Origin of the sequence: Streptomyces sp. NPDC093225, assembly GCF_044753805.1 — a bacterium.
Lineage (GTDB): Bacteria > Actinomycetota > Actinomycetes > Streptomycetales > Streptomycetaceae > Streptomyces.
Genome location: NZ_JBIVNX010000027.1, coordinates 56506 through 111326, shown reverse-complemented (window position 1 = coordinate 111326; position 54821 = coordinate 56506). Strand labels below are relative to the sequence as shown.

Sequence of the window (54821 nt, the reverse complement as noted above, 5' to 3'; positions counted from 1 at the left end):
CCCCCCCCCGGGCCCCCCCCCGGGGGGGGCGCCCCCCGGGCGGGGGGGGGGGGCCCCCCCGGGCCGCCGGCGGGGGGCCCCGGGGGGGGGGCCCCGGGGGCGGGGGGGCCCGGCCCCCGCCCCGCCGGCCGGTTACTCGGCCGGCACCGGAGTGCGGCGGAACATGCGGGTGGCCGTGATCTCTCCGTGGATCGTCTCGCCCTCGGCCGCCTGCTGCGGCAGGCCCGGCCGCAGGTGTTCCTCGACGCTGATGTACTTCAGGCCCGCGCGCAGGTCGGCGTCGTTGCGGAGCCTGATGACCAGCGGGAACTCCGCCAGCGCCGTGGTGTCGAACAGACCCGTGGTGTAGAGGAGCTGCACGCCCAGCGCGTCGGACACCGCCCGCTGCAGCTCCAGCAGGTACGTGGCGTTGGCGCGACCGATCGGGTTGTCGAGGAAGAGCGTGCCCGCGTGCCGGTGCCGGTCGCGGCCCCGGTCGTTGCTGCGCAGGGCGGCCATCGTGCAGTAGAGCGCGATCGCTGCGGTCAGCAGCTGGCCGCCGGAGAACACGTCGCCCATCTGCCCGACCGGGACGCGCTCGGCGCGCAGCACGGCGTCCGGCTTGAGGATCTCGACGGCGATCCCGCGCGGCTGCAGCGCCGCGTGGACACCGCGCAGCAGCAGGGACATGCCGTCGCGCCGGCCCTCGCCGAACGCGGCGTTCTTCTTGACCGCCGAGCGGGTCGCGTCGTCGATGACCTCGCCGAGCCGCTCGGTGAGGGCGGCCTGGTCGGGCTCCTCGAACCGGATGCGCAGGAACTCCTGGCCCGACCACTCCCCCAGGCCCTCCGGGAGCTGGGAGAGCCGCTGGGCGGAGCGCAGGGTGGCCAGGGAGGACTCCACCAGGCCGCGCAGCCGGTCGACGATCGAGTCGCGGTTGCGCTCCAGCTGCTCCAGTTCGTCGGTGAGCACGCGCAGCCGCGGGGCGAAGGCCACCGCCCAGGCCGAGGCGTGGTCGGGCAGGGTGGCGACGGGCAGTTCGCGGATCTGCTGGCGGGCGGGGGTGCGCACCTGCTCGTAGCGGGTGGCGTTGGCGTGCCGGACGAGTACGTCGCTCGCCTCGCGCACGGCGGCCTCGGCGGCCGACAGGTCGGCGGCGCAGCCGCGCAGCGAGCGGCGGGCCTCGGCGGCCGACTGGCGGGCCTCGGCGAGGCTGCCCGGGTACGGGCCGCCCTCCGTCTCGTCCTCGTCGGCCTGCTGGTGGTCGCGGAGCAGGTCGCGCAGGAGGGCGGCGGTCTCGTCGAAGCCGCCGGCGCCGTCCTCGGCGGCGCGGTGGGCGGACAGCAGTTCGGCGTGCGCGGCGCGGGCGCTCTCGACGGCGGCGGAGTGCGCGGCCAGCTGGGCGCTGGCGGCCCGCAGCATGGCCTGGGCCTGCTCGACGTCGGCCGGGATCCGGTCCTCGGTCAGCTCGGTGTGGGACTCGCCGTCGGCCGGGGCGAGCCGTTCGGCCTCGCCGCGCAGCCGGCCGAGCTGCTCGCTGGCGGCCGAGGTGCGCGACTCCAGCATCTGGACGAGCTGCTCGGCACGGGCGGCGGCGGCCTGGCGGGACGGGCCGTCGGCGCCGTCGGTGCCCTCCAGGAGCTGGGCGGCGCGGGTGCGGACCTTGTTGGTGAGCCGGTCGAGCTCGGCGAGGGCGGCGCTCTCGTCGCTCTCGGCGCGGGCCTGCTCGGCGCGCAGGTCGGCGCCGACGCCGACCTTCTCGTACACCTGGGAGGCGGCCCGGTAGGCCTCGCGGAGGGCGGGCAGCGGGGCGCCCGGGGCCTCGCCCTCGGGCAGCGGGTCGGGGGCGCCGGCGATCTCGGCGCGTTCGGCGCGCAGGGCGCGGGAGGTGCGGTGGGCGTCGTCGGCGGCGCGCTGGGCGGCGCGGCGGTCCTCGTCGGCGGCCCGGGCCCGGTCCAGGCAGGCCTCTGCGCGGGCCTCGGACTCGGCGGCCTCGTCGGCGAGCTCGCGGACCTTGACCTGCCAGCCGGCCCGCTCGCGCAGCCGGTAGGCGAGGCCGGCCAGGGCGTCGGCGGCGCGGCGGGCGCGCTGGGCGACGTCCTGGCGCTCGTCGCGCACCCGGGCGGCGTCGGCGGCGACCTCGTCGGCCTCGGCGCGGGCGGTGCGGGTCTCGGCGAGACGGGCGGCGGCCTCCTCGGCGGCCGTACGGGCGGTGGTGGCGGCCGCGGCCAGGTCGGCGAGGCGGCCGGGCGGGCAGCCGGTGCGCCAGGACCCGAGGCGGGCCGCGAGGGCCCGGTCGCCGGCCAGCCGGGCGGCGAGCTCGCGGATCTCCGCGTCGCGCTCGGTGGCGCGGGCGCGCAGCGCCCGGCGCTCCTCGTCGGCGGCGAACTCGTCGTGCATGGCCGGGTTCGGCGGTACGAGGAACACGCCCGTGTCCGTCGTGTCGGCGGGCGGCACCGGCGCGAGCAGGGCCGCCGCCGTACCGACGGCGACGGCCGAGCGGGGCAGCAGGGCGGCGGCGCCGAGCACCTCGCGGGCGCGGGCGTGGCTGTCGGGGTCGGTGATGACGACGCCGTCGACGAGCTCGGGGCGGGCCGCGAGCACGGCGGCGTGGTCGGCGGGGTCGACGGACTGGGCGAGGTAGCGCCAGCCGGGCAGTGCGGGGATGCCGTGCTCGCCGAGGTACTCGACGGTGGCCAGGACGTCGGGGCCGGGCGGGAGCAGCCCCCCGTCACCGAGGGCGCCGAGGATGCGGGCGTCGTCGGCGGCGGCCGTGCGCAGGTCGAAGAGCTGGCGCTCGGCGGCCTGGACGCCGGTGTCGAGGAGGTGCTGGAGGTCGTCGGCGCTGCGGTCGAGGTCCTCGGCGCTCAGGCCGCGGGGTTCCCCGTCGGGGTCGGCGGGCGCGTCCTGGGCGGCGCGGGGCCCGGGGACGGCGGGGCGGGCGGCGGCCCCCGGCAGGCCCAGCAGGGCCGCCAGGCGCGGGTCCTCGCCGATGGAGGCGGCGGCCCGGCGTTCGGCCTCGTACGCGGCCTCGGCGCCGTCCGCGGCGTCGGCGGCACGGGCGGCGGCCAGCTCGGCGCGGGACTCGGCGGCGGTGGCCTCGCGGGCGGCGTCGGTGGCGCCTCGGGCGGCCTCTCGGGCCGCGTCCCAGGCGGCGACGGCGGTCTTCTCGGCGTCGCTGGCGGCCAGCGCGGCGCGGGCCGGGTCGGCGTCGGGGGCGGAGTCGTCGAGCCAGCCGGCGCGGACGGCCTCGGCGGTCTCCTGCTCCACCTCGGCCAGGCGCTGGCGCAGGTGCTCGGATTCGCTGCGGGCCTTCTGGGCGGCGGTCGCGGCGGCGGTGGCGTCGCGGTGGGCGGCCTCGCCGGCGGCCTGGAGGCCGGCGGAGCGCTCCTCCTCCTCGTTGGCGACCCGCTCGCCCGCCTCGGCGGCGGCGTGGAGGGCCCGTACGAGGTCGGCGGCGGCGGTGGCGCGGGCCGCCAGGGCCGGGGCGGCGTCGCGCTCGGCCTCCTGGATCGCGGCGGAGACGCGGGCGGAGCGGTCGGCGGCCGCGCGGTGGCGCAGGACGGCCTCGGCGGCCTGCCAGGCGGCGTACAGGGTGCGGGCGTCGGCCAGTTCGCGGCGCTGGGCGGCGGCGGCCTTCTCGGCCACGCCGAGGGCCAGCGAGGCGTGCCGGTAGGCGAGCTCGGCGGCGATCAGGGAGCTGCGGCCCTTGGCGGACTCGGCTTCGGTGACCTGGTGGGCGGCGGTGGTGACGGCCTGGGCGAGCTCGGCGGCCCGACCGCGCTCCTCGGCGGCGCGGGCGGACAGCCGGCGGGCGAGGGTGCGGGTGCGGCGCTCGGCACCGGCGTGCACGTCGCGGGTGCGGCCGCGCTTCTCGGCGGCCTCGGCGATGCGGGTGAGCAGGTCGAGGGAGCCGGCGGTGAAGTCCCGCTCGGCCATCAGCTCGGCGCGCCGGCCGAGCTTGTTGCCGAAGCCGTGCACCAGGTCGGCGAGGCCGTCGGTGTCGCGGGTGTCGGTGACGGCGCGCAGCAGCAGGTCGGTGAAGTCGGAGTCCTTCTTGACCGCGAAGAGGCCGGCGGCCTCGCCCTCGTCGGCGTTCATCTCGCGCTGGTAGCGGAAGAGTTCGGGGTCGAGGCCCAGTTCGCCGAGGTGCTCGTTCCAGCGGTCGTGGATCTCCTCCCAGTACACGTCGAGGTGCGGGTACGCCTTGCCGGCCTCGGTGATCGCGTCGCGGAAGCCCTTCATCGTGCGGCGGCGGCCCTGGGCGCCGGAGGCGCCCTCGACGGGCGGGCGCACGGCGGTGGACTCGGCGACGGGGAGGTTGTCCAGGCTCAGGCCGGGTCCGGGGCGGAAGGAGTACCAGGCCTCGGCGAACTTGCGGGGGTCGTTGGAGACCTGCCGGCCGCGCCACTCGCTGACCTTGCCGACGACCACGCACTCGCCGGTCTGGGTGTGCTGCCACTCCAGCGCGACGTGTCCGCAGTCGTCGGCGAGCAGGAACTTGCGGAGCACGCCGGAGCTGGCGCCGCCGAGGGTGTTGCGGTGGCCGGGCAGCATGACCGAGAAGATCAGCTTGAGGAGGACGGACTTGCCGCCGCCGTTCTCCAGGAAGAGGACGCCCGCGGGGGCCGGGCGGCGCGGCGGGCCGGTCGGCTCGTCCTCGAAGAACTCCGCCTGGGTGGGTGCCGGGGTCGGCACCGGTGCGCCGACTCCGCGCAGGTCGAGCACGGTGTCGGCGTAGCGCGCACCGGCGGGCCCGATGGAGTAGAGGCGGATCCGGGACAGCTCGTACATGGCGGCGGACTCTCGTGGTGTCTGGTGCGGTGGTGGCGGTCGGGGCCCCGGCGGGGCCGGTGCGTACGGTCGTACGGCGCGGGCCCCGGGCCGCTTACGGCCCGGTCGGGGCGCGTACGGGAGCGGCTCGGCGTCAGGCGTGGAACGGCAGTCCGGCGTCGGCGGCCAGCTCCAGGTCGTCGCCCTCGGGCGGCGGCAGCAGGGTGGCGGTGCCGTCGGTGACCGGGACCACGCCCAGTTCGATCAGCTCGGCCAGCGCGGCGCTGCCGGCCATGTCGCGGACCTGGAGCTGGTAGCGGGGGGTGGTGCGGTAGGTGCCGCCCGCGTCGTCGCCGGTGCGCTGCAGGAAGCCGGAGTCGGTCAGGAAGGCCACGGCCTTGCCGACGATGCCGGTGGTGGAGCCGGCCAGGCGGCGGGCGTCCTTGGTGGCGCCGGTCGCGCTGCGGCGGGCGTAGACGCGCCAGGCGGCCTCCAGGCCGGGGGCGCCGGTGGCGGGGTCGGTGTTCTCGCCCAGTTCCTCGGCGCGCTCCTCCAGGCGGCGGCAGGCCTGGCGGACGAAGCCGTCCACGCCGTTGACCGTGACCCGGCCGATGTAGCCGTCGTCGGCGAGGTCCTCGGGCCGGGGGAAGGCCAGGGCGGCCACGGCCAGGTGGGCCAGGCCGTGCAGGAAGCGGTCGCCGCCGTCGGCGGCGGTGCGGCGGGCGTAGTCGCCCATGCGGACGGCGAAGACGGAGTCCTCGCCGGCGGCCACGGCCATCCCCGCGCGCGGGGAGACCTCCAGCACGACCAGGCCGAGGCCGGTGGCGACGGCGTCGGCGAGGCGCGCGAAGGCGGGGTCCTCGCGGTAGCGGCGCAGCAGCTCGGCGTACTCGGCGTCGCGGGCGGGCAGCAGCTTGGGCTGGAGTCCGAAGGCCACGAGCCGGGCCGCGTCGGCGGCGTCGGCGGGGGTCACCGCAGGGGTCCCGGTGGCCGGCGCGGCCGGCGCCTGCGACGGCTCCGGCTCGCTCCACGCGGGGTACTCGGCGTGGTGGTCGCTCACGGGTGGGACTCCTTGGCGGTGCGGGCTGTGCCGGGGGTGCGGGTGGGGCGGGTGATGTAGGTGTGGTGATGGCTGTCGGCGGGGCGGGGGCCGCCTGGTGCGGCGGGGGCCGGGGCAACGGGGGCCGGGGCGACGGGTGCGGCGGTCACGCGGCCTCCGTCCGGTCGGCGGCCATCCCCGCCGCGTCCAGGAGGGCCGTGCCCACGATCAGGTCGGCACCGCCGAATTCGGGGTCGTCCAGCTCCGTCCCGTCGTCGACGGCGAACAGCAGCCGCTCCTCGCCCTGCCGGTACGCCGTGCCCACCGCCGGGCTGGCGGCGTGCACGGCGAGCAGGGCCACCAGGTAGGGCAGGTCGGGGTCGGTGCGGCGGGCCTCGGCCAGCAGGCCGGACAGCCGGCGCGGCGCGTCGTGCGGCAGGTCCAGCAGCTCCATGGCCGCGGCCAGCTGCTCCTCGCTGAAGCGGCTGTCGTCCGGGGTGGCGATCAGGTCAGGCTCGGGCATCTCGGCACCGAGGTGCTCGCGCTCCAGCGGCGGCGTGAGCAGTATCTCGACCAGGTCCGCGACCCGTACGGACACGGGCGTGCGCAGGCCGGTGCCGCGGGCGAAGAACGCGTCGGTGACCCGGGTGGCCTGCGCGAGCGGCAGCGGCAGGGTGGGGGCGACCAGCTGGCCGTACAGGTCGATGCCGGCGGTCGGGGCCGGGGCGGCGAAGGCCTGCCGGTCCTGCTCGGCGCGGAACAGCGGGCCGGCCTCCAGGAGGCGGGACTGCAGCTGCGTGTGGCGGCGGATGCAGTCCTTGACGATGTCGACCAGTTCGGCGGCGCGCCGCTTGTGCTCGGGGTCCTCGGCCTCGTCGCGGGCCTTGCGGATGTTGGTGAGGATCGCGTTCTCGTGCCGGTAGCGGTCCGCCACGTGCTCCAGCGCCTCGGCGATCATGTCCGGCACGGACTGCAGCCAGTCCACCGCGCGGACGTTGCGCCGGGTCGCGTCGAGGGTCTTGCGGAGCGTCTCGGCGTACTGGACCGTCCGGTAGCGGGCCTGTTCGGCGGCGAGCTGGGCGTCCGCGAGCCGGCCTCGGCTGATCAGCACCTCCAGCTTGACCTCGGCGGCGATCTGGGCGCTGGTGACGTCCGTGTCGAGGGCGCCGACCAGCACGTTGACGGCCTCGTCGGTGGTGCGCAGGTACACCGTGCCGCCGTAGCCGGGGACCTCTTCGAGGAGCTTGAAGTCGTAGTCGCGGCGGACGTAGACCCCGTCGGGTCCGAAGGTGCCGTAGACGGCGCGGAAACCGCGGTCCACGCTGCCGACGTTGATCAGGTTCTCCAGGACCCAGCGGGCCACGCGCTCGTGCTCGGCGGCGGGGCGCTGCGGGGCCTGGGCGGCGACCCGGGGCAGCAGCCTGGCCACTATCTGCTCGTGGTCGGCCCCGGTGTCGAAGTCCATGTTGAGCGTGACCAGGTCGATCGCCGCGAGGGCGACCTCCGCCATGGCGTAGACCGTGTACTCGCCGGCCAGGTTGGCCTTGCGCGCGTCGAGGTCGTGCAGGGGGGCGGTGCAGGCGAGCGCGCGCAGCCGCCGGGCCAGGCCCTCGTCGGCGGCCGGGCCCGGTGCCGGGGACGGAAGGGTCTTCACCGGGGCGGGGAGAGTCACGACGGAAAGAGTAGGCGCTCCCCCCGACAACGACCCAAACGGCGTGGTTCGACCCGATCTTCCCCGGGTGCGGGGATGCGGGGCGGGGGCCTGTCCTACGCTCACGGCATGGCTTCCATGATCGCACCGGACGCGGCGGCGCCGGACACGTCGGTGATCGACCTCAACGCGGACCTCGGCGAGGGCTTCGGGCGCTGGACCCTGACGGACGACGAGGCGCTGCTCTCGGTGGTCAGCAGCGCCAACGTGGCCTGCGGTTTCCACGCCGGGGACCCCTCGACGATGCGGCGGGTGTGCGAGCTGGCGGTGGCCCGCGGGGTGCGGATCGGGGCCCAGGTGTCCTACCGGGACCTGGCGGGGTTCGGGCGGCGGGCGATGGACGTGCCCGCGCGCGAGCTGGCGGACGAGGTGGCGTACCAGATCGGCGCGCTGGAGGTGTTCGCGCGGGCGGCCGGGGGCGCGGTGGCGTACGTCAAGCCGCACGGCGCCCTGTACAACCGGACCGTGCACGACGTCGAGCAGGCGGCGGCCGTGGTCGAGGGGGTGCGGCTGGCGGCCGGCACGGGGCTGCCGGTGCTCGGACTGCCCGGTTCACGGCTGCTGCGGGCCGCCGGGGAGGCGGGGATGCGCGCGGTTCCCGAGTGCTTCGCGGACCGCGCGTACACGGCGGAGGGCACGCTGGTGCCCCGCTCGGAGCCGGGCGCGGTGCTGCACGAGCCGGGCGCGGTGATCGCCCAGGCGCTGGCCCTGGCGGGCGCGGGGGCGGGGCGGTCGCTGTGCCTGCACGGGGACACGCCGGGGGCCGCGGAGCTCGCGGCCCGGGTCCGGGCGGCCCTGGAGGGGGCCGGGATCCGGATCGGGGCCTTCGCGTGAGCGTGCGCATGCGCGTGCTGCCGGTGGGTCGCGAGGCGCTGCTGGTCGAGGTGGGCTCGGCGGCGGAGGTGGCCGCGGTGCACGCGGAGCTGCTGCGCCGGCGGGCGGCGGGCGAGCTGGGGGGCGTGCGAGAGATCGTGCCGGCGGCGCGGACCGTGCTGCTGGACGGGGTGCGGGACGCGGCGGCCCTGGCGGCGCGGCTGCCGGGCTGGGACGTGCCGGACCTGGCGCCGGCCACGGGACCGGAGCTGGTGGTTCCGGTGCGGTACGACGGACCGGACCTGGCCGAGGTGGCGGCGCTGTGGGGCGCGCCGGTGCCCGAGGTCATGGCGTCGGTGGAGTTCCGGGTGGCGTTCTGCGGCTTCGCGCCGGGGTTCGGCTACCTGACGGGCCTGCCGGAACGCTTCCACGTGCCGCGCCGGGCCACGCCCCGGACGGCGGTGCCGGCCGGGTCGGTGGCGCTGGCGGGCGAGTTCGCGGGCGTGTACCCGCGCTCGTCGCCGGGCGGCTGGCAGCTGGTCGGGACGACGGACGCGGTGCTGTGGGACCCGGACCGCGACCCGGCGGCGCTGTTCGCGCCGGGGACGCGGGTGCGCTTCACGGAGGCGGACGGATGAGCGGGGGCGCGGCGCGGCCGGTGGAGACGGAGGCGGTGGCGGCCAGGGCGGGGAGGGGGGCGGGGGCGGAGGCCGTGGAGCTGGAGGTCGTGCGGCCGGGGGCGCTGACCACCGTGCAGGATCTGGGCCGCCCCGGGTACGCGCACGTCGGCGTGCCGCACTCCGGCGCGCTGGACCTCCCGGCGCTCGCGCTGGCGAACCGGCTGCTCGGCAACCCGGACGGGGCGGCCGGCCTGGAGACCACCGTGGACGGCGTCGCGCTGCGCGCCGCCGCCCCCGTCACCGTCGCGGTGACGGGCGCCCCGTGCCCGGTGCGCGTCGCGGGCCGACCGGCCGCCTGGGGCGCCCCGGTGCGGGTGCCCGCGGGCGCGGTGCTGGAGGTGGGCCGGGCGGTGGCGGGCCTGCGGACGTACGTGGCGGTGCGCGGCGGGCTGGCGGTGCCGGCCGTGCTCGGCAGCCGGTCCGCGGACCTCCTCTCGGGGCTGGGCCCCGCCCCGCTCGCGCCCGGCGTGCGGCTGCCGGTCGGCCCGGCGCCGACCGCTCCGGTGGCGGGGGTGGACGTCGTACGGGCGCCCGCGCCGCCCGCGGAGCTGGTGCTGCCGGTACGGCCGGGGCCGCGGGACGACTGGTTCCGGGCGGGGGAGTTGTTCGGCGCGCGCTACCGGGTGGCCCCGGCGAGCAACCGGATCGGACTGCGGACGGAGGGCGGGCCGGGGCTGACGCGCGTCCGCGAGGGCGAACTCCCCAGCGAGGGCATGGTCCTGGGGGCCGTCCAGGTCCCGCCGGACGGGCTCCCGGTCGTCTTCCTGGCCGACCACCCGGTGACCGGCGGCTACCCGGTCGTCGGCGTCGTCCCGCCCCCCGCCCTGGCCCTCGCGGCCCAGGCCCGCCCGGGCACGCCGCTGGTCTTCGTCCCGAACTGACCCGGCCGGCCGGGTGCGCCGTCGTGGCGGCCGCGACCGTCGCCGCCACGGGGGGGATGCGACCGGCGGCACTTACCCGTGCCTAGAAGAGGCCCACGTGTTCGGACCGCATCAGGGAGTCGAACACCGCCCGCAGCCACGGGCTGCGGACCCCAGGCAGCCGGGCCAGGGTGTGCCCGAGCACGCGCCCGTCGGCCCGGAAGAGGTGCAGGGGATGCGGGGCGGGCGGATCGAAGTCGTCGCGCAGGACGCCGTGGGGCAGGCCTCCGGAGGCGGGCAGGGGCAGGTCCCGCTCGGGGGACACGAGCCACAGCCACACTCCGAACGGCAGCGGCACGGGGTACGTCGCCAGGTCGGCCGGGGTCCAGGCCCGGCCCGTCTGCGGATGGACCGGGACCAGGGCGATGTCGGCGTCCTTTTCCGGGGCCGGCCGCCCCGGCCCGGCCAGGACGGCGCGTCGCGGCCGCGGACCGGCCGGCAGCAGGGCGTCGAGGGCCCGCTGGAACATCTCGCCGGGCAGACCGTCGGGGACGGTGACCGGCCGTCCCTCCGAGGCGGCCAACAGGTGGGCGAGCGCCCGGCCGGCGGCCGCCTCCCACTGCGGACTCCAGGACCAGTGGTGGTTCGACCAATGGCCGGCCCTCTGGCGCTCGCCCCACGTGGTGACGGGCTCGAACGGGGGCGTGCCCCCGCCTTCCGCCATCAGCTCCTCCCAGGGACGCGATGCGATCCCGTCACCGTCGACGGGGAGGCGGCGCACCGCGTCCGGGTCGAACCACGTCGCCTGCCAGAGCGAGCAGTCGTCGATCCGGGTCGCCACGGGGAGGCCGCACTCCGCGCAGGCCGTGTTGGGGCCACCGCCCCCGTCGAGCCCGCAGCAGTTGCCGGACCCGCGGTTCTCCGGGACCAGTACGGTGCCCCGTGCGTCGCCCGGCGCGATGACGATCGCGCCGGGCGGGCCGTCGGAGACGCGGTGGACCGGAGCGTGGAGGCCCCGGGCGGCCGCCTCCTCCGGAGGGACCTCGGCCCACGGCCGCCACGGCGGTCCCCACGGCTCCGGGTCCACCGCGAAGGTGCCCGGGTCCATGAGGACCGGGAGCTGGATCCCGTTCCCGTACGACTGGCGGGCGTGGACCGGCAGGGCGACCTGGGACAACGGTGCAGTCAGCTCGGCGTCGCACCCCGCGCACACGAAAACGACCACACGACCTCCGCCACCGGGGAAACGGGCATGATCGCAGCCCGGGAGCGGCGGGCCCAACCGGTTTTCCGGCAGCGGCCACGGGACGTCAGCGGTCGCCCGTGGCCGGGGGCACGGGGCGCGGCAGGGGTCGGCGCCAGTCGCCGAGGGTCGTGACGAGCACCCGGCGGGCCAGGGTGCGGATCTCGTCCCACACCGGGTCCGTGGTCAGGGCGCGGGCCCAGGGGGCGGCGCGGGCCGCGGCGTCGATCCCGCCCAGGCGCCGGCCGACGGCCCGGAGGTCGGGCAGGGCCTCGGGCTCGAAGCGGCCGCGCTCCGCGAGACCCTCGCACACGCGGCAGTACAGCTCCGCCTCCTCGACCACGGACCCCGTGTCGAGCTCGCGCTCGCCCAGCCACGCGATCTGGTCCCGGGTGTCGGCCGCCAGGAGGGACATCAGGGTCAACGTCAGGTACCGCTCGCGCGACATGTCGAGGTCGTCCATGCGGGCCAGGATCGCACCCGGCCCCCGACGCCGTGGGTGGCGGTCGGGGGCCGGGAGGGGGTGACGGGCGGCCGGCTACAGGGCCGGGTCGGGGGTGATGCGGCTGCGGACGGCGGACTGGACGTCCTCCTCCTCCGCCGGATCGGCGGCCAGGCGGCGCAGCCGGTCGACGACGCGGACGTCGCCCGTCTCGGCGTACCGGGCGGCCAGCTCGCGCGTGGACTCCTCGCAGTCCCACAGGCACTCGACCGCGAAGCCCGCGGCGAAGCGGGGGTCCGTGGCGGAGAGCGCCGCGGCGGCGCGGCCGCGCAGGTGGGAGGAGGCCGTCTCGCGGTAGACGTGCCGCAGGACGGGGGCCGCACACGCGATTTCGAGGCGGCCGGCCCCGTCGACCAGCGGCCACAGGGCGGCGGAGTCGGGCCCGTCGCCGCGTACGGCGTCCCGGAGGGCCCCCAGGACCAGCGGGGCGTCGGCGAGGTCGCCGCGGTCGGCGAGCATCCGGCCGGCGGCGGCGCCCAGGGCGTCCTGCCGGTGCACCCAGATGCGGGCCCGGTCGACGGCCAGCGGGGTCAGCATGCGCTCGTACGCCGCGATCACCGCCTCGTCGTCGGCCGCCGCCTCGACCAGGTCGAGCACCGCCGGGTTCTCCGGTTCGGCCACGACCAGGTGGTGCAGGGCGGTGGCCCGGGCGGCCTCGGAGCCGGAGACGGCAGCGGCCAGGATCTCCGGCCGGTCCTCGGGCGTGGCCACGGCGGCCAGGCAGCGGGCGGCCGGCACGTGCAGCGGGGTGCCCCGGCGCAGGCCCTCCTCGGCCCAGTCGAGCACGGCCCGTACGCTCCAGCCCGGGCGCGGCCCGGACGGGGAGAGCTGGCGCTGCCAGCGGTCGAAGCTGCCCTGCTCGCGGGCGGCCGCGAGGCGGGCCCGGTAGGTGGGGAGCTCCTCCCACAGCCGCCAGGGCCGGGGCTCGTACGCGTCGCGCACCGCCGTCGCCAGCCGCGCCTCGCCGTCAGGGGTGGCGGGGAAGCGGCGCATGACGGAGGGGCCGAGGCCGCGCAGGCCGGCGTCGTCGTCGCGGACGGCGAGCTCGTCGAGGGCCCAGGACCAGTTCGCGCCGGTCGCGGCGTAGCGCCGCAGCAGCATGAGCGCGTCGTCGCGGCCGTAGGACGCGAGGTGTCCCAGGACGGACAGGGCGAGGCCGGTGCGGTTCTCGTCCGGGTCCTCGTCCTGGTCGAGCAGGTCCTCGGCGCTGAACAGGTGGGCCTCGATCTCGGCGAGCGGGCCGTTGAGGTCCAGGTAGAGGCGTGCGTAGTAGAGGGAGCGGTTCTCGACCTGCCAGTCGCGGCGGGGATCGCGCAGCACGCAGTGGTTCAGCGCGGCGAGCGCCTCCGGGCGCGGTGCCGCGAGCGCGTGCAGGGTCCCGTCGCCGCGGCCTCTCTGGAGGAGGCCGAGCAGGGTTCCGCTTGGCGCTATGACTGGTTCGAACATGGGAATGGCCTCAAATCAAGCTGGGGACGCAACCGGGAAACGGGGTTCACGTGGCCGCGTAACAGCATGTCGAGGCGCCCGCAGTCGTCTTCCGCTTGATGTAGACCATCACTTTCAGCCTTTCGTCAGTGTCCGGAGCTTCCCCCCGTGATGTCGGGCGATGTCCCGATCCGACGCCATGATGACCCAGCCGCTTTGCGCGCCGCGACCACATTTACGGCCTCCCCCGCGGCGCGCCCGCCGATCAAGTGCCCTGCGAGTCCTGCGCGGCCCCGAAGAGCTCCAGCAGGTCGGCCTTGCCGAACATGCGGGCCGTGTCGACCGCGGAGGGGGTGCCCGCGTCCGGGTCGGCGCCGCCGGCGAGGAGGGCGCGGATGACGTCCGTCTCGCCCTTGAAGACGGCGCCGGCGAGCGGGGTCTGGCCCCGGTCGTTGGCCCGGTCGGCCTCGGCGCCGCGGGCCAGCAGGGCGGTGACGGCCTCGGCGTGGCCGTGGTAGGCGGCGAGCATCACGAGGGTGTCGCCGCGGTCGTTGGTGAGGTTCGCCGGCACGCCCGCGTCGATGTACGCGCCGAGCGTCGCGGCGTCCCCCTGCCGCGCCAGATCGAAGATCTTGGTGGCCAGTTCGACCACGTCGGCGTCAGGGGTCTCCGGGTTGTCCGCGCGCTCCGGGGTCCCGCTCATCTGACGTACCGCCTTTCCACCGCTCCCGGCAGGGCTGCCGGCTTGAGTCTCCCCAGGCCGGGCGGGCCGTGAGGGGTACGGCACTGGGTCCGTACGAGTGAATCGACAGGGTACTGCCCCGACGCGGACACGGCGGGTACCGCCCCGAAAAGCCCCCGAAGCCGCCCCGTCCCGCCACCCGAACGCGCCCAGTCAAGTGAAATCCACCGGAATTCACCCGTATGCACCTTTTATCGCATAGATACTTCCTGTGAGCCTGGAACAACTGATGGTGACTGTCCCCACCTACCAGGAGAACCCATGGTCCTGAACATCTCGGGCGTCGTACTGCTCGGCATCATCTGCTTCCTCTTCTTCCGCAAGGACGGGATGAAGCTGTCGCACGCGTTCGTCGCCGCGCTCTTCGGCTTCTTCCTCGCGGGCTCCGCCATCGCCCCGAGCATCACGGCCAGCACCGCGAGCATCGCCTCGCTGCTGGGGGGCATCAAGCTCTGATCCCCCCGGTCGAGTCCCGACCCCCTTCCCGGCCGCCGCTGGACGGCGTCCGGTACGCACGACACGCAAGAGACAACTCCAGGAGACGCCCGTGGCCCGGCGACCACTTCCCCGCATCCTCAGCAGCGGCAGCGCATCGCTGGCCAGGAGCCGGCAGTTCGCGCGCACGGCCGCCGACAGTGCCACGGACGTCTTCCATCCGCTCCTCACCATCGGACGCGGGCTGCGCGTCCTGGCCGCCACCGGGCGGCGCAGGTGGGCCGACACCCCCAAGGACAGGCGCGGTCCCACGCTCTTCCTGGTGGCGGCCTGCCTGCTGGCGGTCGTACTCGTCCCGTACGGGCCGCTGCTGGCCGTCGGCGCCGTCACGGTCGCGGCCGCCTGGCACGGCCGCGACCGCACGCCGACCAGGACGGGGCCGTCCGACGCCGAGACCGAACGCCTCGCGGGGCTCTACGAAGCCCTCGTCCCCTACTTCGCCGTCCCCGAGGACCCCGCCCCGCTCTTCGCGCACGGCGGCGCCTGGGACAAGGCGCTCAGCGGCTACGCCTTCGACGCGGCGGGCCGGCTGACCACGCTGCGGATCCGCTACCCGGCGTACTTCACCGACGGCGAGGCCGCGTCCCGGGCCCGCATCGAGCAGTTGCTGCACGCCAAGTCCGGGCGCGGCCGCGAGTACCTCTTCGCCTGGGACGAGGAGGCCAACCAGCTCGACATGAGCGTGCTGCCCGCCCTGCCGACGGAGATCCCGGCCCAGCCGTTCGTCACCGCACCCGGTGAGGTGGTCCTCGGCTTCACCGACACGAGCGTCGTGCAGCGCACCCTGCCGGTGACCGAAGACGGCCGGCCGCGCGACGCGCCGGCGGTGCTGTGGCGCACCGGCGGACGGGCCACCGAGCCCCACCTGCTGGCCGTGGGCCAGCCCGGCAGCGGCACCTCGACGCTGGTCCGCTCGCTCGCCCTGCAGGCGCTGCGGCACGGCGAGGTGCTGATCGTGGACGGCGGCGCGGCCGGCGAGTACGCCTGCCTGATGGGCCGCGCGGGCGTCCTGGCCGTGGAGTGCGGGCTGGCGGGCGCGCTGGCCACGCTGGAATGGGCCGCGCACGAGACGGAGCGGCGGCTGATCGCCGCGAACCGGGCCCGGCAGGCGGGCCGGCCCGCCCCCGACGACACCCGGCGGCCGCTGTGGATCCTGCTCGACCGGCCGAGCGTCCTCGGCCACCTCGCGCACGCCGAGGGCCGGCCCGACCCGCTGGCGCTGCTGCAGGTGCCGCTGCGGCACGGGCGGTCGGCCACGGTGACGGTGGTGGTCGCCGAGCAGTTCGAGAACCTTGAGCTGCTCACCGACGGCGTCTTCGCCCACACCCGGGCCCGGATCGTCCTCGGACCGGCCTCGGCCTCGCAGGTCGCGGGTGTCCTCGGGGCGCCGCCGAGCACCACCCCGCCGGCCGTGGTGCCGCCCGGGCGGGGGTACGCGCGGCTGGGCATGGGCCCGGTGCACCGGCTCCAGGTGCCGGCGACCCCGGACCCGTACGACGACGCCACCTCGGCGACGCACCGGCAGGCGGTGCTCGACCTGCTCCCGGCCCACCGCACCGCCGACCACGGGGGCGGGGACATGGTGCCCGGCGGCCGCTCCGTCGCCGCCGCGGAGGCCGCCGAGGTCAGCACGGCCAAGGACTAGAGCCCGGCTCCCGCCGGGATGACGACGATCGATCCGCTCCACGGCCGGATCCACGGCGGACGCGGCCGGGGCGGCGGGCGTGGCGTCGGGACTTGTGCGGGCCGTGGGGTGATGATGGCGACGTGCGACTTGATCACGTGTCCTATGCGGTGGCCCGCGACAGCTTCGTCTCGACCGTCCAGTGGATCGGATCGGCCCTCGGAGCCGGGTTCGTCGACGGGGGCGTGCACCCGAGGTTCGGCACCCGCAACTTCATCCTCCCGCTGAGCGGCGGCACCTACGTCGAGGTCGTCACCACACTCGACCACCCCGCCGCCGACCGCGCACCCTTCGGCCAGGCGGTCGCGCGCCGCGCCGCCGAGGGCGGCGGCTGGCTCGGTTGGGTGGTCTCCGTCGACGACATCGCCCCGGTCGAGGCCCGGCTCGGCCGCACCTCGGCCGAGGGCCACCGGGTCCGCCCCGACGGGTTCGACCTGAGGTGGAAGCAGATCGGCCTGCTGGAACTGATGGAGGACCCGCAGCTGCCCTACTTCCTCCAGTGGTTGGTCCCCAGCGAGGAGCGCCCGAGCGCCGACCCGCGCACCCCCACCACCATCCACGGGGTCTCCATCGCCGGCGACGCCGCCTCCATCGCCGAATTCCTCGGCGAACCGGCCGACCACCCCCTCGACCAGATCGACGTCACCTGGGTCGAGGACGAGGAACCGGGCCTGGTCTCGGTCGAGTTCGCCACCGCCCACGGCCCGGTCACGATCTGAGCCGTCCGACCGGATCGGCCACCGCCTGCGGCGAGGACGCCGGGGCGGCCGCCCGCCCGGCACCCGGGGGCCGTCCGAGCCCGATCCGCCGGGCACCCCTCGGCAAGGCCCCGCGGGACCGGCCTTCCCGGGGCCGGCCACGGCGCGTGGGCGGTTCCGGAGGCCGTCAGGCCACGAAGGTGCGCAGGGCCTCCGCCGTGCCCGGGGCGGCCGTGTCGAGCATCCGGCCGGCCGTGGCCAGGCGCGCGGCGGCCTCGTCGGCGACCGGACCGCCCACGGTGAACGGCAGCCGTACGTACCCCTCGAAGGCGCCGTCGACACCGAACCGCGGCCCGGACGGCACCCGGACCCCGACCCGCTCCCCCACCTCGGCCAGTCGCGAGCCGGACAGCCCGCCGGCCCGGGCCCACAGGGTCAGGCCGCCGCGCGGCACCTCGAACTCCCAGTCCGGCAGCTCCCGGCGGACCGCCGCCACGAGGGCGTCGCGGTTGTCGCGGGCCTGTGCCCGGCGCAGCTCCACCGCCTGCTCCCAGCCGCCGGTGCGCATGAGCCAGTTGACCGCCAGCTGCTCCAGGACGGGGGTGCCGAGGTCGGCGTACGCGCGGGCGGCGACCAGGCTGCGGATCACATCGGGGGCAGCCCGTACCCAGCCGATCCGCATGCCGGCCCAGAAGGCCTTGCTGGCGGAGCCGACGGTGATGACGCTGCTGCCGGCCGGGTCGAAGGAGCAGACCGGGCGGGGCATCTCCAGGTCGTCCTCGAGGTGCAGCTCGATCATCGTCTCGTCGACGACCAGGACCGTGCCCGCGGAGCGGGCCGCCTCGACGAGGGCGCGCCGCTGCTCCTCGTCGGCCAGGGCGCCGGTGGGGTTGTGGAAGTCGGCCACCACGTACGCCAGCCGCGGCGCTGCGTCGCGCAGCACCTGGCGCCACACCGGCAGGTCCCAGCCGCCGAGCCCGTCGGTCATGGCCACCGGCACCAGGCGCGCCCCGGCGGCCCGCATCAGCTGGAGGATGTTGGCGTACGAGGGCGACTCGACGGCGATCCGCTCGCCGCGCCCGGCGAAGAGGTGGCAGATGGCGTCCATGGCGCCCATCGCCCCGGTGGTGACCATGATCTGCTCGGGCATGGTGGGGATGCCGCGCGCGGTGTAGCGCTCGGCAAGCATGCGGCGCAGCGCGGGCAGTCCGGCGGGGTAGTCCCCGTGGGTGTGCGCGTACGGGGGCAGCTCCTCCAGCGCGCCCTGGACGGCCCGGGTCAGCCAGGGTTCGGGGGCGGGCAGGGCGGCGCAGCCCAGGTCGATGAGGGAGCCCAGGGACTCGGGCGGCAGCGGTTCGAGGCCGCGGGCGGGCAGCGGGTTGCCGGCGGGCACGGAGGTCCAGCTGCCGGCGCCGCGGCGGGACTCCAGGAATCCCTCGCCGCGCAGGGCCTCGTACGCGGCGGCGACGGTGGTCCGGCTGACCGACAGGGCGGCGGCCAGCTCGCGCTCGGCGGGCAGCCGGGCGGCGACGGGGACCCGGCCCTCGAGGACGAGCAGCCGGATGCCGTCCGCCAGGGCGCGGTAGGCGGGGGGCCTGCGGGCGCCGCCGGCGGCCGGGACGGGCTGCTGGGAGCTGATCAGCCGGGCGAGCTGGGTCGCGCCGACGGCGGAGGTCCACTGGGCCATGTCGTCCGGTCCACCTTCGTTGGATTGGCCGTCTGGTCCGGGTCCGGCGGCCGCTTTGGACCGCTTCCCGGGAGGCCAGGGTGTCATGTGGCCCGCCGGCGGCACCAGAGGGGTTCCGGCGGGGGCGGTCCCGCGGGCGTCCCCGGGTCGACGGGACCGGGCGGCCCTGCCGGAGCCAAGGTTCACCGTCCGGCCACCCGCCCGCGCCCCGCCCGGTCGGCCCCGGGTCCGGGCGGGCGTGCATACTGCCGCCGTGACGCACGTACGCCATCCGTATCTGGACCACCCCGCCCCGATCCCCTTCGCCCACCGGGGCGGGGCGGCGGACGGGCTGGAGAACACCGCCGCCGCCTTCCGGCGCGCCGCCGACGCGGGCTACCGGTACTTCGAGACCGACGTCCACGCGACCGCCGACGGGAAACTGGTCGCCTTCCACGACTCCACCCTCGACCGGGTCACGGACGCCACCGGGCGGATCGCGCAGCTGCCCTGGAGCGAGGTGAGCCGGGCGCGCGTGGGGGGCACCGAACCGCTGCCGCTGTTCGAGGACCTGGTCGAGGAGTTCCCCGACGCCCGCTGGAACATCGACATCAAGGACGAGTCGGCGCTGCTGCCGCTGGTGAACCACATCGCGCGGGCGCGCCTGTGGGACCGGGTGTGCGTGGGCTCGTTCTCCGAGCGGCGGGTGGCCCGGGCGCAGCGGCTGGCCGGGCCGCGACTGGCCACCTCGTACGGGATGTCGGGTGTCGTCGGCCTGCGGCTGCGTTCGTACGCGATCCCGGCGGCGCTGCGCGTGGGAGCGGTGGCGGCACAGGTCCCGGAGGTACAGGCGGGCATCCGCGTGGTCGACCGCCGGTTCGTGCGCACGGCCCACGAGCGGGGCCTGCAGGTCCACGTGTGGACCGTGAACGAACCGCAACGTATGGAGGCTCTCCTCGACCTGGGTGTGGATGGCATCATGACCGACCGGATCGACATCTTGCGCACGGTGCTGGACCAGCGCGGAGCCTGGGCCTGACCTGCCAGGACCGCCGGTAACACCTTCCCGTGCCGGACGGGAACGAGGGGGCACCGGTGAGTGCGGAGACCACGGAGCAGGGCGCGGGGCGGGCGGCTGAGGGGCCGGTGCCGGGCGCGGCCGAACGCAAGCGCGAGCAGCACGGCTGGTACTTCTACGACTTCGCCTGCTCGGTCTACTCGTCGACGGTGCTGACGGTGTTCATCGGCCCGTACCTGACGACGATGGCGGAGGCGGCGGCAGACGCGCGGGGCTACGTCCACCCGCTGGGGATCCCGGTCCGGTCCGGCTCGTTCTTCGCGTACGCCGTCTCGGTCTCGGTGATCGTCGCGGTGCTGGTGATGCCGCTGGTGGGCGCGGCCGCGGACCGTACGGGCCGCAAGAAGCCGCTGCTCGCGGCGGCCGCCTACACCGGCGCGGCCGCGACCACGGCGATGTTCTTCCTCGGCGGCGACCGCTACCTGCTGGGCGGGGTCCTGCTGATCGTGGCGAACGCCGCGATGTCGGTCTCGATGGTGCTCTACAACTCGTACCTGCCGCAGATCGCCGAGCCGGCGGAGCGGGACACCGTCTCCTCGCGCGGCTGGGCCTTCGGCTACACCGCGGGCGCCTTCGTGCTGATCCTGAACCTGGTCCTGTTCCAGTCGCACGAGTCCTTCGGGATCTCCAAGGACGCGGCGGTGCGCATCTGCCTGGCCTCCGCGGGCCTGTGGTGGGGCGCGTTCGCGATCATCCCGCTGCGCCGGCTGCGGGACCGGGCGGCGGTCCGTTCGGGCGCCGGCCACGCGGCGGCCGGCTCCGGCTGGAAGCAGCTGGTCGCCACGCTGAAGGACATGCGGCGGCACCCGCTCACGCTGTCGTTCCTGCTGGCCTACCTGGTCTACAACGACGGCATCCAGACGGTGATCTCGCAGGCCTCCGTGTACGGCAAGCAGGAGCTGGGGCTGGAGGACTCCACGCTGATCACGGCGGTCCTGCTGGTCCAGATCCTGGCGGTGGCGGGCGCGATGGGCATGGGCCGGCTGGCCGTGTCGTTCGGGGCGAAGAAGACCATCCTGGGGTCCCTGGTGGCGTGGACGGTGACCCTGGCGGCCGGGTTCTTCCTCCCGGCCGGGGCACCCGTGTGGTTCTTCATACTGGCGTCGATGATCGGACTGGTGCTGGGCGGCAGCCAGGCCCTGTCGCGCTCGCTCTTCTCGCACCTGGTGCCCGCGGGCAAGGAGGCGGAGTACTTCTCGGCGTACGAGATGAGCGACCGCGGGGTGAGCTGGGTGGGGCCGCTGGTGTTCGGCCTGACGTACCAGGTGACCGGCAGCTACCGGGACGCGATCATCTCGCTGGTGCTCTTCTTCGCCCTCGGGTTCGTGCTGCTGGCGCGGGTGCCGGTGCGCGAGGCCGTGGCGGCCGCCGGGAACCCGGTTCCGGACCGGATTTAGACGTCGAAGTCAAAGGCCGGTAGTGTACGCCTTTGGCCTGCCAGGCGGACCGTTACTGCGTGCTCATAGAGAGAAAACGTTGGGTGACATCTGCTGCCAGATGTGACAAAACGGGCATTGGTGGGTACAACAAGGGGCGGCACGACGGGCGACGCACGACCCGGAGCGGGAATCTATACCGCCGACCGGACGTTGACCGGATGACGACGACAGCGACACCTGTCCTGTGGGCGACAAGCCCGGGAGGCACGATTCATGAGTGAGCGAGCTCTCCGCGGCACGCGCCTCGTGGTTACCAGCTACGAGACGGACCGTGGCATCGATCTGGCCCCGCGCCAGGCGGTGGAGTACGCATGCCAGAACGGACATCGATTTGAGATGCCGTTCTCGGTTGAGGCGGAGATTCCGCCGGAGTGGGAGTGCAAGGCGTGTGGCGCCCAGGCACTCCTGGTGGACGGCGACGGGCCCGAGGAGAAGAAGGGCAAGCCCGCGCGAACGCACTGGGACATGCTCATGGAGCGGCGTACCCGCGAGGAGCTGGAAGAGGTGCTGGCCGAACGGCTGGCCGTGCTTCGCTCCGGAGCCATGAACATCGCTGTGCACCCGCGGGACAGCCGCAAGTCCGCCTAACCGCGTACGAAGCACATCACGAGCCGAGGGCCGTACCACTTCCGGTGGCACGGCCCTCGGCTCGTCGTGCTCGCACGGCCTGACCCGCACACCCCTCCGCGCACATGCGGAACGGCGCCGGGCCGCCCCCGTTCGGGGCGGCCCGGCGCCGTTTCCGTCGCGCTCGGGGCAGGGGGTCAGGGGGTCAGCGGCGGCCGCGGGGGCTCGAACGGGCCGGCCGCACCGGGTCCTGCGGGCGCGTCCTCGCGGACGACCTCACCCTGGACGACCTTGCCGTCGGGGTAGTGGATCCGGGCCTGCTGGTACGCGCTGCCGAAGCCGCCCGGGGCGGCCGTGGCCAGCCGGCGCTGGAAGGCCCGGCCGAGCAGCTTCGCGATCCGCTCGCGGACGCCCGGAACCAGGCACAGCAGCCCGGCGACGTCGGAGAGCAGGCCGGGCACCATCAGCAGCAGGCCGCCGAGCATCGTCATGGCGTTGCCGCTGCCGCCACTCCTGCCCGGGGCGGCCGGGGCGCCGCCGGGGCCCGCCTGGGCGGCCCGGACGCCGTCCCGGAGGTTGTTGAACGCCCGCCGGCCGGCCCGCTTGATGACCACCGCGCCCAGCACCACCCCGCCCGCGAGCAGCGCGAACACGGTGAAGCCGCCGGCGGCCCGGGCGACCAGGGTCAGCAGCCAGATCTCCAGCACCGCCCACGCGGCGACCGCGAGGGGCAGGAACGTACGGGCCCGGGACCGCTTGGGGGCCGTCGGGGAGGAAATGCCGCTCATCATGCACTCCAGTGTGCCCGGGGCGCCGCCGGAGCGGGATAAAGGCCGGTCGGGAGGGTCAGCGGTGCCCGGGGCCGGAGGAGCGGCCGAGCAGCTTGCCCGCCCGGGTGGTCAGACCCCAGGCGGTGACGCGCCACAGGGCCTCGACCACGATGTCGCGGCTCATCTTGCTGTCGCCGAACTCGCGCTCGACGAACGTGATCGGCACCTCCACCACGTGGAAGCCGGCCTCCACCGACCGCCGCGCGAGGTCGACCTGGAAGCAGTAGCCCTGCGAGGCGACCCGGTCGAGGCCCAGACCCTCCAGCGTCTCGCGGCGGAACGCCCGGTAGCCGCCGGTCACGTCCCGGATCGGGACGTCGAGCATCAGGCGGGAGTACGTGCTGCCGCCGCGCGAGAGGAGCTTGCGGTGCGCGGGCCAGTTGACCACCCGGCCGCCGGGCACCCAGCGCGAGCCCAGGACCAGGTCCGCGCCCTTGAGCGCGGTCAGCAGGCGGGGCAGTTCCTCGGGCTGGTGGGAGCCGTCGGCGTCCATCTCCACCAGCACGCCGTAGCCCTGCTCCAGGCCCCAGCGGAAGCCGGCCAGGTAGGCGGCCCCGAGGCCCTCCTTGCCCTTGCGGTGCAGCACCTGGACGTGGTCGTCCTCGGCCGCGAGCTCGTCCGCGATCTTGCCCGTGCCGTCGGGGCTGTTGTCGTCCGCGACGAGGACGTGCGCCTCGGGGACTGCCGCGCGGACCCGGGAGACGATCGGCCTGATGTTCTCCGCCTCGTTGTAGGTCGGGATGATCACCAGGGTCGTGCCGAGCGGCCCGTACTGCCTCTCCCGGGCTCCGCCCGGGGGGACCCCCACACCGCCGTCGCTCACTGATACCCCTTATCGCGTCCGTTCACAGCAGTCCCACCTTAGCGAGACGTGGTGGCGGCGGAGCGGATCGGGGCCCGGAGTCCTTCGGGCCGGTCCGGCTCCCCACCGGCTGCGGGCGGCCGTGACCGTTGTCTACTGGACGACCGGGCCCCACCCGGGTCGCACCGCCGGCCCGGCGAAACCTTCCCTCGCCCCCGAGGCCCGGGTGCGCTGAACGTGCGGGTTCTACCGGTCCGGACGTCCTGTGGTGGACCGGGCAGAACCTACCCACGCACCGGCAGTCGCTGTCAACACGCCTCTGACCTGCGGATCTCCGCGAAGCACCTGGTCAGCGCGGAGGCCCGGGCAGGCAGCGCCCGGGCGGGGCGCACGTCGTTCGGCGCAGCGGCCCGTACCGGGATCACTCCTGCGGGCGTACGTAGACCGTCCGGCCGCCCACCACGGTCGCCAGGCACTCCGGCAGCTCCCGGCCGGGGGTGAGGTCGGGCAGGCCGGGGGTGCCCGAGCGCGGGTCCGTGGACCAGCGGGCGACCCGGTCGTCGGGGGCCTGCACGACGAGTTCGTCGGTGCGCCAGACCGCGTAGTCGGCCGGGGCCCCGGGCACCAGGACGCCGGCGTCGTCGCGGCCGAGGGCGCGCCAGCCGCCGCGGGTGTGCGCGGTGAAGGCGGCCCGTACGGAGACCCGGTGCTCGGGGGTGCGGTGGAACGCGGCCGCCCGCACGGTGCCCCACGGGTCGAGCGGGGTCACCGGGGCGTCCGAGCCGAAGGCCAGCGGCACGCCGGCGCGCAGCAGGGCCGCGTACGGGTTGAGGGTGCGGGCCCGGTCGGCGCCCAGGCGCTCGGCGTACATGCCCTCCTCGCCGCCCCAGTACGCGTCGAAGGCCGGCTGCACCGAGGCGGTCAGGCCCAGCTCCGCGAAGGCGGCGATGGTCTCGGGGGTCATCATCTCCGCGTGCTCGACGCGGTGCCGGGCGGCCCGGATCCGGGCGGTGCCGAGCTTCTCGGCGGCGGCCCGCATCCCGTCGACCACGGCGGTGACGGCCGCGTCGCCGATGGCGTGGAAGCCGGCCTGGAGCCCGGCCTCGGTGCAGGCGGCCACGTGCGCGGCCACGTCGGCGGCGGACAGGTAGGCCGTGCCGGTGTGCGGGGCGTCGAGGTACGGGTCGTGCAGGCAGGCGGTGTGGGAGCCGATCGCCCCGTCGACGAAGAGGTCGCCGGCCGCGCCGACGGCGCCCAGCTCGCGGGCGCGCGCGACGTCCCGCTCGGCCCAGTAGCCGTGGACGCGGACCCCGGGCTCGGCGGCGGCCAGCTCCAGCAGGGCGGTGAAGTCCTCGGGCGAGGAGATGGTGGGGCCGCCGCACTCGTGGACCGAGCCGATGCCGAGGGAGGCGGCCCGGGCCAGGGCGGCCCGCTGCGCCTCGGTGCGCTGGGCCGGGGTGACGGCGGCGAACGCGGCGTCCCGGACGGCGTGGTGGGCGTCCCGGGTCAGCGGCTCGCCGTCCTCGTAGCCGTCCCGGTCGCGGACGCTGGGGACGAGGTCCAGCAGGGCGGTGGTGGCCACGGCGGAGTGCACGTCGATGCGGCTGAGGTAGAGCGGGCGGCCGCCGGTGGCGGCGTCCAGCTCGTCGCGGCGCGGGGCCCGGCGCTCGGGCCAGCGGGCGGCGTCCCAGCCGTGGCCGAGCAGGACCCGGTCGCCGGGCCGCCGGTCCGCGTACGCGCGTACGAGCTCCAGGGCCCGGCCGAGGGTGGGGGCGTCGGACAGGTCGAGCCCGGTCAGGGCGAGTCCGGTGGCGGTGGTGTGCACGTGGGCGTCGGTGAACGCGGGGGTGACCAGCGCGCCGTCGAGGTCGACGATCTCGTCGGCCGCGTCGGCGAAGGCGTCCGCGGCGCCCTCGGAGCCCACCCAGGCGATGTGGCCGCGCTCGACGACCATCGCGGTGGCGAACGGGTCGGCGGGGCTGTGCACCTCGCCCCTGCGCAGCAGGACGGTGCGGTGGGGTGCGTCGGCGGGGGTGTCCGCGGGGGTGGTGGCGCGCTGGGTCATGCGGAACAGTCTCGCGCCTTCGTGGGGCGGCGAGGACGTCGGGGGCCCGGTTCGCGCCGGTTCGCGTCAGATGCGGGGCGGGCGCGCTTCGTAGGGCGTCGACAGCACGACGGTGGTCCGGCTCGACACCCCGGCCAGGTGGCGGATCCGGCCCAGCAGGTCCTCGAGTTCGAGCGGGGTCGCCACGCGCACCTTGAGGATGTAGTTCTCGTCGCCGGCCACGCTGTGGCAGGCCTCGATCTCGGGCACTCCGGCCAGTCGCTCCGCGATGTCGTCGGGGGCGCTGGGGTCGAAGGGCTTGACCGAAATGAACGCCGTCAGGGGCAGCCCGACGGCCTCCGGGTCCACGACGGCCGCGTACCCGCGGATGACACCGCGCTGCTCCAGGCGGCGTACTCGTTGGTGGACCGCCGACGTCGACAGGCCGGTGGCCTTGCCGAGGTCCGTGTAGCTCATCCGCCCGTCTCTGACGAGCAGCTCCACGATCTGACGGTCCAGCTCCTCCATTGCGCTCATAGCGGCCCAACCTATGTCCCCGGGACCCCCCGGGCACAGTGGCGACGGCCCCGAAGTGGCACCTGCGCCGGGCATGTGACCAATACCACAGGGGTATGTAGGCGTACGCCGGGGTGTCGCGGTTACTCGTGCGCGGTGGCGGGAAGTGCTTGCTGTGGCCGAGGCCCGAACCGTCTGCCCGGCCCACCCAAGGGGGAGTACATCCATGCCGAACACCAAGCGCGCCGGTCGCACCGAGCCGGAGCCCCTCGATATCGACGACCTCGTCGAGGACGACGAACCGGACTTTGATTCCTTCGAGATCCACCACGCGACCTGCCCCGACTGCGGGCAGGCCATCGCGCTCGTCGCCGACGAGGAGTTCCTGCCGGAGCACGCGCTCTGCCTGACGCCGTGGAACCCGTTCGGGCTCACGGTGTGCCGCGGCACCGGCCGCCCCGCCGCGGAGGCGGAGCCCGCCGACGCCACCGGCGCCGAGGAGCTGGAGCCCGTCGTCCTGCTGTCCCTGCCGCAGGGCCTCGACTGGCGCAACCAGCCGTTCTCGCACGTGGGCGGTCCCGGCTCGCGGCCCGTCAGGATGCAGCTGCCGCCGCAGCACCGGCAGCACGTCAAGGCGGCCTGAGCGGCGGTCGGTTCGGGGCCGGGGCGCGGCCCCCGGCCCGCCGCGCGCTCACCAGTAGGTGCCGTCCACCATGGCGGCCAGACTCGCGTGGTGGAGGATGAGGCCGTCGGGGTCCGCGGGCAGCTCGACCTCGCCGAAGTACGCCTGCCGGTACGCGATCCGCAGCATGACGATCGCGTGCCGCAGGGCGGCGTACAGCGTGTGGAACTCCATGGCGCGCGGGGTGTGGCCGGTGAGTTCGGCGTACCGCGACTCGATGTCCTCGCGGCGCAGGAAGTCCGGCAGTCCCGTCTGGCCGAAGGACACGGTCAGGTCCTGGAAGAACCGGTGCAGGTACACGGTCCAGCCCAGGTCGACCTCCCGGGGGGCGTACGCCGCCATCTCCCAGTCGAGGACGGCGGCGGGCTCGAAGCCGTCGTAGACGATGTTGCCGATGCGGGCGTCGCCCCAGCACAGCACGGCCGGCCCCTCGTCGGCGGGCCAGAGCGCGTCGAGCCGGTCGAAGGCCCGCTCGATGAGCGGGGAGCGGGCGAGCCCCCTCACCACCCAGGCGTAGTAGGCGCGTTGGGCCTCGACGTGCCGGCGCAGGGGGCTGCCGGTGCCCTCGGGCAGCAGGAACTGGGCCGCCTCGGCGGGGAACCGGTCGTGCAGCCGGGCGAGGACGGAGAGGCTCGCCTCCTGGAGGCGGGCGCGTTCGGCATCGGTGGCGGAGTGCAGCCAGTTGCCCTCGTAGGTGTACGGCATCACGTCCGGCGGGACCCGGCCCTCGGCGCGGTCCATCACGAAGAACGGCGCCCCGAGCGGCTCCGGGTCCTCCTCCAGCCAGCGCACCGTGGGCACCGGGAGGTCGGTGTGCCGGGCCACCAGGCTCATGACCCGGTACTGGCGGGCCATGTCGTAGGTCGGGAAGACCGTGTAGGCGGCGGGGTCCGCGGCCAGCCGGAGTGCGCAGGAGCGCACCGGGGCGTCGGGGTGGTCGACGGCGAAGAGCAGGGTCTCGCTGGACATGCCGTTGGAGCCGGGTACGCCGATGTCGGTGACCCGGGCGCCGGGCAGGTGCCGGCCGAGCCAGGCCTCCAGTCGGCGGCCGAGCTCCTCGGGCTCGCGCGTGGAGGTGCGGGGGCGGGGGGCGGTTGCCATGCGGTGGTTCCCCTCAGCTGGTGACGGCGGGGTGGGAGTGGCGCCTCGGTGGGGGGTGGCGGGCCGGTCAGGGGGCCACGGAGTCGTAGCCCGTGAAGCCGCTCGGGTCGTGGCGGCCGAAGCTGCCGTGCTCGAAGATCCCGTAGCCGACCTGTCCTTCGAGGGTGAAGCGGGCCGAGTGGTCGGTGACGCCGAAGGCCGCCACGGGGTGGGCCGAGGGGTCGGACAGGTCGTAGGTGCGCCGGTCGGTCCAGCCGCGGCCCTGCCAGCTGCCGTGCTGCCAGTCGGCGGCGGGCGGGTAGCCGGCGCCGACCGCCAGCGGCGAGGAGGCCAGGATCTCCACCCCGAGTTCGAGGGGCTTGCGGGCGGGGTCCGTCAGGTGGACCACGGCACGCTCGGGGTGGCGGGTGCCGGGGCGGTAGGTGATGTCGGTGTGCGGCCAGCCGAGCTGCACGTCGCCCCGCCCGCCGCCCTCCGGGTGCACCAGCAGGGCCTCGCTGAGCGCGCGGTGGCCGTCGGCGTCCTCCTGGGCGATGACCATCACGAAGCGGTCCTCGAAGCGGGCCGGGATCCAGAGCCAGTGGAAGCCCTCGGGCCGGTGCTCCTCGGCGGCGCGGCCGCCGTCCTCACCGGGGACGGGCCGGACGCCCCAGCTGCGGTCGCGGGTGCCGGTCCACTCCCCCGCGGCCAGCCGGATCTCCGCGCCCCGGGCCCGTATCCAGCCGGTGGCCGAGCCGGCCTGCACGAAGCGGCGGCCTTCCAGCATGAGCCGGTCGCCGCGCCGCTGGACGTGGTGGGGCTCCCAGACGGCCGGGAAGTCCGCGGTCCAGGCGATCTCGTACGAGAGGCCGTCGGGGTCCGCGGGATCGGCCTCGCAGCTCAGGGTGAACCGCTTGAGGGGCTCGTCCACGGTGATGCGCAGCGGGCCGGTGGAGAGGTCCAGGCGGTCGTCGCCGAGGGCGTCGGAGGCGCGGACCGCGAGGAGGTCGTCCCCGAGGCGCAGGGTGGCGTAGGCGTCGATCACGCCGGTGTTGGGGTAGACGCCGAGGCCGAGGATGAGCACGGCCCGGCCGACGTGGTCGAAGACGTGGAAGATGCAGCGGTCGTAGGCGTTGCGGTCGCCGGTGGCGACGTGCTTCATCGACAGCGGCACCTGGTGGATCGGGTACTCGTCAAGGGCGACGGGTCGGTCCGCGGGCACGGCGGCACCTCCTGGGGGCGGGCGGGCGAGCAGATATGACGGTACGTCAGATCCGTTGCGCGCGACCATACTCGTGTCACCCGCTGACAGAAATCCCCCTGCCGGATCCGTGGGGCCGCCGCCCGCACCCGTCCCCGCGCGGGGACGGGTCGAACCTATGGGCGCCCGCCCCGGGGTGTTACCTGGGTGGCGGGCGCCGCGTTGGCCGGTCATGACGATGCTTCACTCCGAGCCCAGCACCGGGCGGCGCCGCCGGCCGACGCCCCCGGGATACGAAGAATCGGTTCCGCGCACGGCCGCCCCGCCGCGCCCCGCCGACCCCCCGATCTACCGGGCGCTGCTGGCCCGCTGGACGGCGGACGGACGCACCCTGCCGGGCAGCCGCGACCCGGAGTGGGCCCGACTCACCTCGTCCCCCGTCTGGCCGGGCGGCGGGCAGCCGCGCTAGGTCGTCTCTTTCGGATCTTGCCGGTCAAGCCCGCGTCGTCCGGTGCCGTACATCGCAAGGCGGAGAGGCTCCCGTGTACTGGGCGTACTCGGGTGCCTCGACAGCGCAGCGAGGTGCGGGGCCGGGCGGCGCGGGTCAGGCAAGATCCGGAAGAGACGGCCTAGGGCGCGGCCGGCGGCTGCGCGAGGCCGCCGGCGGCCCGGGAACGTCCGGGCGGTCCGCGGCGTTTCCGGTGGGTCCGTCCTCTCCGCGACCCCCAGGGAGCACCGTTGCCCGAGACCATGGACGCCACCTCCGCCGGATCCGCCGGCTCCGCCGCCTCCCCCGCTTCCGCCCCCTCCCCCGCCTCCAGCGCTCCTCCCGCGCTCCCGGCCCCGAGCGCGCAGGCCGAGCGGCTGATCGAGCTGGGCGTGCACGAGCGGGCGGGGCTGCCCGCCGCCGAGGTGCGCGTCTTCGCCGAGGCCGCCGACCGGCTCGCGGGCGGCGCGGGCGGCGCGCTGCTCGCCGTACACCCGGACCGGGTCCCGGCCTCCGTCCTCGCGCCGCTGCTGCGCCGGTCGGGCCGGCCCGGGTTCGTCGTCACCGACATGACCGACGTCGACGCCTTCGCCCCGCTCGACACGATCCCGCTGCCCGACTCCGCGCTCTACGTCGTGACCGGCCTCGACCGCGGCGACGACATGGCGGACTGGAGCCCGGACGAGGCGCTGCCCGCGCTCACGGCCCGGACCCGCACCCCGCTCCTGCTCACCGAGGGCATCCACTGGGTGCTGCAGCAGCCCGCCGTCCTGGACCGCAACCACTGCTTCATGACCATCGGGTCCCGGCTGCGCAAGGCGAACGGTGCGCTCGACACCCGCACCCCGGCGATCTGGATCAGCAACGGCACCGGGCGGGACGGCCGCGAGCGGCGCGACGCCCCCAAGGTGGGCTGGTGCTGGGCCGGCAACCGGCACACCTGGCTGGGCTTCGGCTCGGCGGAGGGCCGTCAGGTCCCCGGGAAGTGACGCCGCAGGACGTGGTGCACGGCCGGCAAGGGGTGGGTCCCGTGCCGGCGGGTCGCCGCGGCGCTCGACGGGGCAGGGCCCACGACCCCGGCCGCGCGCCCACCCCGAACGCGTACGGCCCCGCCGGGAGGGCGGGGCCGTACGGGGCCGGTCACGGCGGGGAGACCGGCGCGGGGTGCGTGCGTCAGCGGCTCTCGGGACCGGCCAGGTGCCGGGCGATGACCATGCGCTGGATCTGGTTGGTGCCCTCGACGATCTGGAGCACCTTGGCCTCGCGCATCAGGCGCTCGACCGGGAAGTCGGCCGTGTAGCCGTAGCCGCCGAGGACCTGCACCGCGTCGATGGTCACGCTCATCGCCGCGTCGGTGCAGAAGAGCTTGGCCATCGCGGCCTGCCGCGAGAACGGCTTGCCCGCGTCCCGCAGCCGCGCCGCGGCCAGGTACAGCGCCCGGCCGGCCTCGATGCGGGTGGCCATGTCGGCGAGCATGAAGCGCAGGCCCTGGAAGTCCGCGATCGGACGTCCGAACTGCTTGCGCCCGGTCGCGTAGGACAGGGCCTCGTCGAGCGCGGCCTGGGCCACTCCGATCGCGCAGGCCGCGATGCCCAGCCGGCCCGAGTCGAGGGCGGCGAGGGCGATGGTGAAGCCCTGGCCCTCCTCGCCCAGCCGTCGGCCGTCGGGTACGCGGACCCCGTCGAAGTGCAGCTGGGCGGTGGGCGAGCCCTTCATGCCCATCTTCTTCTCGGGGACGGCGGCACTGAGGCCCTCCGCGTCGCCCGGCACCAGGAAGGCGGTGATGCCGCGGGGGCCCTCGCCGCCGCTGCGGGCCAGCACGGTGTAGAAGTCGGCCACCCCGCCGTGGGTGATCCACGCCTTGGTGCCGGTGATCACCCAGTCGTCGCCGTCGCGGACGGCCTTGGTGGTCAGGGAGGCGGCGTCGGAGCCGGAGGACGGCTCGGACAGGCAGTAGGCGCCCAGCAGGCCGCCGCCGAGCATGGCGGGCAGGAACTCGGCCCGCTGCTCCTTGGTGCCGAAGCCGGCCAGGCCGTGGCAGGCCAGGGTGTGGACGCTGGCGCCGAGGCCGACCGTGAGGCGGGCCGCCGCGAGCTCCTCCAGCACCTGGAGGTAGACCTCGTACGGCTGGTCGCCGCCGCCGAACTCGGACCCGTACGGCAGGCCCAGCAGGCCCGCCTCGGAGAGCAGCGTGAAGACCTCGCGCGGGAAGCGGCCGGCCTCTTCCTCCTCGGCGGCCGAGGGCCGGATCTCACGCTGGGCGATGTCTCGTACCAGCGCGAGGAGGTCCCGGGACTCCTCGGTGGGCAGCTCTCGGTCCACCGGCTGCGGCGCGCGATCGGTCATGACGGCACTCTCCTCCCTGGTCGGGGCAGCGGCAACGCGCGTCGGGTTCGACGGCGTCGCCGGAACTTGTGCTCTCACAGCCGATGCTGCCTTCCCGGGTCACGGAAATGGCTGATCAGCGGCTGCGGCGGGTCGAGTATGCACGACAAATCCGGTCCCGTCACGGGTCCAAGATCATGGAACGGGAGACGAGCGGAACCGGTGCCACCGGCGAGGGGGGCGTGCCGGCCCCGACAGGAGCGGGGCACTCCGGGACGAACTCCACGATGCCGGTCAGCGCGGCCCGCAAGGTCCGGACCAGCGGGGCGGCGGAACGCCTCGCGAGGGGGTCAGAGCAGGCCGGTCTGGGTGACGAACATCGCCACCACGACCACGAGGATCCAACCGAGGACGTGCTCGAGCCACTTCGAGCCGTCCTGGGGTCCACCGGTGCGCACACGGGCACGGGCACGGACGTGGCTGGCGCTGGTCGAGGTCATGGGTGTCTCGCTTCGGATCGTCCGGCAGTGGTCGCCCCCCGACGTCGTTCCAATGTGCCAGCCGATCGGCGCCCGCGGGCGGAGACGTTGGTCACTCACCCGCGGGCCGGCCGTCCGGTCCGGGACGGAGGTCAGAGCACGCCCACCAGCCGCAGGGCCAGGCGCTGCTCCCGGGTGGGGTGGGCGGGGACGTAGAGGTAGCAGACGCCGCCCGGGCCCGAGACGACCTTCCCCGCGGCGTTGTGCCGCTTGGTGCGCAGCCAGACGGTCTCGAACTCGTGCCGCCGGTAGACCCGCCGGACCTCGGCGTCGGTGGCGGAGTTCGGGTCGTTGGCCACCACGTCGCCGTCGGGGGTGAAGCCGATCACCGTCATCAGGTGCCCGGCGGTGCCGTAGCCGGCCCCGGTCAGCTCCTCCTTGAGGAAGGACTGCGAGGTGATCAGCGGGATCCCGGCCCGGACGAGGGTCTCGGCGTCGGTGAGCGAGTCGAGCCGGGTGACCACGGCGGCGAGGTCGGGGTAGGTGGCCGCGTACGCGGCGTTGAAGGGCCAGTTCCCGCAGCCCTTGTATGCGGCGTCGTACGTCTGCCGGGCGGCGTGGCAGACCTGCGGGTCGGCGTACGCGGGGTCGACCCAGGCCAGCTCGCCGTCGCCGGGGCGGCGCCCCCAGTACTCGACGATCATCTGCGAGGAGGTGGGGCTGCACCACGCCTCGCCGCCGTTGTCGTACTGCGGGTACTGGCCCTTGTGGATCTCCTGCGAGTAGCGCGGTACGTCCAGCTCGCCGGCGTGCCGCGGGACCGAGGCGGGCACGGTGAAGCGGTCCGGTACGTCCGAGGCCATCGCCCCGACCAGCCAGACCACCGGGGTCAGCCGGGTGCGGGGGGTGCGGTACAGGGTGAGGCGCAGGCGCCAGGCCGCCAGCCGCAGCCCGCCGGCCGGGTCGTCGATCGCGAAGGTGTCGGTGCCGATGCTGCTGCGGCCGTCCTTCTGGCCGTCGACGGAGGTGCGGCGGATGTCGCCGTCCCCGGCGGCCCAGCGGCCCATCACGTACCAGGGGGTGGCCGTGCCGTCGGAGTACGTGCCGGCGAGCTCGACCTGGATCCAGGTGCCGGCGGGCGCGTGGGCGTTCCAGGAGGCGACCAGCTCGGTGGCCGGCACGGCGCTGACGTGCTCGGGCGAGACCCAGGTCGCGTACTCCCACTCGCTCGTCCGCCCGGAGTGCGGGTCGGTGTACGTGGTGACGCCCTCGGGCGTGGCGAGGGCCAGGCCGGGGCGGCGGCCGCCGAGGGAGACCGTGCCGCGGTGGGCGCCGGCCCGCCAGTGGCCGTAGCGGTGCCAGAACCGGTTGTCGACGTGCCGCGGTCCCCCGTGGCCCGGGTGGGCCGTCTCGGCCTCGGCGCCGCCCTCCTCCGGCGCCCCGTCCGGTGCGCCGACCGCGGTGGCCGTCCCGGAGGCGGTTCCGGCGGCGACGGCCGCGACAGCGGCGGCGAGCACGGTCCGGCGTGCGGTGGGTGCGGTCATGATCGGAGGACCCCCTGTCGGTGCGACTTCCATGTCATAGGTGAACGTACGCTGATGAGGTGCACCGCCCCGACCAACCCGAGGAATTCGGCGAGCCCGGCGACCTCCGTGAACTCGCCGGACGGCTCGCCGTGCTGCCGCCCTCGTGCGGCGCGGTGCGGCTGGTCGCGGTCGACGGGCACGCGGGCTCGGGCAAGAGCACCTTCGCCGGCCGGCTGGCCGGGGCCCTGGGCGGGGCGCCCGTGCTCCACCTCGACGACGTGGCGACGCACGAGGAGCTCTTCGGCTGGACGGCCCGGCTGCGCGCGCAGGTGCTGGAGCCGCTCGCGCTCGGCCGGCCGGCCCGCTGGTTCCCGTACGACTGGGTGGCCCGGCGCTTCGGCCCCGAGCGGGTGCTGGAGCCCGCGCCGGTGCTGCTCGTCGAGGGTGTCGGGGCCGGCCGACGGGCGCTGCGCCCGCACCTGGCGCACCTGCTGTGGATGGAGACGCCCCGGACCGAGTCCTGGGGCCGGGGGCGCCGCCGGGACGGCAGCGACCTGTCCGGTTTCTGGGACGGGTGGGAGCGCGCGGAGCTCGCGCACTTCGCGCACGACCCTTCGCGCCCCTTCGCGGACACCCTGGTGCATCAGAGGGGTACGGGATACGAGTGGACTTCCGGGGCCGCAGCGACGCCCGGAACCCCCCTTTCCGTCACCGACAGTGACGGCCTGCCCCGGGCCTGACCTGCGTCTCCGGACCACCGCCGGGGAGCCCCGCGACCGTGCTTGACCTGACGCCCACAGAGGTCTTACGTTCTCAATGTGCGGTCTTCCAAGGCCGACACGGACACGAAGCCCCCGATTGTTCCCCCGTGATCGGGGGCTTCGTTCTGCCCGCGGCCCCTCCCGGAGGCCCTCGGCACCCCTCCCGCCCTCACCCTCCGTCACATGCGTCGCGGCGGTCCTCCGCGAGGAGTGCTCGCGACAGCCTGTGTCAGGACAGTAACCGCAGGTACGATGCGACCCTGTTTCACGGCTCGTACGGCTCAGTCGCGCCAACTCCCGTCGCCGACGCGGAGGTTTGGTCAGTCCGGCAGCCGGGCAGAGGCCCGGTCGCGCACCACGGGGGCAGGCTTGTGGGGGATGGGATGGACTTCGGCACGCAGGGCAGCACGTACGCCCCGGCCGAACTCGCCTGGTTGCGAGGGGTCGACGCCTACACGATGGGCGCGTACCCGCAGGCCGAGGAGGAGTTCCGGGCGGCCGTACGCTTCGACCCCACCATGGCCGACGCGTGGCTGGGCCTGCACGCGCTGCGCGTGGACACCACCAACGCGCTGCTGCGCATGTACGCCCACCGCGACCGCTTCGGCGAGCAACGGGCCCGGCACCGGCGGACGTTGAACTCCTGGTACTGGCTGGGCTGGTGGGTGCAGCCGGTGCTCGAGAACCGCCGGGACCTGTTACTGGCGCACGCCTCGCACTGGCTCGACGGCCGCCACGTGCCCGAGCTGGACCAGGCCTTGGCGGAGCTGCCCCCGGTGGACACCGATCCCCAGGTGCGCTTCCTGCACGCCTGCCGGGCCTACCTGGTCAAGGACTGGGACCAGTTGGTGCGGCACACCGAGCCGCTCGTCGACGATGCGCTGCTGGGCATCGAGGCGGGGCTGTTCGGCGGCATGGCACGGGTGCGCCTCGAGATGTACGGGCAGGCCGAACCCATGCTGTCGGCCGCGCTGATGCGCTGCCGCAGCGAGCAGCCGCAGCGCAAGGAACTCCGCTACTGGCTGGCCCGGGCGCACGAGGGCACCGGCCGCAGCGCCGCCGCGCTCCCCCTGTACCGGGCGGTGCACCGGGTCGACCCCGCGTTCATGGACACCGCCGCCCGGCTCACCGCGATCGCCGAGGGCGACGGGCTGGACGGGCCCGAGGGCCTCGGCCCGTACGATCCGGCGCTCTCCGCCGACCTGGCCGCCGTGGCACTGTCCGGGGGCCTCGGGCAGGACGCCGCCGAGGGCCCGGCCGAGCCGGAGGCGGGGGCCGGGGAGCCGGCGGACGGGCGCGAGCCGCGGTTCGGGCCGGGCCCGGGCGGGGCGGCGGTGGTGTCCGGGGGCCCGCGCGAGGGGGCGCGGCGCAAGTCCGTTCCGGCTCAGCCGGGACCCGCGGGTCTGCCCACCGGGCCGGCCGATCCGGAGCTGCTGGCCGAAGCGCTGGCCGAGCTGGAGCGGATGGTGGGGCTGGAGCCGGTCAAGCGGCAGGTGAAGGCGCTCTCGGCGCAGCTGCACATGGCGCGGCTGCGGGCCGTGCAGGGGCTGCCGGTCCAGCCGCCCAAGCGGCACTTCGTCTTCTCCGGGCCCTCGGGGACGGGGAAGACCACCGTGGCGCGGATCCTCGGGCGGGTGTTCTACGCGCTGGGGCTGCTGGGCGGCGACCACCTGGTGGAGGCCCAGCGGGCCGATCTGGTGGGCGAGTTCCTCGGCCAGACGGCCGTCAAGGCGAACGAGCTGATCGACTCCGCGCTGGGCGGGGTGCTGTTCGTCGACGAGGCCTACAGCCTGTCGAACTCCGGGTACAGCAAGGGCGACGCGTACGGGGACGAGGCCCTTCAGGTGCTGCTGAAGCGGGCCGAGGACAACCGCGACCACCTCGTCGTCATCCTGGCCGGCTACCCGGCGGGGATGGACCGGCTGCTGGCCACCAACCCCGGGCTGTCGTCGCGGTTCACCACGCGGGTGGACTTCCCGAGCTACCGGCCGCTGGAGCTGACCGCGATCGGCGAGGTGCTGGCGGGGGCGAACGGGGACCGCTGGGACGAGGAGGCCCTGGACGAGCTGCGCAGCATCAGCGGGCACGTGGTCGACCAGGGCTGGATCGACGAGCTCGGCAACGGGCGGTTCCTGCGGACGCTGTACGAGAAGAGCTGCGCGTACCGGGACCTGCGGCTGGCGGGGTACGCGGGTACCCCGACCCGGGAGGACCTCGCCACGCTGCGCCTGCCGGACCTGATGCAGGCGTACGGGGAGGTGCTCTCCGGGCGGGGCCCGTCGGACCGGGGACGGCCGGAGCCGCCCCCGATCTAGGGCCTGTCTTTCCGTCTCACACGCCGGCGAGGCTGGAGGCGGCCGGGCTCGACGGTGTCGGGCCCGGCTTGACGCGGCGGTGGGCGGGGTCGCGGACCTCGCCGACCAGCATCTCCAGGACGTCCTCCAGGGCGACCAGGCCCAGGACGCGGCCGTCCGGGTCGGCGACCTGGGCCAGGTGGGTGGCCTCGCGGCGCATCACCGACAGGACGTCGTCCAGCGGCAGGGTGGAGCACAGGGTCGCCATGCGGTGCCACACGTGCTGCGGCACGGCCCGCTCCCGCTCCTCCAGGTCGAGTACGTCCTTCACGTGCAGGTAGCCCATGAAGGCCCCGCTCCCGGCCCGCACCGGGAAGCGCGAGAAGCCGGTGCGGACGGTCAGCCGCTCCACCTCGCGCGGGGTGACCGAGGGCCCCACCGTGACCAGCTGGGCGGGGTCGAGGAGGACCTCGGTCACCGGGCGGCTGCCCAGCTCGAGGGCGTCCTCCAGGCGCTCCTGCTCGACCGGCTCCAGGAGCCCGGCCTGCCGGGAGTCCTCGACCAGCCGCCCCAGCTGCGCGCTGGTGTAGACGGCCTCGACCTCGTCCTTGGGCTCGACGTGGAAGAGCTTGAGCACCAGCCGGGCGCACGCGCCGAGGGCCGTGGTGACCGGCCCGCAGACGCGGGCGAAGCCGACCAGGCCCGGGCTGAACCACAGGGCGGCCTTCTCCGGGGCGGCCATGGCGAGGTTCTTGGGGACCATCTCGCCGATGACCAGGTGGAGGAAGACCACGGCGGCCAGCGCGACCGCGTAGCCCAGCGGGTGGATCAGCCCCTCCGGCACGCGGACGGCGTGGAACACCGGCTCCAGCAGCCGGGCGACGGTGGGCTCCGCCACCGCGCCCAGGGTGAGGGAGCAGACCGTGATGCCGAACTGGGCGGCGGCCATCATCCGCGGCAGGTTCTCCAGGCCGTGGAGGACCTGGCGGGCCCGCGCGGAGTCGGCGGCCAGCGGTTCGATCTGGCTGCGGCGCACCGAGACCAGGGCGAACTCGGCGGCCACGAAGAATCCGTTGGCGAACACGAGCAGGAGGGCGAACAGCAGTTGGAGGGTGTTCACCGGCCCACCGCCAGTTCCGGGGCGCCCGCCGGGGCGCCGATCGGGCCGTGGCCGTGCCGCCCGTGCGGAGCGCCCTCGCCCTGCTCGGGGACCGGACCGGTGCGCACCAGGCGCACCCGCTCGGCCCGGTAGCGGCCGACCTGGCGGACGGAGAGCTTCCAACCGGGCAGCTCGGCCCGGTCGCCCGGGGCCGGGATGCGGCCGAGCAGGTCGGCGACGAGGCCGGCGACGGTCTCGTACGGACCCTCGGGGACCTCCAGGCCTATCCGGCGGAGGGTGTGGACCCGGCAGGAGCCGTCCGCGTCCCAGGCGGGGCGGCCGTCCTCGGCGGGCACGGTGGCCAGCTCGGGGGTCTCCTCCTCGGCGCGGTCGTGCTCGTCGCGGACCTCGCCGACGAGCTCCTCGACGATGTCCTCCAGCGTGACGACACCGGCGGTGCCGCCGTACTCGTCCACGACGACGGCCATCGGCTGCTCGCTGCGCAGCCGCTCGAGCAGCGGCTGGAGCGGCAGGGTGCCGGGCACCAGCAGCGGGGCCACGGCGATGCGGCTCACGCTGACGACCATGCGCTGGTCCTCGGGCACGGCGAGGGCGTCCTTGAGGTGGACCACGCCGACGACCTCGTCGATCCGCTCGCGGTAGACCGGGAAGCGGGACAGGCCGGTGGCGCGGGTCAGGTTCAGGACGTCCGCCGCCGTCGCCGTGGACTGCAGGGCGCTGACCTTCACGCGCGGCGTCATGACGTGCTGCGCGGCCAGGTCGCCGAGGGACAGGGTGCGGACGAACAGGTCCGCGGTGTCCTGCTCCAGTGCGCCCTGCTCGGCCGAGTGGCGGACCAGGGAGACGAGTTCGCCGGGGGTGCGGGCGGAGGCCAGCTCCTCGGTGGGCTCGACGCCGAGGGCCCGGACGAGCCGGTTGGCGACGGAGTTGAGGCCGGCGATCACCGGGCGGAAGGCCTTGGAGAAGGCGTTCTGCGGGCCGGCGACGAACCGGGCGACCTGGAGCGGGCGGGAGACGGCCCAGTTCTTCGGGACCAGCTCGCCGACCACCATCTGGACGGCGGAGGCGAGCAGCATGCCGGTGACGACGGCGATCCCGGAGACGGCGCCCCCGGGCAGGCCGAGCGCCGACAGGGGTCCCGTGAGCAGGGCCGCGAGGGCCGGCTCGGCGAGCATGCCGGTCACCAGGGAGGTGATCGTGATGCCCAGCTGGGTGCCGGAGAGCTGGAACGACAGCTCGCGCAGGGCGGTGACGACGGTGCGGGCCCGCCGGTCGCCCTCGGCCGCGGCGCGCTCCGCGTCGGGCCGGTCGACCGTGACGAGGCCGAACTCGGCGGCCACGAAGAAGCCGTTGGCCAGGATCAGGGCGAAGGCCGCCGCGAGCAGCAGTAGCGGGATGGTCATGCCGCCGCCTCAAGGGAGGTGGCGGCGCGGGTACTACCGGACGATCCGTCCATCGCTGGAGGGAGTCACTCCTCGAAATAGCAGGGGCCCACGGCCCTCGGGGACCGGGGCGCGGGGCGGGGCGCACGGATGCGCCCCGCCACCAGGGTAGTCATTGGGATCGTGACCGCAATGGCGGTCAGTTGGCGTGTGCGCCGGTGCCGCGGGTTTCGGCGAGGGCGCGCAGGGCCCGGGCGTCCGCGACGGCCTTCGCCTTGGCGACGCCGGGCTGGATGCCGAGTGCGGCCAGGCTCGTGCCGTCGTTGAGGTCGAGGAACACCCAGGGGTCCCCCGGACGGAGGTTGACCCGCAGGATCTGGGCCCACTCCAGCCGCCGCTTGCTGGTGAGGTTGACGACGGTGACCCCGTCCTCGTCGGCGACCACCTTGGGCCGGCTGAGCAGCACGAGCACCGAGCTGAGCAGGACGGCGGTGAAGACGAAGCTGAGCCGCTCGCCGGTGCTGAGCCGGTCCAGCAGCACGGCGATGGCCGTGATGGTGGCGAACATGACCGCCCCGGCGGCGAGCAGCACGATCCGGGTCCGGGTGGGCCGGAAGGTGACGGGCAGGGCCGGGGTGGCGGGAGCGTCGGCGGACATCAGAGGCGGCAGGCGTGGATCGAGGTGGTCAGGATCGCGCGGGCGCCGAGCTCGTACAGGTCGTCCATGATGCGCTGGGCGTCCTTGGCGGGGACCATCGCGCGGACGGCGACCCAGCCCTCGTTGTGGAGCGGGGAGACGGTGGGCGACTCCAGGCCCGGGGTGAGGGCGACGGCGCGCTCGAGGAACTCGGCGCGGATGTCGTAGTCCATCATCACGTACGAGCGGGCGACCAGGACGCCCTGCAGGCGGCGCAGGAACTGCTGGACCTGCGGGTGGTCCTCGTCGGCGCCGGCGCGCCGGACGACCACGGCCTCGGACTTGAGGATCGGGTCACCGATGACCTCGAGGCCTGCGTTGCGCAGGCTGGTGCCGGTCTCGACGACGTCGGCGATCACCTGGGCGACGCCGAGCTGGATGGCGGTCTCGACGGCTCCGTCGAGGTGGACGACGGAGGCGTCGATGCCCTGCTCGGCGAGGTGCTTGGCGACGATGCCCTCGTACGAGGTGGCGATCGTCATGCCGTCGAAGTCCTCCGGGCCCTTGGCGGTGCCCGGCTTGGTCGCGTACCGGAAGGTGGAGCGGCCGAAGTTCAGCGGCAGGATCTCCTGGGCGTTGGCGCCGGAGTCCAGCAGCAGGTCGCGGCCGGTGATGCCGATGTCCAGCTTGCCGGAGGCGACGTAGATCGCGATGTCCTTCGGCCGGAGGTAGAAGAACTCGACCTCGTTCTCCGGGTCGACGGTGACGAGCTCCTTGGACTCCTTGCGCTGGCGGTAGCCGGCCTCATGGAGCATCTCCATCGCAGGTCCGGAGAGAGAACCCTTGTTGGGGACGGCGATGCGCAGCATGGGGCGGTTCCTTTGTTCGCGTGGAGAAATGCGCTGTGCGGAGCGGACTGGGGTGGGCCGGTCGTCGGTGGCCGGTCAGAGGTGCTTGTAGACCTCGTCGAGCGAGATCCCGCGCGCGACCATCATCACCTGGACGTGGTACAGCAGCTGGGAGATCTCCTCGGCGGCGGCTTCCTTGCCCTCGTACTCGGCGGCCATCCAGACCTCGGCGGCCTCCTCGACGACCTTCTTGCCGATGGCATGCACGCCCTTGCCCACGAGCTCGGCGGTGCGGGAGGTGCTGGGGTCGCCGGTGGCGGCCTTGTGCTGGAGCTCGGCGAAGAGCTCTTCGAAGGTTTTGTTCGCCATGATGTCCTTAGAGTACGGGTTCACCCGGGCGCCGCAGCGCCAGGGTTCACTCCTTGGACAGGCGCCGGGGCCGGTGCCGCGGCGCCGGGTCCGCTCCTCAGGTCAGCGCCAGGGCTCGCTGACGGTGCGCAGGGTCATGGCGGTGGCGACCGCGGCGGTGACCGCTTCGTGCCCCTTGTCCTCGTTCGAGCCCTCCAGGCCCGCGCGGTCCAGCGCCTGCTCCTCGTTGTCGCAGGTCAGTACGCCGAAGCCGACGGGGACGCCGGTGTCGATCGACACCTGCACCAGGCCCTGGGTGACGCCCTGGCAGACGTAGTCGAAGTGCGGGGTGCCGCCGCGGATGACGACGCCGAGGGCGACGACGGCGTCGTACCCGCGCTCGGCGAGGACCTTCGCGACGACCGGGAGCTCGAAGCTACCGGGGACCCGCAGCACGGTGGGCTCGTCGATGCCGAGCTCGTGCAGGGCGCGCAGGGCGCCGTCGACGAGGCCGTCCATGATCTTCTCGTGCCACTGCGCCGCGATGACCGCGACCCGCAGGTCTCCGCAGTTCTTCACGCTCAGTTCGGGTGCGCCCTTGCCGCTCACGACTCTCCTCGATCGGTTCTCTGGTGCTGGTGCGGAGTTTCTCTGGTGGTGCTGGTGCTGGTGCTGGTGTTGCCTGTGGTGCGGGGGTGGAACTCGGGTGGTGCGGGTGTCACTGGTTGCCACAGGTGGACACGGCGGCCACCGAGTCCAGCCAGGGCAGGTCGTGCCCCATGCGGTCGCGCTTGGTGCGCAGGTACCGCAGGTTGTGCTCGCCGGCCTCGACGGGCATCGGCTCGCGGCCGGTGACCACGATGCCGTGCCGGACGAGTGCGGCCGACTTCTCCGGGTTGTTGGTCAACAGGCGGACGCCCCGCACGCCGAGGTCGGCGAGCATCTGGGCGCCGGCGCCGTAGTCCCGGGCGTCGGCGGGCAGGCCGAGCTCCAGGTTGGCGTCGAGGGTGTCGCGGCCGCGCTCCTGGAGCTCGTAGGCGCGCAGCTTGGACAGCAGCCCGATGCCGCGGCCCTCGTGGCCGCGCAGGTAGACCACCACGCCCCGGCCCTCCTCGGTGATCCGCTCCATGGAGGCGTGCAGCTGGGGGCCGCAGTCGCAGCGCTGGGAGGCGAAGATGTCGCCGGTCAGGCACTCGGAGTGGAGGCGGACCAGGACGTCCTCGCCGTCACCGAGGTCGCCGTGGACGAGGGCGACGTGCTCGACGCCGTCGACCGTGGAGCGGTAGCCGTACGCCGTGAACTCGCCGAAGGTGGTGGGCAGGCTGACCTCGGCCTCGCGGCGCACGGTGGGCTCGGCGGAGCGGCGGTAGGCGATCAGGTCCTCGATGGAGATGATCGTCAGGCCGTGCTTGCGGGCGAACGGGATCAGCTCGGGCAGCCGCAGCATGACGCCGTCCTCGCCGGCGATCTCGACGATGGCGCCGGCCGGGCGCAGGCCCGCGAGCCGGGCCAGGTCGACGGCGGCCTCGGTGTGGCCGTTGCGGACCAGGACGCCGCCGGGCTTGGCGCGCAGCGGGAAGATGTGGCCGGGGCGGACGAAGTCCTCGGCGGTGCTGGAACCGGCGGCCAGCAGCTGGAGCGTGGTGGCGCGGTCGGCGGCCGAGATGCCGGTGCTCACGCCGTGGGCGGCGGTGGCGTCCACGGAGACGGTGAAGGCGGTCTGCATCGACTCGGTGTTGTTCTGCACCATCTGGGGCAGTTCGAGCCGGTCGAGCTCGTCGCCCTCCATGGGCGCGCAGATCAGGCCGCGGCACTCGCTCATCATGAAGGCGACGATCTCGGGGGTGGCCTTCTCGGCGGCGATGACGAGGTCGCCCTCGTTCTCGCGGTCCTCGTCGTCGACGACCACGACCGGGCGGCCCGCGGCGATGTCGCGGATCGCCTGCTCGACGGGGTCGAGGCGGAAGTACGCGTCGTCGTTGTCCGGGACGGGCGTGAGGGTGGGCTTGAGGGAGGTCATGCCGCCGCTCCTTCCAGGGCCGTGGCGGGGGTGGTGGTGCGCGAGCGCTGGTACCAGTCGTAGGCGCCCCACAGGACGAGGGCTCCGTAGATCACGTAGACGAGAGCGGAGAAGGCGTAGCCGCTGGTGAAGGCGAGGGGCACGCCGACCGCGTCGACCAGCAGCCAGGCGAACCAGAACTCGACCATGCCCTTGGCCTGGGCGTACATCGCGACGACCGTGCCGACGAAGATGTAGGCGTCCGGCAGCGGGTTCCAGGACATCCACGGGTAGAGGGTGAACAGGCCCGTGACGGCCAGGGTGCCGACGGCGGCGGCCGCCAGGAGCAGGCCGCGCTCCTTCCAGCTGGCGAAGCGGACGGCGAGCGAGCCGTCCTGGGCCTGCTGCCGGCCGCGGGTCCACTGCAGCCAGCCCCAGGCGGCCACGAGCATCACGACGACCTGCTTGCCGGCGCTGCCGGAGAGGTGGCCGGCGGCGAAGGCGGTGAAGAGGATCGCGCCGGAGAGGAACTGGGTCGGCCAGGTCCATATGGAGCGGCGCCAGCCCAGGGCGAGGGCGATCAGGCCCATCGTGTTGCCGATCATGTCGGACCACACGATGTGCTGGTCGAAGACGGTGAACGCCTCGGAGTTGAGCCAGGACACGGCGCTCACCGCCCGTCCTCCTTCGGGGCCGCGTGCAGCGGGTCCACGCCGGCGGCGAGCAGCCGCTCGACGTACTTCGCCAGGACGTCGACCTCGAGGTTGACCGGGTCGCCGGGCTGCTTGATGCCCAGGGTGGTCAGCGCGAGGGTGGTGGGGATGAGGCTGATCGTGAAGTGGTCGGCGGCGGCCTCGACGACCGTGAGGCTGACGCCGTCGACGGTGATCGAGCCCTTCTCCACCACGTACCGGGACAGCTCCGCCGGCAGCGAGACCTTGACGATCTCCCAGTGCTCGGAGGGGGTGCGGGAGACGATCGAGCCGGTGCCGTCCACGTGACCCTGGACCAGGTGGCCGCCGAGGCGTCCGCCGAGGGCCATGGGGCGCTCCAGGTTGACCCGGGAGCCGGGGGTGAGGGCGCCGAGGCTGGAGCGCTTGAGGGTCTCCTGCATCACGTCGGCCGTGAACTCGCCGTTCTCGGTCTCCACGACGGTCAGGCACACGCCGTTGACCGCGATGGAGTCGCCGTGCTTGGCGCCCTCGGTGACGAGGGGGCCGCGCAGGCGGAAGCGGGAGGCGTCCGGGAGCTGCTCGATGGCGGCGACCTCGCCCAGTTCTTCGACGATTCCGGTGAACACTCAGTGCTCCTTCGGGGCGGTGGTGGGGACGGCGGTGATGCGGAGATCGGTGCCGACGCGGACGGCCTCGGTGATGTCGAGGCGTACGGCGCCGGCGATGTTCGTGATGCCGGCGTCGCCGAGGGCGGCCGGGCCCGCGCCGAGCAGGGCGGGGGCGAGGTAGCCGACGACGCGGTCGACGGCGCCGGCCTCGAGGAAGGCGCCCGCCAGGGTGGGGCCGCCTTCCAGGAAGAGGGCGCGCACGCCGCGGGCGTACAGCCGGGTGAGCAGGTCGGGGACGCCGATGCGGCCGTCGGCGAGCGGCAGCCGGAGCACGTCGACGCCGGGCAGGTGCCGGGTGTCGGCGTCCTCGCCGACCACCAGCAGGGTGGGGGCCGCGTCGTCGAGGACGCGGGCGGTCGGCAGCACGCCGGCGCGGGTGTCCAGGGCGATGCGCAGCGGCTGGGTGGCGCCCTCGACCCCGCGGACGGCCAGGTGCGGGTCGTCGGCGCGCAGGGTGCCGCCGCCGACCAGGACGGCGTCGCTCTCGGCGCGCAGCCGGTGGACGTCGGCGCGGGATTCGGGGCAGGTGATCCAGCGGCTGGTGCCGTCGGCGGCGGCGCTGCGGCCGTCGAGGGTGGCGGCGTACTTCCAGGTGACGTGCGGACGGCCCAGCCGTACGGCGGTCAGCCAGGCGGTGTTGCCGGCCTCGGCCTCCTCGGCGAGGAGCCCGCCGGAGGCCTCGACTCCGGCCGCGCGGAGGGTGGCGGCACCGCCGGTGGCCTGCGGGTTCGGGTCGGCGACGGCGTAGTGGACGCGGGCGACACCGGCCTCGATCAGGGCCTGCGCGCAGGGGCCGGTGCGGCCGGTGTGGTTGCAGGGTTCGAGGGTGACGTACGCGGTGCCGCCGCGGGCCGCTCCGCCGGCCGCGCGCAGGGCGTGGACCTCGGCGTGCGGACCGCCGGCGCGCTGGTGCCAGCCCTCGCCGACCACGGCGCCCGAGGCGTCGGTGATCACGCAGCCGACGATCGGGTTGGGGCTGGTGGAGCCGAGACCGCGGGCGGCGAGCGCGATGGCGCGGCGCATGGCCTGCGTGTCGGCGGTGGTGGTGGCCACCCGGGTCCTCCTGCCTCTTCGGGCACGGACTCCGGGGCCTGTCGATGACGACAGAGGAGCGGGTCGCAGCTCACGGGGGACGCCGATGCCGGGACCCGGCCGTGGAACGGCTCGGGCCGACGGTTCCGCCGGTGGTGCGTACGGATACCGCGTACGCCCGGGAAACCGCCGAAGGGCGGCGTACCGTGACTGGCCCGCCGCGCACTGCCTCCCATCCGGACTTTAACCGTCGGTCCAGGAATTTCACCTGGTCAACCGGCCGCTGGATGCGGTCGGGTCGCGGACTGTAACCGCCGGTTCGGAATTGCACCGACCCCGGAGTGCGCTGCTTCTGGTACTAGGGCCAGTGTGCCACGCCCGATCTCCACGCACGCAAGGACCTGACTGTGGCCTGGCTCACTCTCCGGCGTCTCTCGAGCCGCCCGCGCCACCCCCCTCCCGTAGATGGTCCAGACCTATTGACGGGGTGGTCTAGTCCTCTTAATGTCCTCTTCACATTCCCCGGGAGACAGCCCGTCAGATGTGCGCACATCACGGGTCACCACGCGCCACCCCTTTGCACGTTGTGTTCCGTCCATCCGTTGTGCACCGCCTACCTCCCTTCCCCAGGAGGCATCACGATGCTGTCCCCCACGCGTTCGAGAGCGGCGCTGATGGCCGCGGGAGCCGCCGTCGCGGGCCTGCTCATCAGCACCCTCTCCACCGGCGTCTCGCACGCCGCGGACAACGAGGCCTGTCGTCCCGACGGGCTCTACAAGACCCCGGGCGTCGACGTCCCGTACTGCTCCGTCTACGACGCCGACGGCCGCGAGAAGATGGGCGCCGACCACCAGCGCCGCGTCATCGGCTACTTCACCGGCTGGCGCACCGGCAAGGACGGCACCCCCGCCTACCTCGCGTCGAACATCCCGTGGTCCAAGGTCACGCACCTCAACTACGCCTTCGCCCACGTGGGCGGCGACAACAAGATCTCGGTCGGCGCCGACGGCCCGAACAACGCCGCGACCGGCATGACCTGGCCGGGCGTGGCCGGGGCCGAGATGGACCCCGCGCTCCCCTACAAGGGCCACTTCAACCTGCTGACGAAGTTCAAGAAGCAGTACCCGAACGTCAAGACGCTGATCTCGGTGGGCGGTTGGGCCGAGACCGGCGGCTACTTCGGCGACGACGGCAACCGCGTCAACTCCGGCGGCTTCTACTCGATGGCCACCAACGCCGACGGCTCGGTCAACCAGTCCGGCATCAACACCTTCGCGGACTCGGCCGTCGCCTTCGTCCGCACGTACGGGTTCAACGGCGTCGACATCGACTACGAGTACCCGACGACGATGAAGGACGCGGGCAACCCGCTCGACTGGTCGCTGGCCAACGCCCGCCGCGCCGGCCTGGTCAAGGGCTACGCCGCCCTGATGAAGACGCTGCGCGAGAAGCTCGACACGGCGGGCGCCGCCGACGGCAGGCACTACCTGCTCTCGGTCGCCGCTCCGTCCTCCGGCTACCTGCTGCGGGGCATGGAGACGTTCCAGATGCAGAAGTACCTGGACTACGTCAACATCATGTCCTACGACCTGCACGGCGCCTGGAACGAGTACGTCGGGCCCAACGCCTCGCTCTTCGACGACGGCAAGGACGGCGAACTGGCGGCCGCGGGCGTGTACTCCACCTCCCAGTACGGCGGCATCGGCTACCTGAACACCGACTGGGCCTACCACTACTTCCGCGGCTCCATGCCGGCCGGCCGCATCAACATCGGCCTGCCGTACTACACCCGCGGCTTCAAGAACGTCACCGGCGGCACCAACGGCCTGTGGGGCAAGGCCCCGGCGACGACCTGCCCGGCGGGCGCGGGCCTGACCAAGTGCGGCGACGGCGCGGTCGGCATCGACAACCTCTGGCACGACCTCGACACCAACGGCGTCGAGGCGCCGGCCGGTTCGAACCCGATGTGGCACGCCAAGAACCTGGAGAAGGGCGTCGTCGGCGACTACGTCACCAAGTACGGCTTCCCGGCGAACACCACCCTGACGGGCGCCTACGTCCGCAACTACGACGCCACCCTGGTGGCCCCGTGGCTGTGGAACGCGCAGAAGAAGGTGTTCCTGTCCACCGAGGACGAGCAGTCGGTGAAGGCCAAGGCCGACTACGTGGCCGACAAGGGCATCGGCGGCACCATGGTCTGGGAGCTCGCGGGCGACTACGCCTGGAACGCGGCCAAGGGCCAGTACGAGCCCGGTGACACCCTCACCACGGCGATGTACGACCGCTTCAAGGCGGCCACCCCGTACGGGGCCAAGCGCGCCACGACCGCGCTGCCGACCGAGGCGATCAAGGTGGACGCGGAGTTCGGGCAGTTCCCGCTCGGCGACTCGAACTACCCGATCAGCCCCAAGCTGAAGATCACCAACAACACCACGGCCACCCTCCCGGGCGGCACGGAGTTCCAGTTCGACTACTCCTCCTCGGCGCCGAGCAACGCCAAGGACCAGTCCGGCTGGGGCACGACCGTGATCCGCAGCGACCACACCGGCACCAACGTGGGCGGCCTCAAGGGCGACTACAACCGCGTCTCGCTGAAGCTGCCGAGCTGGCAGTCGCTGGCCCCGGGGGCCTCGGTGGAGCTCGACTTCGTCTACTACCTGCCGACCTCGACCCCGTCGAACTGGACGGTGACCTTCGGCGGCAAGACGTACGGCATCGCCCAGGACCTGGCGCGCGGCGCGACGGTGGTCGAGCCGGGCTCGGGCACCACGACGGGCGGGACCACCGGCGGGACGACGGGTGGCACGACCGGCGGCACCACGGGCGGGACCACCGGCGGCACGACCGGCGGGACCACGGGTGGCACGACCGGCGGCACCACGGGCGGCACCACCGGCGGCACGACCGGCGGCGGGGGCACCTGCGCCCATCCGGCCTACGTCGCGGGCAACGTCTACAACGGCGGCTCGCTCGTCTCCCACAAGGGCCACGACTGGAAGGCCAAGTGGTGGACGCAGAACGAGGAGCCCGGCACCACCGGCCAGTGGGGCGTCTGGGAGGACCTCGGCACCTGCTGACGGACGGGTGAGGTCCCGCGAGGAGCGGAAGGAGGGCCCGGCGGCCGCGCGCTGCCGGGCCCTCCCCCGTTTTTCACCCGCTTCACCCGCTTCACCCGCGTCGCGCGTCACGTTTCCGCCGGCCGTCCGGTCACGTGTACGGAAGACCCACCGCACGAAAGGACACCGGCACCATGAGCACCATCCTCGTCACCGGCGGCACCGGCACCCTCGGCACGCTCGTCACCGCGCGCCTGCGGGCCCGGGGCCACGACGTCCGCGTCCTCAGCCGCCGCTCCCCCGAGTACCCGGTCGACCTGCTGACCGGCACCGGTCTGGACGCGGCCCTGGCCGGCGCCGACGCGGTGGTGCACTGCGCGAGCGCCACGCGCAGCGCCGGCAAGGGCGACGAGGAGGCGGCCCGGCACCTGGTGGCGGCCGCCCGGCGCAGCGGTCTCGCGCACCTGGTGTACATCTCCATCGTGGGCGTGGACGCCGTGCCCTTCCCCTACTACCGGCGCAAGCTCGCGGTCGAGCGGATCCTGGCGGAGTCCGGGCTCGGCGTGACCGTACTGCGCGCCACCCAGTTCCACGACCTGCTCCACATGGTCGCCGACGCCCTCGGGAAGCTGCCCGTGGTGCTCGTACCGAAGGGGATCCCGGTCCAGCCCGTCGCCACCGAGGACGTGGCCGCCCGGCTCGTGGAGCTCGCCGAGGGCGAGCCGGCCGGGCGGGTCCCCGACCTGGGCGGCCCCGAGACCCGCACGCTCGACGCGTGGCTGCGGGCCTACTACGCGGCCCGGGGCAAGCGGCGCGCGGTGGTGCCCGTACCGCTCTTCGGGCGGGCGTACGCGGCCTTCCGGAGCGGCGGGATCACGGCGCCCGGGCACGCGGACGGCACCGGTACGTTCGCCTCGTACGTCGCCGGACTCGCCGCGACGACGGGCGGCGGGACCCGCTAGCACGCCGTGGACGCCGTGGACGCCGCGGTTCGAACCGCCTAACCCCCGAAGACCGCGTCCTGGGCGGCGGCCCGGGCCGTGAGGAGGGCGCCGCGCAGGACGGCGGAGTCGCCCAGGGCGGTGGCCCGTACCGCGGTGGCCACGGGGGTCAGGGCCGCGAGCCGGTCGGCGACGCGGGCCGCGAGGGGGTCGCCGCCGGCGTGGCCGACGTGGCCGCCGAGGACCACGCAGCCGGGGTCGAGCACCGCGGCCACCGCGGCCGCGCCCAGCGCGATCCGCTCGGCGAGCTCGTTGAGGAAGGCCTTCGCCGGCGGGCCCGCGGCCAGCGCCGCCCGGACCGCCGCGTCGGCGGGGCCGGCGAAGCCGTGCCGGTCCGCGAGGGCGGCCACCGCGGCGGCGCCGGTCAGGCTGTGGAAGCCGCCGTCGCAGCCGGTGGCGGAGGGCAGGCCGCCCGTGCCCGGCACTGGCAGGAAGCCGATCTCGCCGGCACCGCCGGAGGCGCCGCGGCGCAGCTTGCCGTCGAGCAGCACGGCCGCGCCGACCCCGTCGCCGAGCCACAGCAGGACGAAGGAGTCGGTGTCCCGGCAGGCGCCCTCGGCGCGTTCGGCGACGGCCGCGAGGTTGGTCTCGTTCTCGACGAGGATCCGGGCGGGCAGGCGCTGCTGGAGGGCCGCGACCAGCCCGGGGTGCCAGGAGGGCAGGCCGGCCGTGTCGCGCAGTTCGCCGGTGGCGGGGTCGACCAGCCCGGGCGCGCCGACGCACACCGTGTGCAGGGCCTCGGCGCCGACGCCGGCCGCCAGCTCCTCCAGCAGGGCCACCGCCTCGTCCACCGCGTCCACGGGCAGGTCCGCCTCGGCGAGCGGGCGGCCGAGCAGGTCGGCGACCACGGCGCGGGCGCTGTCGGTGCGCACGTCGAGGGCGGCGAGGTGGGCCCGGCGGGCGACGATCCCGTACACCTTGGCGTTGGGGCCGCGGCGCTGGGCGCCGGACTCGCCGACGACCTCGACCAGGCCGGCCTCGGTGAGGCGCTCGACCAGGTCCGCCACGCTCGGGCGGGACAGGCCGGTGAGCTCCTTGAGGCGCGCGGCGGTCAGCGGTCCCTCATCCTGGAGGAGGCGCAGGGCGTGCCGGTCGTTGAGGGCGCGCGCGGTACTCGGGGAGGCGGGTCGCATGCCGGGAATCCTAATCGGGCGCGGGTTCGGGACTATCTATCAGGCAACCTTCCTGATAGTTTACGCGGCATGCTGAGCGAACCCCTCGACGTCATAGGCGTGCGCCGTCTGAACCGGGCCCGGCGGTCCGTCGCCGCGGTCTTCTGCGTGCACGGCGCGGTCACCGGCAACTTCGCCACCCGCATTCCCTGGATCCAGGACCACGCCCAACTCGGCCCGGGCGCCCTCGGCCTGGCGCTGGCCTTCCCGGCCATCGGCGCCGCCCTGACGATGCCGCTGGCCGGCCGGGTGAACCACCGCTTCGGGGCCCGCGCCGCGCTGCGCGGCCTGCTCGCCCTGTGGACCCTCTCGCTCGCGCTGCCGAGCCTGGCCCCCAACCTCGCCGGCCTGTGCGTGGCGCTGCTGGCGTACGGAGCCGCGGCGGGCATGTCGGACGTGGCCATGAACGCGCTCGGCGTGGAGACCGAGAACCGGCTCGGCCGCTCGATCATGTCCTCGCTGCACGGCATGTGGAGCGTGGGCGCCCTGGTCGGCTCGGCCGCGGGCACGCTCGCCGCGCACGCCGGTACGGACGCCCGGCTGCACCACCTGGTCGCCGCACTCGTCCTGACGCTGCTGGGCCTGTGGGCCGTGCGCGGCGTACTGGACCTGCGGGGCGGGGAGGACGAGGAGCCGCCGCCGCACTTCGCGCTGCCGCCGCGGTCGGCGCTGCTCATCGGGGCGGTCGGGTTCTGCGCGGTCTTCGCGGAGGGCGCGAGCCTGGACTGGTCGGCGGTCTACCTGCGCGACGTCCTGGACACCGAGGCGGGCCTGGCGGCCGCCTCCACCACCGCCTTCGCGCTCACCATGGCGGTGGCCCGGCTGGTCGGCGACCGGGTCGTGGACCGCTTCGGCCCGGTGCGCACGGTGCGCGCCGGCGGTGTCCTGGCCACCGCGGGCGGCCTGCTGGTGGTCCTGGTGCGCGAACCGGTGGCGGTCATGGCCGGCTTCGGGCTGATCGGGCTCGGCATCGCCGTGGTGGTCCCGCTGGCCTTCGCGGCGGCGGCCCGGACCGGCCGCGCGCCGGCCCAGGCGATCGCGGGCGTCGCGACGATCACGTACACGTCGGGGCTCATCGCACCCTCCGCGATCGGCGCGGTCGCCGACACCACCTCGCTGGTCGGCTCGTTCGCCCTGGTCACCCTGCTGGCCTTCGCCCTGGTGGCGGGCGCCGCGGTACTCCGCCAGCGCGGCCCGGGCCGCGCGGCGGGCGGGGCGGCGAGCGGTGGCACGACGGGCGGCACGACGGGCGGCGCGGACACGGCCCACGCCGACGGGAAGGTGCCCCTGCACGGAACCTGGACCTGATCCCCCGGGTGCGCCGGACTTTCGGGCGCCACGCCGTGGTTGTGCGTCCGCACGTCCGAAGGCCGTCTCGCCGCCGTGCACATCACCGACCTCCACCACGCCGGCAACGACGAACCGGCCTCGGCGGACGCGAGCTTCGTCGTGTGGACGGACACGGACGGTCAGCCCGCCCCCGCCGGCCGGGGCGCCAGGGGTGCGCGGGGGCTTCGCCCAAACCGGCGAAAGGGGGCCGGGAGGGCTCCCCTCCGCGGGCGGGCGCTGGGACCCTCTGCGTCATGGCGCAGATGACGGTCGAGGTGTCGCTGGACCCCGTGCTCGCGCGCATGCGCGCGCTCGACGGGCTGCTGCACCCGCGCGACGGGGTCGCGGTCTTCAACCGGGTCTACCTGGAGGTCACCCGGGAGCTGCGGGAGCGGATGGCCCGCGGGGAGTGTCCGGAGGCGCGGACGGCCGCGACGCTGGCCGTCCGGTTCGCCGAGCGGTACCTCGCGGCGGTGGACGCCGCGTACGACGGGCGGCGGGTGTCCGCGTGCTGGCGGCCGCTGTTCCAGTACCGCCGCCATCCGGGCGTACGCCCCCTGCAGCACGCGCTCGCCGGCATCAACGCGCACATCGGGTACGACCTCGCCCTCGCGGTGGTGGCCGGCTGCCGGTCCCTGGACTGCGCCCCGGCCGAACTGGAGGCGGACTTCGACCGGGTGGGCGACACGCTGGTGGCCCTGGAGGAGCGCATCCGCGAGGACCTCATGCCCGGGCCGGACCTGCTCGAGGTGGCCGACCCCCTCACCCACCTGCTCGGCGCGTGGAGCCTGGACCGCGCGCGCGACGCGGCCTGGTCCGCGGCCCGCCTGCTGTGGACGCTGCGCGACCGCCCCGAACTCGCCGCCGAGTTCGCCGACTCCCTCGACAAGGGCGTCGGCCTGGTCGGCCGCTGCCTGCTGACGCCGGCCCCCGTCCGCTGACCCTTCCGCGGCCCGGTGATCCTCTCGCCGCCCGACCGTTCCCGGACCGGGGTGGCTTCGCGGGGCCGCCCCGTGGTGTGTGGGTCCCCTCGGCGCTTGACCCGGCAGGGCCTGCAGGCCCTGCGGCAGGCCCACCCCTGGGGCAAGGGGGCTCCGCCCCTGGCCTCCGGCCACCCCAGGCCCGGGCCTGCCTCCGGACCAGCCTGCCCTACCGCCTCAAGCACCTCCCCCACACACCCCGGGACGGCGCTCTCGTGGACCGGTGGCCCGGGTCCTGGTGACGGGTCGCGTCGGTCCGGCCCGGCCGGGCTGCTGCGGCGGCGGCGGCGGCACGAAGCCACCCAGGTCCCGGTCCCGGTCATGGAAAACGGGCCGCCACCGCGATGTTCGCGCGGGGACGGCCCGTCGTCACGGGGGCTCGGGCGCGGGTGGCGCCGGAGCCGGGGGGTGGGGACCGGTCCGGTCCCTGGGTCGGGTGGGACCGGTCCTCCGGAGGGGATCAGTCCTCGGGGAGCTCGACCGGGGCGATCTCGTCGTAGACGTCGCCCGGGCCCGGGTTGGTGCCGTCGGTCTCGCCGCCGAAGTGGTTCATGACGCCCCACACCGCGTTGAGCGCGGTCTGGATCGCGCCCTCGGCCCAGCCGGCGGTCCAGGAGATGTCGTCGCCGGCGAGGAAGATGCCGCGCTTGTCCGCCGGCAGGCGGTCCTGCATGAAGTGCGTGAACAGGCGGCGCTGGTAGCGGTAGTGACCCGGCAGGTTCGCCTTGAAGGCGCCCATGAAGTAGGGCTCGTTCTCCCACGAGACCGTCACCGGGTTGCCGATGATGTGGCGGCGGATGTCGACCTTCGGGTAGATCTCGCCGAGGGACTTCAGCATGACCTCCATCCGCTCGTTCGCGGACAGCGGCAGCCACTTCAGGCTGTCGTCGCACCAGGTGTACGACAGGCAGATCACGGCCGGCTTGTCCGGGCCGTCGTCCAGCAGGTAGGTGCCGCGGGTCATGCGGTCCGTCAGCGTCATCGACATGACGTCGCGGCCGGTCTCCTCGTCCTTGTCGAGCCAGAACGGGCGGTCCACCGGGATGAAGAGCTTCGAGCTCTCCATGTAGTGGGTGCGCTCCATCGCGGTCCAGTGGTCGATCGGGAACAGCGAGTCGTCGCACTCGATCTTGGACAGCAGCATCCACGACTGCGCGGTGAAGATCGCGGCGCGGTAGGTGCGGATGTCGCCGGAGGCGTCGGTGACCGTGATGCGGTTGCCGGCCGTGCGGTGCAGGCGGGTCACCGCCGGGCGCGGGGTGCCCTCGTGCAGGGAGGACAGCGAGGTGCCCTGGGCCCAGTGGACGATCTTCTCGGGCTCGCGCTCCCACAGGCGCAGCGGCAGCTGCTGCGAGCCGCCGACGATGCCGCGGTGGTGGTCGTCCGCCTCGGTGTAGACGACGCGCAGGATCTCCAGGATGGAGTTCGGGAAGTCGGTGTCCCAACCACCGGTGCCGAAGCCGACCTGGCCGAAGATCTCGCGCTTGCGGAAGGACTGGAAGGCCTCGGACTTGCAGAGGAAGCCGTAGAAGGTCTCGTCGTCGAGCTTCTCGACGAGCTTGGCCCAGATCTCGCGGATGCGCGGGACGTCCCGCTCGCGCATCGCGCGGTTCATGTCGGAGAAGTCGGCGCCCTCGTCGAGGCAGGCGTTCCACGCTTCGGCGACGTCGCGGTAGATCTGCGGCAGGTCGTCGATGGTCTCGGCGTAGTGGGTCTCGCCCTTGAGGTCGACCACGGTCGAGGGGGTGGACTCGGCCAGCGGGTTCGGGAAGGGCGTGGTCTCCAGGCCGACCAGGTCGATGTAGTGCTGGAGCGCGGTGGAGGAGGGCGGGAAGCGCATGGCGCCCATCTCGGCGGTCAGGCCCTCGGCCTCGGGGCCGTCGAAGCCGACGGTGCGCAGGCGGCCGCCGATCTGGTCGGCCTCGTAGACGACGGGCTTGAGGCCCATCTTCATGAGCTCGTACGCGGCCACGATGCCGGACAGGCCGCCACCGATGATCGCGACCTCGGCGCCGTGCTCGGTCGCGGGTATCTGGCCCAGGCCGGCCGGGTGCGCGAGGAAGTCGTCGTAGGCGTACGGGAAGTCCGGGCCGAACATGGTGATCGGCGGCTGGCCGTCGGTGTGCGGGACGGCGGTGGGCACCGTGGACGTCA

The 54821-nt window shown here is 74.7% G+C and carries 48 protein-coding genes and 1 riboswitch (1 of these 49 running past the window's edge); of the genes, 18 read left to right on the top strand and 30 right to left on the bottom strand.

Going from position 1 to position 54821, the window contains the following annotated elements; genetic code table 11:
- Window positions 1-132: 132 nt before the first annotated feature.
- The 4 genes from ACIQCH_RS23880 to ACIQCH_RS23865 all read right to left on the bottom strand — a co-directional run bounded on the left by ACIQCH_RS23880 (window position 133) and on the right by ACIQCH_RS23865 (window position 7463).
- Entirely contained in the window at window positions 133-4773 is a 4641-nt protein-coding gene (locus tag ACIQCH_RS23880) for a hypothetical protein (RefSeq protein WP_402583918.1), read from the bottom strand.
- Between the two features lie 133 nt (window positions 4774-4906).
- Window positions 4907-5812, bottom strand: a complete 906-nt coding sequence (locus ACIQCH_RS23875) for a hypothetical protein (protein ID WP_402583916.1) — start codon at window positions 5810-5812, stop codon at window positions 4907-4909.
- Window positions 5809-5961, bottom strand: a complete 153-nt coding sequence (locus ACIQCH_RS23870; protein WP_402583914.1) for a hypothetical protein — start codon at window positions 5959-5961, stop codon at window positions 5809-5811. Before ACIQCH_RS23870 ends, ACIQCH_RS23875 begins: the two co-directional genes overlap by 4 nt.
- Window positions 5958-7463 (bottom strand): hypothetical protein, encoded by a 1506-nt coding sequence (locus ACIQCH_RS23865; protein WP_402583913.1) that lies wholly within the window; start codon window positions 7461-7463, stop codon window positions 5958-5960. The genes ACIQCH_RS23870 and ACIQCH_RS23865 overlap by 4 nt, the downstream gene beginning before the upstream one ends.
- A gap of 153 nt (window positions 7464-7616) precedes the next feature.
- Here ACIQCH_RS23865 and ACIQCH_RS23860 point away from each other — a divergent pair, with 153 nt between their 5' ends.
- Genes ACIQCH_RS23860 through ACIQCH_RS23850 form a run of 3 tightly spaced genes read left to right on the top strand, consistent with a single transcriptional unit; the run spans window position 7617 to window position 9876 of the window.
- On the top strand, window positions 7617-8336 hold the full coding sequence (locus ACIQCH_RS23860; RefSeq protein ID WP_402583931.1) for a LamB/YcsF family protein: 720 nt from the start codon (window positions 7617-7619) through the stop codon (window positions 8334-8336).
- A gap of 8 nt (window positions 8337-8344) precedes the next feature.
- Window positions 8345-8953, top strand: a complete 609-nt coding sequence (locus tag ACIQCH_RS23855) for an allophanate hydrolase subunit 1 (RefSeq protein WP_402583930.1) — start codon at window positions 8345-8347, stop codon at window positions 8951-8953.
- Window positions 8950-9876, top strand: a complete 927-nt coding sequence (locus ACIQCH_RS23850) for a biotin-dependent carboxyltransferase family protein (protein ID WP_402583911.1) — start codon at window positions 8950-8952, stop codon at window positions 9874-9876. Before ACIQCH_RS23855 ends, ACIQCH_RS23850 begins: the two co-directional genes overlap by 4 nt.
- A gap of 82 nt (window positions 9877-9958) precedes the next feature.
- Here ACIQCH_RS23850 and ACIQCH_RS23845 read toward each other — a convergent pair whose 3' ends face one another.
- The 4 genes from ACIQCH_RS23845 to ACIQCH_RS23830 all read right to left on the bottom strand — a co-directional run bounded on the left by ACIQCH_RS23845 (window position 9959) and on the right by ACIQCH_RS23830 (window position 13728).
- Entirely contained in the window at window positions 9959-11080 is a 1122-nt protein-coding gene (locus ACIQCH_RS23845) for a hypothetical protein (RefSeq protein ID WP_402583909.1), read from the bottom strand.
- A gap of 85 nt (window positions 11081-11165) precedes the next feature.
- Window positions 11166-11561 carry a hypothetical protein gene (locus ACIQCH_RS23840; protein ID WP_402583907.1) on the bottom strand — a complete coding sequence of 132 codons (396 nt, stop codon included), beginning with the start codon at window positions 11559-11561 and terminating at the stop codon, window positions 11166-11168.
- A gap of 75 nt (window positions 11562-11636) precedes the next feature.
- Complete coding sequence (locus ACIQCH_RS23835; RefSeq protein ID WP_402583905.1) at window positions 11637-13046, bottom strand: HEAT repeat domain-containing protein; 1410 nt, start codon at window positions 13044-13046, stop codon at window positions 11637-11639.
- A 244-nt stretch (window positions 13047-13290) separates the two neighbouring features.
- A complete protein-coding gene (locus ACIQCH_RS23830) occupies window positions 13291-13728 on the bottom strand; it encodes an ankyrin repeat domain-containing protein (protein ID WP_402583903.1) in 438 nt (145 codons plus the stop codon).
- A gap of 300 nt (window positions 13729-14028) precedes the next feature.
- Between ACIQCH_RS23830 and ACIQCH_RS23825 the strand changes: the two genes are divergently transcribed.
- The 3 genes from ACIQCH_RS23825 to ACIQCH_RS23815 all read left to right on the top strand — a co-directional run bounded on the left by ACIQCH_RS23825 (window position 14029) and on the right by ACIQCH_RS23815 (window position 16665).
- Entirely contained in the window at window positions 14029-14223 is a 195-nt protein-coding gene (locus tag ACIQCH_RS23825; protein WP_030199023.1) for a hypothetical protein, read from the top strand.
- 91 nt (window positions 14224-14314) lie between these two features.
- Window positions 14315-15907 carry a hypothetical protein gene (locus ACIQCH_RS23820; RefSeq protein ID WP_402583901.1) on the top strand — a complete coding sequence of 531 codons (1593 nt, stop codon included), beginning with the start codon at window positions 14315-14317 and terminating at the stop codon, window positions 15905-15907.
- A gap of 122 nt (window positions 15908-16029) precedes the next feature.
- Window positions 16030-16665, top strand: a complete 636-nt coding sequence (locus tag ACIQCH_RS23815; RefSeq protein WP_402583899.1) for a VOC family protein — start codon at window positions 16030-16032, stop codon at window positions 16663-16665.
- 166 nt (window positions 16666-16831) lie between these two features.
- Here ACIQCH_RS23815 and ACIQCH_RS23810 read toward each other — a convergent pair whose 3' ends face one another.
- Window positions 16832-18331 (bottom strand): PLP-dependent aminotransferase family protein, encoded by a 1500-nt coding sequence (locus ACIQCH_RS23810; RefSeq protein ID WP_402583897.1) that lies wholly within the window; start codon window positions 18329-18331, stop codon window positions 16832-16834.
- A gap of 253 nt (window positions 18332-18584) precedes the next feature.
- Here ACIQCH_RS23810 and ACIQCH_RS23805 point away from each other — a divergent pair, with 253 nt between their 5' ends.
- The 3 genes from ACIQCH_RS23805 (at window position 18585) to ACIQCH_RS23795 (ending at window position 21415) form a co-directional block, all read left to right on the top strand.
- Entirely contained in the window at window positions 18585-19349 is a 765-nt protein-coding gene (locus ACIQCH_RS23805) for a glycerophosphodiester phosphodiesterase (RefSeq protein ID WP_402583895.1), read from the top strand.
- Between the two features lie 56 nt (window positions 19350-19405).
- The gene (locus tag ACIQCH_RS23800; RefSeq protein WP_402583893.1) at window positions 19406-20785 is read left to right on the top strand and encodes an MFS transporter; all 1380 of its coding nucleotides are present in this window, start codon (window positions 19406-19408) and stop codon (window positions 20783-20785) included.
- A gap of 255 nt (window positions 20786-21040) precedes the next feature.
- The gene (locus tag ACIQCH_RS23795; RefSeq protein ID WP_003959706.1) at window positions 21041-21415 is read left to right on the top strand and encodes an RNA polymerase-binding protein RbpA; all 375 of its coding nucleotides are present in this window, start codon (window positions 21041-21043) and stop codon (window positions 21413-21415) included.
- A 176-nt stretch (window positions 21416-21591) separates the two neighbouring features.
- Here ACIQCH_RS23795 and fxsA read toward each other — a convergent pair whose 3' ends face one another.
- The 4 genes from fxsA to ACIQCH_RS23775 form a co-directional block, all read right to left on the bottom strand.
- On the bottom strand, window positions 21592-22185 hold the full coding sequence (fxsA, locus tag ACIQCH_RS23790; RefSeq protein WP_402583891.1) for an FxsA family membrane protein: 594 nt from the start codon (window positions 22183-22185) through the stop codon (window positions 21592-21594).
- A 55-nt stretch (window positions 22186-22240) separates the two neighbouring features.
- Window positions 22241-23047: a polyprenol monophosphomannose synthase gene (locus ACIQCH_RS23785; RefSeq protein ID WP_402583889.1), complete on the bottom strand. Its 807-nt coding sequence runs from the start codon at window positions 23045-23047 to the stop codon at window positions 22241-22243.
- Between the two features lie 400 nt (window positions 23048-23447).
- A complete protein-coding gene (locus tag ACIQCH_RS23780; protein WP_402583887.1) occupies window positions 23448-25091 on the bottom strand; it encodes an amidohydrolase in 1644 nt (547 codons plus the stop codon).
- A 66-nt stretch (window positions 25092-25157) separates the two neighbouring features.
- A complete protein-coding gene (locus ACIQCH_RS23775; RefSeq protein ID WP_030199054.1) occupies window positions 25158-25598 on the bottom strand; it encodes an Lrp/AsnC family transcriptional regulator in 441 nt (146 codons plus the stop codon).
- 214 nt (window positions 25599-25812) lie between these two features.
- Between ACIQCH_RS23775 and ACIQCH_RS23770 the strand changes: the two genes are divergently transcribed.
- The gene (locus tag ACIQCH_RS23770) at window positions 25813-26229 is read left to right on the top strand and encodes a hypothetical protein (protein WP_402583885.1); all 417 of its coding nucleotides are present in this window, start codon (window positions 25813-25815) and stop codon (window positions 26227-26229) included.
- 48 nt (window positions 26230-26277) lie between these two features.
- On the opposite strand, the gene ACIQCH_RS23765 is transcribed toward ACIQCH_RS23770, so the two are convergent.
- Window positions 26278-27369 carry a phosphotransferase family protein gene (locus ACIQCH_RS23765; protein WP_402583883.1) on the bottom strand — a complete coding sequence of 364 codons (1092 nt, stop codon included), beginning with the start codon at window positions 27367-27369 and terminating at the stop codon, window positions 26278-26280.
- A gap of 67 nt (window positions 27370-27436) precedes the next feature.
- Window positions 27437-28510, bottom strand: a complete 1074-nt coding sequence (locus ACIQCH_RS23760; RefSeq protein WP_402583929.1) for a hypothetical protein — start codon at window positions 28508-28510, stop codon at window positions 27437-27439.
- A gap of 271 nt (window positions 28511-28781) precedes the next feature.
- Here ACIQCH_RS23760 and ACIQCH_RS23755 point away from each other — a divergent pair, with 271 nt between their 5' ends.
- Window positions 28782-29018 carry a hypothetical protein gene (locus tag ACIQCH_RS23755; RefSeq protein WP_402583881.1) on the top strand — a complete coding sequence of 79 codons (237 nt, stop codon included), beginning with the start codon at window positions 28782-28784 and terminating at the stop codon, window positions 29016-29018.
- Between the two features lie 269 nt (window positions 29019-29287).
- A complete protein-coding gene (locus ACIQCH_RS23750) occupies window positions 29288-30025 on the top strand; it encodes a DUF5701 family protein (RefSeq protein WP_402583879.1) in 738 nt (245 codons plus the stop codon).
- A 184-nt stretch (window positions 30026-30209) separates the two neighbouring features.
- Here the strand turns inward: ACIQCH_RS23750 and ACIQCH_RS23745 are convergent, their stop codons facing one another.
- The 3 genes from ACIQCH_RS23745 to ACIQCH_RS23735 form a co-directional block, all read right to left on the bottom strand.
- Window positions 30210-31382 carry an acyl-CoA dehydrogenase family protein gene (locus ACIQCH_RS23745; RefSeq protein WP_402583877.1) on the bottom strand — a complete coding sequence of 391 codons (1173 nt, stop codon included), beginning with the start codon at window positions 31380-31382 and terminating at the stop codon, window positions 30210-30212.
- 329 nt (window positions 31383-31711) lie between these two features.
- Window positions 31712-31861: an SCO1431 family membrane protein gene (locus ACIQCH_RS23740; RefSeq protein ID WP_402583875.1), complete on the bottom strand. Its 150-nt coding sequence runs from the start codon at window positions 31859-31861 to the stop codon at window positions 31712-31714.
- A 131-nt stretch (window positions 31862-31992) separates the two neighbouring features.
- On the bottom strand, window positions 31993-33384 hold the full coding sequence (locus tag ACIQCH_RS23735) for a peptidase C39 family protein (RefSeq protein ID WP_402583873.1): 1392 nt from the start codon (window positions 33382-33384) through the stop codon (window positions 31993-31995).
- Window positions 33385-33443: 59 nt separating this feature from the next.
- Here ACIQCH_RS23735 and ACIQCH_RS23730 point away from each other — a divergent pair, with 59 nt between their 5' ends.
- Window positions 33444-34106: a uridine kinase gene (locus ACIQCH_RS23730; RefSeq protein WP_402583871.1), complete on the top strand. Its 663-nt coding sequence runs from the start codon at window positions 33444-33446 to the stop codon at window positions 34104-34106.
- 404 nt (window positions 34107-34510) lie between these two features.
- Window positions 34511-36442 (top strand): AAA family ATPase, encoded by a 1932-nt coding sequence (locus tag ACIQCH_RS23725; protein WP_402583869.1) that lies wholly within the window; start codon window positions 34511-34513, stop codon window positions 36440-36442.
- Window positions 36443-36458: 16 nt separating this feature from the next.
- On the opposite strand, the gene ACIQCH_RS23720 is transcribed toward ACIQCH_RS23725, so the two are convergent.
- The 10 genes from ACIQCH_RS23720 to ribD form a co-directional block, all read right to left on the bottom strand.
- Window positions 36459-37541 carry a hemolysin family protein gene (locus ACIQCH_RS23720; protein WP_402583867.1) on the bottom strand — a complete coding sequence of 361 codons (1083 nt, stop codon included), beginning with the start codon at window positions 37539-37541 and terminating at the stop codon, window positions 36459-36461.
- Window positions 37538-38944 (bottom strand): hemolysin family protein, encoded by a 1407-nt coding sequence (locus ACIQCH_RS23715; protein ID WP_402583866.1) that lies wholly within the window; start codon window positions 38942-38944, stop codon window positions 37538-37540. The genes ACIQCH_RS23720 and ACIQCH_RS23715 overlap by 4 nt, the downstream gene beginning before the upstream one ends.
- A gap of 178 nt (window positions 38945-39122) precedes the next feature.
- A complete protein-coding gene (locus ACIQCH_RS23710; protein ID WP_402583864.1) occupies window positions 39123-39581 on the bottom strand; it encodes a PH domain-containing protein in 459 nt (152 codons plus the stop codon).
- Window positions 39581-40429, bottom strand: coding sequence for an ATP phosphoribosyltransferase (gene hisG, locus ACIQCH_RS23705; protein ID WP_402583863.1), 849 nt, complete (start codon window positions 40427-40429; stop codon window positions 39581-39583). Before hisG ends, ACIQCH_RS23710 begins: the two co-directional genes overlap by 1 nt.
- Window positions 40430-40504: 75 nt before the next feature.
- Window positions 40505-40777 (bottom strand): phosphoribosyl-ATP diphosphatase, encoded by a 273-nt coding sequence (locus ACIQCH_RS23700; protein WP_030199108.1) that lies wholly within the window; start codon window positions 40775-40777, stop codon window positions 40505-40507.
- A gap of 102 nt (window positions 40778-40879) precedes the next feature.
- On the bottom strand, window positions 40880-41365 hold the full coding sequence (ribH, locus tag ACIQCH_RS23695) for a 6,7-dimethyl-8-ribityllumazine synthase (protein ID WP_402583860.1): 486 nt from the start codon (window positions 41363-41365) through the stop codon (window positions 40880-40882).
- Between the two features lie 109 nt (window positions 41366-41474).
- Window positions 41475-42776, bottom strand: coding sequence for a bifunctional 3,4-dihydroxy-2-butanone-4-phosphate synthase/GTP cyclohydrolase II (locus tag ACIQCH_RS23690; RefSeq protein WP_402583859.1), 1302 nt, complete (start codon window positions 42774-42776; stop codon window positions 41475-41477).
- Entirely contained in the window at window positions 42773-43429 is a 657-nt protein-coding gene (locus tag ACIQCH_RS23685) for a nicotinamide riboside transporter PnuC (protein ID WP_402583857.1), read from the bottom strand. Before ACIQCH_RS23685 ends, ACIQCH_RS23690 begins: the two co-directional genes overlap by 4 nt.
- A complete protein-coding gene (locus tag ACIQCH_RS23680; RefSeq protein ID WP_402583855.1) occupies window positions 43426-44055 on the bottom strand; it encodes a riboflavin synthase in 630 nt (209 codons plus the stop codon). Before ACIQCH_RS23680 ends, ACIQCH_RS23685 begins: the two co-directional genes overlap by 4 nt.
- Window positions 44056-45120, bottom strand: a complete 1065-nt coding sequence (gene ribD, locus ACIQCH_RS23675) for a bifunctional diaminohydroxyphosphoribosylaminopyrimidine deaminase/5-amino-6-(5-phosphoribosylamino)uracil reductase RibD (RefSeq protein WP_402583927.1) — start codon at window positions 45118-45120, stop codon at window positions 44056-44058.
- Window positions 45121-45347: 227 nt separating this feature from the next.
- Window positions 45348-45478: riboswitch (FMN riboswitch) on the bottom strand.
- A 292-nt stretch (window positions 45479-45770) separates the two neighbouring features.
- Here ribD and ACIQCH_RS23670 point away from each other — a divergent pair.
- Together ACIQCH_RS23670 and ACIQCH_RS23665 are read left to right on the top strand one after the other, a co-directional pair.
- A complete protein-coding gene (locus tag ACIQCH_RS23670; RefSeq protein WP_402583853.1) occupies window positions 45771-48206 on the top strand; it encodes a chitinase C-terminal domain-containing protein in 2436 nt (811 codons plus the stop codon).
- A 173-nt stretch (window positions 48207-48379) separates the two neighbouring features.
- Complete coding sequence (locus tag ACIQCH_RS23665) at window positions 48380-49147, top strand: SDR family oxidoreductase (RefSeq protein ID WP_402583851.1); 768 nt, start codon at window positions 48380-48382, stop codon at window positions 49145-49147.
- A gap of 38 nt (window positions 49148-49185) precedes the next feature.
- On the opposite strand, the gene ACIQCH_RS23660 is transcribed toward ACIQCH_RS23665, so the two are convergent.
- Window positions 49186-50319 carry an ROK family protein gene (locus tag ACIQCH_RS23660; RefSeq protein WP_402583849.1) on the bottom strand — a complete coding sequence of 378 codons (1134 nt, stop codon included), beginning with the start codon at window positions 50317-50319 and terminating at the stop codon, window positions 49186-49188.
- 69 nt (window positions 50320-50388) lie between these two features.
- Here ACIQCH_RS23660 and ACIQCH_RS23655 point away from each other — a divergent pair, with 69 nt between their 5' ends.
- Both ACIQCH_RS23655 and ACIQCH_RS23650 read left to right on the top strand, forming a co-directional pair.
- Window positions 50389-51666, top strand: a complete 1278-nt coding sequence (locus ACIQCH_RS23655; RefSeq protein ID WP_402583848.1) for an MFS transporter — start codon at window positions 50389-50391, stop codon at window positions 51664-51666.
- Between the two features lie 275 nt (window positions 51667-51941).
- The gene (locus tag ACIQCH_RS23650) at window positions 51942-52628 is read left to right on the top strand and encodes a DUF5995 family protein (RefSeq protein WP_402583846.1); all 687 of its coding nucleotides are present in this window, start codon (window positions 51942-51944) and stop codon (window positions 52626-52628) included.
- A 499-nt stretch (window positions 52629-53127) separates the two neighbouring features.
- Here ACIQCH_RS23650 and ACIQCH_RS23645 read toward each other — a convergent pair whose 3' ends face one another.
- A protein-coding gene (locus ACIQCH_RS23645; protein ID WP_402583844.1) for a flavin monoamine oxidase family protein crosses the window boundary here: on the bottom strand, window positions 53128-54821 show its 3' portion. It continues 1 nt past the right edge of the window; only the last 1694 of its 1695 coding nucleotides appear in the window; the start codon is cut by the window's right edge — 2 of its three bases fall inside, at window positions 54820-54821; its stop codon occupies window positions 53128-53130.

Bases quoted from the DNA above. Each gene is read 5' to 3' on its own strand.
- ACIQCH_RS23745 (WP_402583877.1), bottom strand. From the start codon at position 31,382: ATGACCGATCGCGCGCCGCAGCCGGTGGACCGAGAGCTGCCCACCGAG.
- ACIQCH_RS23670 (WP_402583853.1), top strand. From the start codon at position 45,771: ATGCTGTCCCCCACGCGTTCGAGAGCGGCGCTGATGGCCGCGGGAGCC.
- ACIQCH_RS23770 (WP_402583885.1), top strand. From the start codon at position 25,813: ATGCCGAACACCAAGCGCGCCGGTCGCACCGAGCCGGAGCCCCTCGAT.
- ACIQCH_RS23710 (WP_402583864.1), bottom strand. From the start codon at position 39,581: ATGTCCGCCGACGCTCCCGCCACCCCGGCCCTGCCCGTCACCTTCCGG.
- ACIQCH_RS23880 (WP_402583918.1), bottom strand. From the start codon at position 4,773: ATGTACGAGCTGTCCCGGATCCGCCTCTACTCCATCGGGCCCGCCGGT.
- ACIQCH_RS23660 (WP_402583849.1), bottom strand. From the start codon at position 50,319: ATGCGACCCGCCTCCCCGAGTACCGCGCGCGCCCTCAACGACCGGCAC.
- ACIQCH_RS23825 (WP_030199023.1), top strand. From the start codon at position 14,029: ATGGTCCTGAACATCTCGGGCGTCGTACTGCTCGGCATCATCTGCTTC.
- ACIQCH_RS23780 (WP_402583887.1), bottom strand. From the start codon at position 25,091: ATGACCCAGCGCGCCACCACCCCCGCGGACACCCCCGCCGACGCACCC.
- ACIQCH_RS23650 (WP_402583846.1), top strand. From the start codon at position 51,942: ATGGCGCAGATGACGGTCGAGGTGTCGCTGGACCCCGTGCTCGCGCGC.
- ACIQCH_RS23830 (WP_402583903.1), bottom strand. From the start codon at position 13,728: ATGAGCGGGACCCCGGAGCGCGCGGACAACCCGGAGACCCCTGACGCC.
- ACIQCH_RS23795 (WP_003959706.1), top strand. From the start codon at position 21,041: ATGAGTGAGCGAGCTCTCCGCGGCACGCGCCTCGTGGTTACCAGCTAC.
- ACIQCH_RS23835 (WP_402583905.1), bottom strand. From the start codon at position 13,046: ATGTTCGAACCAGTCATAGCGCCAAGCGGAACCCTGCTCGGCCTCCTC.
- fxsA (WP_402583891.1), bottom strand. From the start codon at position 22,185: ATGATGAGCGGCATTTCCTCCCCGACGGCCCCCAAGCGGTCCCGGGCC.
- ACIQCH_RS23725 (WP_402583869.1), top strand. From the start codon at position 34,511: ATGGACTTCGGCACGCAGGGCAGCACGTACGCCCCGGCCGAACTCGCC.
- ACIQCH_RS23760 (WP_402583929.1), bottom strand. From the start codon at position 28,510: ATGAAGCACGTCGCCACCGGCGACCGCAACGCCTACGACCGCTGCATC.
- ACIQCH_RS23840 (WP_402583907.1), bottom strand. From the start codon at position 11,561: ATGGACGACCTCGACATGTCGCGCGAGCGGTACCTGACGTTGACCCTG.
- ACIQCH_RS23775 (WP_030199054.1), bottom strand. From the start codon at position 25,598: ATGGAGGAGCTGGACCGTCAGATCGTGGAGCTGCTCGTCAGAGACGGG.
- hisG (WP_402583863.1), bottom strand. From the start codon at position 40,429: ATGCTGCGCATCGCCGTCCCCAACAAGGGTTCTCTCTCCGGACCTGCG.
- ACIQCH_RS23655 (WP_402583848.1), top strand. From the start codon at position 50,389: ATGCTGAGCGAACCCCTCGACGTCATAGGCGTGCGCCGTCTGAACCGG.
- ACIQCH_RS23740 (WP_402583875.1), bottom strand. From the start codon at position 31,861: ATGACCTCGACCAGCGCCAGCCACGTCCGTGCCCGTGCCCGTGTGCGC.
- ACIQCH_RS23735 (WP_402583873.1), bottom strand. From the start codon at position 33,384: ATGACCGCACCCACCGCACGCCGGACCGTGCTCGCCGCCGCTGTCGCG.
- ACIQCH_RS23850 (WP_402583911.1), top strand. From the start codon at position 8,950: ATGAGCGGGGGCGCGGCGCGGCCGGTGGAGACGGAGGCGGTGGCGGCC.
- ACIQCH_RS23855 (WP_402583930.1), top strand. From the start codon at position 8,345: ATGCGCGTGCTGCCGGTGGGTCGCGAGGCGCTGCTGGTCGAGGTGGGC.
- ACIQCH_RS23765 (WP_402583883.1), bottom strand. From the start codon at position 27,369: ATGGCAACCGCCCCCCGCCCCCGCACCTCCACGCGCGAGCCCGAGGAG.
- ACIQCH_RS23755 (WP_402583881.1), top strand. From the start codon at position 28,782: ATGACGATGCTTCACTCCGAGCCCAGCACCGGGCGGCGCCGCCGGCCG.
- ACIQCH_RS23700 (WP_030199108.1), bottom strand. From the start codon at position 40,777: ATGGCGAACAAAACCTTCGAAGAGCTCTTCGCCGAGCTCCAGCACAAG.
- ribD (WP_402583927.1), bottom strand. From the start codon at position 45,120: ATGCGCCGCGCCATCGCGCTCGCCGCCCGCGGTCTCGGCTCCACCAGC.
- ACIQCH_RS23690 (WP_402583859.1), bottom strand. From the start codon at position 42,776: ATGACCTCCCTCAAGCCCACCCTCACGCCCGTCCCGGACAACGACGAC.
- ACIQCH_RS23665 (WP_402583851.1), top strand. From the start codon at position 48,380: ATGAGCACCATCCTCGTCACCGGCGGCACCGGCACCCTCGGCACGCTC.
- ACIQCH_RS23715 (WP_402583866.1), bottom strand. From the start codon at position 38,944: ATGACCATCCCGCTACTGCTGCTCGCGGCGGCCTTCGCCCTGATCCTG.
- ACIQCH_RS23810 (WP_402583897.1), bottom strand. From the start codon at position 18,331: ATGGCCCAGTGGACCTCCGCCGTCGGCGCGACCCAGCTCGCCCGGCTG.